General features: G+C 58.5%; 61 protein-coding genes, 1 tRNA gene and 1 pseudogene. 40 read left to right on the top strand and 23 right to left on the bottom strand.

Annotated elements, in window-relative coordinates:
* Positions 1–1,895: calcium-binding protein (locus KBY83_RS10525; RefSeq protein WP_255019502.1), on the top strand; the 1,895-nt coding region annotated here is incomplete at its 5' end.
* A gap of 317 nt (positions 1,896–2,212) precedes the next feature.
* Positions 2,213–3,166 (top strand): IS1595 family transposase, encoded by a 954-nt coding sequence (locus KBY83_RS10520; RefSeq protein WP_255019501.1) that lies wholly within the window; start codon positions 2,213–2,215, stop codon positions 3,164–3,166.
* 6 nt (positions 3,167–3,172) lie between these two features.
* Here KBY83_RS10520 and KBY83_RS10515 read toward each other — a convergent pair.
* The 7 genes and pseudogenes from KBY83_RS10515 to KBY83_RS10485 all read right to left on the bottom strand — a co-directional run.
* Positions 3,173–3,568: pseudogene (locus KBY83_RS10515) on the bottom strand (glucosidase); the annotation flags it as partial.
* A gap of 259 nt (positions 3,569–3,827) precedes the next feature.
* Positions 3,828–4,028 (bottom strand): hypothetical protein, encoded by a 201-nt coding sequence (locus KBY83_RS10510; protein WP_255019500.1) that lies wholly within the window; start codon positions 4,026–4,028, stop codon positions 3,828–3,830.
* A 250-nt stretch (positions 4,029–4,278) separates the two neighbouring features.
* Entirely contained in the window at positions 4,279–4,446 is a 168-nt protein-coding gene (locus KBY83_RS10505) for a hypothetical protein (protein WP_255019499.1), read from the bottom strand.
* Between the two features lie 12 nt (positions 4,447–4,458).
* Positions 4,459–5,070: an L-threonylcarbamoyladenylate synthase gene (locus KBY83_RS10500; RefSeq protein WP_255019498.1), complete on the bottom strand. Its 612-nt coding sequence runs from the start codon at positions 5,068–5,070 to the stop codon at positions 4,459–4,461.
* Positions 5,060–5,956, bottom strand: coding sequence for a peptide chain release factor N(5)-glutamine methyltransferase (gene prmC / locus KBY83_RS10495; RefSeq protein WP_255019497.1), 897 nt, complete (start codon positions 5,954–5,956; stop codon positions 5,060–5,062). Before prmC ends, KBY83_RS10500 begins: the two co-directional genes overlap by 11 nt.
* A gap of 9 nt (positions 5,957–5,965) precedes the next feature.
* A complete protein-coding gene (locus tag KBY83_RS10490; protein WP_255019496.1) occupies positions 5,966–7,120 on the bottom strand; it encodes a DNA-processing protein DprA in 1,155 nt (384 codons plus the stop codon).
* Between the two features lie 27 nt (positions 7,121–7,147).
* A complete protein-coding gene (locus KBY83_RS10485) occupies positions 7,148–7,591 on the bottom strand; it encodes an acyl-CoA thioesterase (protein WP_255019495.1) in 444 nt (147 codons plus the stop codon).
* Between the two features lie 113 nt (positions 7,592–7,704).
* Here KBY83_RS10485 and KBY83_RS10480 point away from each other — a divergent pair, with 113 nt between their 5' ends.
* Complete coding sequence (locus KBY83_RS10480; RefSeq protein WP_254941589.1) at positions 7,705–8,553, top strand: universal stress protein; 849 nt, start codon at positions 7,705–7,707, stop codon at positions 8,551–8,553.
* On the opposite strand, the gene psbM is transcribed toward KBY83_RS10480, so the two are convergent.
* Entirely contained in the window at positions 8,550–8,657 is a 108-nt protein-coding gene (gene psbM / locus KBY83_RS10475) for a photosystem II reaction center protein PsbM (RefSeq protein WP_015109223.1), read from the bottom strand. The two genes, KBY83_RS10480 and psbM, sit on opposite strands and share 4 nt — an antisense overlap.
* 48 nt (positions 8,658–8,705) lie before the next feature.
* On the bottom strand, positions 8,706–9,191 hold the full coding sequence (locus KBY83_RS10470; protein ID WP_106632819.1) for a 2Fe-2S iron-sulfur cluster-binding protein: 486 nt from the start codon (positions 9,189–9,191) through the stop codon (positions 8,706–8,708).
* A 114-nt stretch (positions 9,192–9,305) separates the two neighbouring features.
* Here KBY83_RS10470 and psbB point away from each other — a divergent pair, with 114 nt between their 5' ends.
* The 12 genes from psbB to KBY83_RS10410 all read left to right on the top strand — a co-directional run bounded on the left by psbB (position 9,306) and on the right by KBY83_RS10410 (position 18,431).
* A complete protein-coding gene (psbB, locus tag KBY83_RS10465; RefSeq protein ID WP_255019494.1) occupies positions 9,306–10,865 on the top strand; it encodes a photosystem II chlorophyll-binding protein CP47 in 1,560 nt (519 codons plus the stop codon).
* A gap of 24 nt (positions 10,866–10,889) precedes the next feature.
* Positions 10,890–10,985 (top strand): photosystem II reaction center protein T, encoded by a 96-nt coding sequence (locus KBY83_RS10460; RefSeq protein ID WP_010314684.1) that lies wholly within the window; start codon positions 10,890–10,892, stop codon positions 10,983–10,985.
* 124 nt (positions 10,986–11,109) lie between these two features.
* Complete coding sequence (nrdR, locus tag KBY83_RS10455; RefSeq protein ID WP_255019493.1) at positions 11,110–11,604, top strand: transcriptional regulator NrdR; 495 nt, start codon at positions 11,110–11,112, stop codon at positions 11,602–11,604.
* A 151-nt stretch (positions 11,605–11,755) separates the two neighbouring features.
* Positions 11,756–12,841 carry a 30S ribosomal protein S1 gene (locus KBY83_RS10450; protein WP_255019492.1) on the top strand — a complete coding sequence of 362 codons (1,086 nt, stop codon included), beginning with the start codon at positions 11,756–11,758 and terminating at the stop codon, positions 12,839–12,841.
* Between the two features lie 24 nt (positions 12,842–12,865).
* Positions 12,866–13,681: an HAD family hydrolase gene (locus KBY83_RS10445; RefSeq protein ID WP_255019491.1), complete on the top strand. Its 816-nt coding sequence runs from the start codon at positions 12,866–12,868 to the stop codon at positions 13,679–13,681.
* Between the two features lie 21 nt (positions 13,682–13,702).
* Positions 13,703–14,950, top strand: a complete 1,248-nt coding sequence (gene metK, locus KBY83_RS10440; RefSeq protein WP_255019490.1) for a methionine adenosyltransferase — start codon at positions 13,703–13,705, stop codon at positions 14,948–14,950.
* Positions 14,951–14,965: 15 nt separating this feature from the next.
* Positions 14,966–16,231, top strand: a complete 1,266-nt coding sequence (locus tag KBY83_RS10435) for an FGGY-family carbohydrate kinase (protein WP_255019489.1) — start codon at positions 14,966–14,968, stop codon at positions 16,229–16,231.
* A gap of 175 nt (positions 16,232–16,406) precedes the next feature.
* Positions 16,407–16,673: a DUF2470 domain-containing protein gene (locus tag KBY83_RS10430; RefSeq protein WP_255019488.1), complete on the top strand. Its 267-nt coding sequence runs from the start codon at positions 16,407–16,409 to the stop codon at positions 16,671–16,673.
* Positions 16,674–16,717: 44 nt separating this feature from the next.
* On the top strand, positions 16,718–17,404 hold the full coding sequence (locus KBY83_RS10425; protein ID WP_255019487.1) for a ComF family protein: 687 nt from the start codon (positions 16,718–16,720) through the stop codon (positions 17,402–17,404).
* Positions 17,395–17,467 (top strand) — tRNA-Phe (locus tag KBY83_RS10420). Before KBY83_RS10425 ends, KBY83_RS10420 begins: the two co-directional genes overlap by 10 nt.
* 83 nt (positions 17,468–17,550) lie before the next feature.
* Positions 17,551–17,799: a hypothetical protein gene (locus tag KBY83_RS10415; RefSeq protein WP_255019486.1), complete on the top strand. Its 249-nt coding sequence runs from the start codon at positions 17,551–17,553 to the stop codon at positions 17,797–17,799.
* 29 nt (positions 17,800–17,828) lie between these two features.
* Positions 17,829–18,431, top strand: coding sequence for a chromophore lyase CpcT/CpeT (locus KBY83_RS10410; protein WP_255019485.1), 603 nt, complete (start codon positions 17,829–17,831; stop codon positions 18,429–18,431).
* Between the two features lie 16 nt (positions 18,432–18,447).
* Here the strand turns inward: KBY83_RS10410 and KBY83_RS10405 are convergent, their stop codons facing one another.
* Positions 18,448–18,861 carry a hypothetical protein gene (locus tag KBY83_RS10405; RefSeq protein WP_254941599.1) on the bottom strand — a complete coding sequence of 138 codons (414 nt, stop codon included), beginning with the start codon at positions 18,859–18,861 and terminating at the stop codon, positions 18,448–18,450.
* A 512-nt stretch (positions 18,862–19,373) separates the two neighbouring features.
* Between KBY83_RS10405 and KBY83_RS10400 the strand changes: the two genes are divergently transcribed.
* The 10 genes from KBY83_RS10400 to KBY83_RS10355 all read left to right on the top strand — a co-directional run bounded on the left by KBY83_RS10400 (position 19,374) and on the right by KBY83_RS10355 (position 27,485).
* Positions 19,374–19,892: a phycocyanin subunit beta gene (locus KBY83_RS10400; protein ID WP_255019484.1), complete on the top strand. Its 519-nt coding sequence runs from the start codon at positions 19,374–19,376 to the stop codon at positions 19,890–19,892.
* Between the two features lie 42 nt (positions 19,893–19,934).
* Positions 19,935–20,423 carry a phycocyanin subunit alpha gene (cpcA, locus tag KBY83_RS10395; RefSeq protein ID WP_254937566.1) on the top strand — a complete coding sequence of 163 codons (489 nt, stop codon included), beginning with the start codon at positions 19,935–19,937 and terminating at the stop codon, positions 20,421–20,423.
* Positions 20,424–20,619: 196 nt separating this feature from the next.
* A complete protein-coding gene (locus KBY83_RS10390; protein ID WP_255019483.1) occupies positions 20,620–21,036 on the top strand; it encodes a hypothetical protein in 417 nt (138 codons plus the stop codon).
* On the top strand, positions 21,033–21,626 hold the full coding sequence (locus KBY83_RS10385) for a phycobilisome polypeptide (RefSeq protein ID WP_255019482.1): 594 nt from the start codon (positions 21,033–21,035) through the stop codon (positions 21,624–21,626). Before KBY83_RS10390 ends, KBY83_RS10385 begins: the two co-directional genes overlap by 4 nt.
* A gap of 100 nt (positions 21,627–21,726) precedes the next feature.
* Positions 21,727–22,458: a pentapeptide repeat-containing protein gene (locus tag KBY83_RS10380; RefSeq protein WP_255019481.1), complete on the top strand. Its 732-nt coding sequence runs from the start codon at positions 21,727–21,729 to the stop codon at positions 22,456–22,458.
* A 116-nt stretch (positions 22,459–22,574) separates the two neighbouring features.
* Positions 22,575–23,459, top strand: coding sequence for a phycobilisome linker polypeptide (locus tag KBY83_RS10375; RefSeq protein WP_255019480.1), 885 nt, complete (start codon positions 22,575–22,577; stop codon positions 23,457–23,459).
* A 133-nt stretch (positions 23,460–23,592) separates the two neighbouring features.
* Complete coding sequence (locus KBY83_RS10370; protein WP_255019479.1) at positions 23,593–25,209, top strand: phycobilisome rod-core linker polypeptide; 1,617 nt, start codon at positions 23,593–23,595, stop codon at positions 25,207–25,209.
* Between the two features lie 68 nt (positions 25,210–25,277).
* Positions 25,278–26,018: a phycobilisome rod-core linker polypeptide gene (locus KBY83_RS10365; protein ID WP_255019478.1), complete on the top strand. Its 741-nt coding sequence runs from the start codon at positions 25,278–25,280 to the stop codon at positions 26,016–26,018.
* Between the two features lie 277 nt (positions 26,019–26,295).
* Positions 26,296–26,838, top strand: a complete 543-nt coding sequence (locus KBY83_RS10360; RefSeq protein ID WP_255019477.1) for a phycobiliprotein lyase — start codon at positions 26,296–26,298, stop codon at positions 26,836–26,838.
* Between the two features lie 8 nt (positions 26,839–26,846).
* Positions 26,847–27,485 carry a chromophore lyase CpcT/CpeT gene (locus KBY83_RS10355; protein ID WP_255019476.1) on the top strand — a complete coding sequence of 213 codons (639 nt, stop codon included), beginning with the start codon at positions 26,847–26,849 and terminating at the stop codon, positions 27,483–27,485.
* Between the two features lie 294 nt (positions 27,486–27,779).
* Here KBY83_RS10355 and KBY83_RS10345 read toward each other — a convergent pair whose 3' ends face one another.
* Together KBY83_RS10345 and KBY83_RS10340 are read right to left on the bottom strand one after the other, a co-directional pair.
* Entirely contained in the window at positions 27,780–29,165 is a 1,386-nt protein-coding gene (locus KBY83_RS10345) for a HEAT repeat domain-containing protein (RefSeq protein WP_255019474.1), read from the bottom strand.
* A 393-nt stretch (positions 29,166–29,558) separates the two neighbouring features.
* Entirely contained in the window at positions 29,559–29,987 is a 429-nt protein-coding gene (locus KBY83_RS10340) for a DUF2656 family protein (protein ID WP_106632840.1), read from the bottom strand.
* Between the two features lie 72 nt (positions 29,988–30,059).
* On the opposite strand from KBY83_RS10340, the gene KBY83_RS10335 reads away from it, so the two are divergent.
* The gene (locus KBY83_RS10335; RefSeq protein ID WP_255019473.1) at positions 30,060–30,950 is read left to right on the top strand and encodes a HEAT repeat domain-containing protein; all 891 of its coding nucleotides are present in this window, start codon (positions 30,060–30,062) and stop codon (positions 30,948–30,950) included.
* A gap of 19 nt (positions 30,951–30,969) precedes the next feature.
* Here KBY83_RS10335 and KBY83_RS10330 read toward each other — a convergent pair whose 3' ends face one another.
* The 3 genes from KBY83_RS10330 to cpeB form a co-directional block, all read right to left on the bottom strand.
* A complete protein-coding gene (locus tag KBY83_RS10330) occupies positions 30,970–31,590 on the bottom strand; it encodes a HEAT repeat domain-containing protein (protein WP_255019472.1) in 621 nt (206 codons plus the stop codon).
* 93 nt (positions 31,591–31,683) lie between these two features.
* Positions 31,684–32,178 carry a class 1 C-phycoerythrin subunit alpha gene (gene cpeA / locus KBY83_RS10325; protein WP_106632843.1) on the bottom strand — a complete coding sequence of 165 codons (495 nt, stop codon included), beginning with the start codon at positions 32,176–32,178 and terminating at the stop codon, positions 31,684–31,686.
* Positions 32,179–32,239: 61 nt separating this feature from the next.
* Entirely contained in the window at positions 32,240–32,800 is a 561-nt protein-coding gene (cpeB, locus tag KBY83_RS10320; RefSeq protein ID WP_254941610.1) for a class 1 C-phycoerythrin subunit beta, read from the bottom strand.
* A gap of 371 nt (positions 32,801–33,171) precedes the next feature.
* Here cpeB and KBY83_RS10315 point away from each other — a divergent pair, with 371 nt between their 5' ends.
* Genes KBY83_RS10315 through KBY83_RS10300 form a run of 4 tightly spaced genes read left to right on the top strand, consistent with a single transcriptional unit; the run spans position 33,172 to position 35,597 of the window.
* Positions 33,172–33,426 carry a hypothetical protein gene (locus KBY83_RS10315; protein ID WP_254961265.1) on the top strand — a complete coding sequence of 85 codons (255 nt, stop codon included), beginning with the start codon at positions 33,172–33,174 and terminating at the stop codon, positions 33,424–33,426.
* Between the two features lie 31 nt (positions 33,427–33,457).
* On the top strand, positions 33,458–34,045 hold the full coding sequence (locus KBY83_RS10310) for a phycobiliprotein lyase (protein WP_254961266.1): 588 nt from the start codon (positions 33,458–33,460) through the stop codon (positions 34,043–34,045).
* A gap of 26 nt (positions 34,046–34,071) precedes the next feature.
* Positions 34,072–34,779, top strand: coding sequence for a 15,16-dihydrobiliverdin:ferredoxin oxidoreductase (locus KBY83_RS10305; protein WP_255019471.1), 708 nt, complete (start codon positions 34,072–34,074; stop codon positions 34,777–34,779).
* A complete protein-coding gene (locus tag KBY83_RS10300; RefSeq protein WP_255019470.1) occupies positions 34,776–35,597 on the top strand; it encodes a phycoerythrobilin:ferredoxin oxidoreductase in 822 nt (273 codons plus the stop codon). Before KBY83_RS10305 ends, KBY83_RS10300 begins: the two co-directional genes overlap by 4 nt.
* Here the strand turns inward: KBY83_RS10300 and hemH are convergent.
* The gene (hemH, locus tag KBY83_RS10295) at positions 35,576–36,751 is read right to left on the bottom strand and encodes a ferrochelatase (RefSeq protein ID WP_255019469.1); all 1,176 of its coding nucleotides are present in this window, start codon (positions 36,749–36,751) and stop codon (positions 35,576–35,578) included. The genes KBY83_RS10300 and hemH overlap by 22 nt on opposite strands.
* A gap of 240 nt (positions 36,752–36,991) precedes the next feature.
* Here hemH and KBY83_RS10290 point away from each other — a divergent pair, with 240 nt between their 5' ends.
* Complete coding sequence (locus KBY83_RS10290; protein ID WP_255019468.1) at positions 36,992–37,822, top strand: hypothetical protein; 831 nt, start codon at positions 36,992–36,994, stop codon at positions 37,820–37,822.
* Here KBY83_RS10290 and KBY83_RS10285 read toward each other — a convergent pair.
* Positions 37,801–38,718 (bottom strand): NAD-dependent epimerase/dehydratase family protein, encoded by a 918-nt coding sequence (locus KBY83_RS10285; protein WP_255019467.1) that lies wholly within the window; start codon positions 38,716–38,718, stop codon positions 37,801–37,803. The two genes, KBY83_RS10290 and KBY83_RS10285, sit on opposite strands and share 22 nt — an antisense overlap.
* Positions 38,719–38,850: 132 nt before the next feature.
* Here KBY83_RS10285 and KBY83_RS10280 point away from each other — a divergent pair, with 132 nt between their 5' ends.
* Positions 38,851–39,093 carry a hypothetical protein gene (locus KBY83_RS10280; RefSeq protein WP_255019466.1) on the top strand — a complete coding sequence of 81 codons (243 nt, stop codon included), beginning with the start codon at positions 38,851–38,853 and terminating at the stop codon, positions 39,091–39,093.
* A gap of 27 nt (positions 39,094–39,120) precedes the next feature.
* On the opposite strand, the gene KBY83_RS10275 is transcribed toward KBY83_RS10280, so the two are convergent.
* On the bottom strand, positions 39,121–39,834 hold the full coding sequence (locus KBY83_RS10275) for a heme oxygenase (biliverdin-producing) (RefSeq protein WP_255019465.1): 714 nt from the start codon (positions 39,832–39,834) through the stop codon (positions 39,121–39,123).
* Between the two features lie 293 nt (positions 39,835–40,127).
* On the opposite strand from KBY83_RS10275, the gene KBY83_RS10270 reads away from it, so the two are divergent.
* Genes KBY83_RS10270 through KBY83_RS10260 form a run of 3 tightly spaced genes read left to right on the top strand, consistent with a single transcriptional unit; the run spans position 40,128 to position 42,066 of the window.
* Entirely contained in the window at positions 40,128–40,955 is an 828-nt protein-coding gene (locus KBY83_RS10270) for a HEAT repeat domain-containing protein (RefSeq protein ID WP_255019464.1), read from the top strand.
* Positions 40,952–41,596 (top strand): HEAT repeat domain-containing protein, encoded by a 645-nt coding sequence (locus KBY83_RS10265; RefSeq protein WP_255019463.1) that lies wholly within the window; start codon positions 40,952–40,954, stop codon positions 41,594–41,596. Before KBY83_RS10270 ends, KBY83_RS10265 begins: the two co-directional genes overlap by 4 nt.
* Positions 41,593–42,066 (top strand): low molecular weight protein-tyrosine-phosphatase, encoded by a 474-nt coding sequence (locus KBY83_RS10260; protein WP_255019462.1) that lies wholly within the window; start codon positions 41,593–41,595, stop codon positions 42,064–42,066. The genes KBY83_RS10265 and KBY83_RS10260 overlap by 4 nt, the downstream gene beginning before the upstream one ends.
* 12 nt (positions 42,067–42,078) lie before the next feature.
* Here KBY83_RS10260 and KBY83_RS10255 read toward each other — a convergent pair whose 3' ends face one another.
* Positions 42,079–43,662 carry a bifunctional pantoate--beta-alanine ligase/(d)CMP kinase gene (locus tag KBY83_RS10255; protein ID WP_396093827.1) on the bottom strand — a complete coding sequence of 528 codons (1,584 nt, stop codon included), beginning with the start codon at positions 43,660–43,662 and terminating at the stop codon, positions 42,079–42,081.
* A 60-nt stretch (positions 43,663–43,722) separates the two neighbouring features.
* A complete protein-coding gene (locus KBY83_RS10250; RefSeq protein ID WP_255019461.1) occupies positions 43,723–44,274 on the bottom strand; it encodes a septal ring lytic transglycosylase RlpA family protein in 552 nt (183 codons plus the stop codon).
* Positions 44,275–44,664: 390 nt separating this feature from the next.
* Here KBY83_RS10250 and purM point away from each other — a divergent pair, with 390 nt between their 5' ends.
* Both purM and KBY83_RS10240 read left to right on the top strand, forming a co-directional pair.
* Positions 44,665–45,705 (top strand): phosphoribosylformylglycinamidine cyclo-ligase, encoded by a 1,041-nt coding sequence (purM, locus tag KBY83_RS10245; protein WP_255019503.1) that lies wholly within the window; start codon positions 44,665–44,667, stop codon positions 45,703–45,705.
* Positions 45,706–45,919: 214 nt separating this feature from the next.
* The gene (locus KBY83_RS10240) at positions 45,920–46,561 is read left to right on the top strand and encodes a hypothetical protein (RefSeq protein ID WP_255019460.1); all 642 of its coding nucleotides are present in this window, start codon (positions 45,920–45,922) and stop codon (positions 46,559–46,561) included.
* On the opposite strand, the gene KBY83_RS10235 is transcribed toward KBY83_RS10240, so the two are convergent.
* Positions 46,558–47,529 carry an aldo/keto reductase gene (locus KBY83_RS10235; protein WP_255019459.1) on the bottom strand — a complete coding sequence of 324 codons (972 nt, stop codon included), beginning with the start codon at positions 47,527–47,529 and terminating at the stop codon, positions 46,558–46,560. The two genes, KBY83_RS10240 and KBY83_RS10235, sit on opposite strands and share 4 nt — an antisense overlap.
* Before the next feature lie 35 nt (positions 47,530–47,564).
* Between KBY83_RS10235 and KBY83_RS10230 the strand changes: the two genes are divergently transcribed.
* The 3 genes from KBY83_RS10230 to KBY83_RS10220 all read left to right on the top strand — a co-directional run bounded on the left by KBY83_RS10230 (position 47,565) and on the right by KBY83_RS10220 (position 49,837).
* Complete coding sequence (locus KBY83_RS10230; RefSeq protein ID WP_255019458.1) at positions 47,565–47,720, top strand: hypothetical protein; 156 nt, start codon at positions 47,565–47,567, stop codon at positions 47,718–47,720.
* 8 nt (positions 47,721–47,728) lie between these two features.
* On the top strand, positions 47,729–48,232 hold the full coding sequence (locus tag KBY83_RS10225; protein WP_255019457.1) for a hypothetical protein: 504 nt from the start codon (positions 47,729–47,731) through the stop codon (positions 48,230–48,232).
* Between the two features lie 258 nt (positions 48,233–48,490).
* Positions 48,491–49,837: a hypothetical protein gene (locus tag KBY83_RS10220; protein WP_255019456.1), complete on the top strand. Its 1,347-nt coding sequence runs from the start codon at positions 48,491–48,493 to the stop codon at positions 49,835–49,837.
* 126 nt (positions 49,838–49,963) lie between these two features.
* Here the strand turns inward: KBY83_RS10220 and KBY83_RS10215 are convergent, their stop codons facing one another.
* Both KBY83_RS10215 and KBY83_RS10210 read right to left on the bottom strand, forming a co-directional pair.
* Positions 49,964–50,254: a hypothetical protein gene (locus KBY83_RS10215; protein ID WP_255019455.1), complete on the bottom strand. Its 291-nt coding sequence runs from the start codon at positions 50,252–50,254 to the stop codon at positions 49,964–49,966.
* Positions 50,251–50,442: a hypothetical protein gene (locus KBY83_RS10210; RefSeq protein ID WP_255019454.1), complete on the bottom strand. Its 192-nt coding sequence runs from the start codon at positions 50,440–50,442 to the stop codon at positions 50,251–50,253. Before KBY83_RS10210 ends, KBY83_RS10215 begins: the two co-directional genes overlap by 4 nt.
* Between the last annotated feature and the right edge of the window lie 278 nt (positions 50,443–50,720).

The following is a 50,720-nucleotide window of genomic DNA, read 5'->3' as shown; positions in this document are numbered from 1 at the left end:
TTGCTGCTGACGAGCTGACGGCACTTGATGATCTAACCACTGGCACCATCGATGCCAACGCTATTACCTCCATCACCGGCACCCTCGCTGCGGTAACGGGTGCCTATGAATCAAATCAAATATCTGGTCTGGGCGACAAAGCAGTCACCCTCACGGACACCGGATCGATTGCTGCTGACGAGCTGACGGCACTTGATGATCTAACCACTGGCACCATCGATGCCAACGCTATTACCTCCATCACCGGCACCCTCGCTGCGGTAACGGGTGCCTATGAATCAAATCAAATATCTGGCCTGGGCGACAAAGCAGTCACCCTCACGGACACCGGATCGATTGCTGCTGACGATCTAACGGCACTTGATGATCTAACCACTGGCACCATCGATGCCAACGCTATTACCTCCATCACCGGCACCGTGGCTGCGGTAACGGGTGCCTATGAATCAAATCAAATATCTGGTCTAGGCGACAAAGCAGTCACCCTCACGGACACCGGATCGATTGCTGCTGACGAGCTGACGGCACTTGATGATCTAACCACTGGCACCATCGATGCCAACGCTATTACCTCCATCACCGGCTCGGCAACCGATGTCGCTGCCGTCTATGCCGCCAAGGTCGTCTCTGGCAATGGCATCTTGGGCCTCGGGAATGAAGTCGTCATCATTATCGGTAATGACGCAGCTGCAGCTGATCTCCAAAATATCGATGCTGCCACCACTGGCACGATCGAGGCCAGATCCATTACCACCATCACCGGCACGGCAACCGATGTCGCTGCCGTCTATGCCGCCAAGGTCCTCTCTGGCAATGGCATCTTGGGCCTTGGGAATGAAGTCGTCCACATTATCGGCATGAACGCAGACGCAGCTGATCTCAAAAACATCGACGCTGCCACCACTGGCACGATCGAGGCCAGATCCATTACCACCATCACCGGCACGGCAACCGATGTCGCTGCCGTCTATGCCGCCAAGGTCGTCGCTGGCAATGGCATCTCTGGCCTCGGCAATGAAGCTGTCATCCTCAACACTGCCCACTCACTCAGCCAGCTCAAAGCGATCAATGACGCCACCACTGGCGCCATCACCCTGGACAATTATTCCGTTTCCCTCAACGGCTCCGCAGTTGATATCGCCGGTGCCCTGACCGGCATCACTGGTTACAGCGGGGCTTTGACTCTCACTGACACCGGATCGATTGCTGCTGACGACCTGACAGCACTTGATGCTCTAACAACTGGCAATGTTGACGCAAGCTCCGTTACTACAGTCACCGGCAAGCTGCTTGACGTTTCCACTGCATATAGATCCAACGGAATCGTCGGGCTCGGCAAAAATGCCGTCAGCTTGACAGATACTACACAAACTCGCTTGGGCGTTACGGCCTCAAATCAGGATATATTTAATCTGGCTTCAAATAAGCAAAAATTTGCCATCTCGTATAATGGCGATGACAATGACAACCGCTTTACGGGCTTAGCTGGTAATGACATCATCACTGGCAAAGGTGGCAGGGATACTCTAAGCGGGGGCCTTGGCATCGACGTTTTGACCGGCGATTTGGGAGCAGATACTTTCCGCTTCGATACGGCCCTTGGGAGCACTAACGTTGATAGCATTACCGATTTCAATATTGCCGAGGGGGATATATTCCAGCTGGAAAATACTGGTTCTGGTCTATTTACTGCAATCAGGGAGACAGGTGAGCTTGCGTCCAATGCGTTCGTCCTTGGTGCAGTCTTCACAAGTATTGACCAGCGTATCCGTTATGAATCAACAAAGGGTAATCTATTCTATGATCCCGATGGCATTGGTTCTGCGAAATCGGTGCTCTTTGCTAACGTTTCTCAAGGCTTGGCCATGAGTTCCAGTCAATTTCAGATCACATAAGCTAGTACCTGATTGGCCAATTGCCTGGATAAAAGAGTTTGACGCTGGCAGCAATGCAAAGAATAATCGGGCCAGGTGAATTTCAGCCCATTTATTCCGTTATCAATTTCCTTTGTTTATCTTGACCTGCCTAGGTTACTATTTTCGGCCTGTATTGACGTCGATCCCAGAAACTGACCAGACCTTATAGGAGATTCCCTGCCGGCCAGAATTGGCCTAGAGTAGCCCATGAAAGTTAAACGCCAACGTGATTACCCAGCTCACTCCGCACAGGGCGAACTGGTCGCATAGACTGGTACGCATATACCAGTTAGCCCATGTCGCGCAGTGCCGTCCAGTTTCAGAAAGGCCTCTCGCTGCCTGAGTTCCAACGGCTCTACGGCACCGAGGAGCTGTGTGAGGCTGCTCTGGAGAAGGTCTGCTGGCCCGATGGGTTCCGATGTCCGCGTTGCCAATTTCACAAGCATGGGCTGGTCTACGGCCGGCGGCTTAAGCGCTATCAGTGCCGATCCTGTGGGCATCAGGCCACGCTCACGTCCGGCACGATCATGCAGGCCACCAAGCTGCCGCTGACCACTTGGTTTCTAGCCTTTTATCTGATCGGCCAGGCCAAAACTGGGATCTCTTCACTGGAACTCAGCCGCCACCTGGGCGTCAACTACGACACGGCCTGGCTGTTGCACAACAAGATCCTACGCGCCATGACTGAGCGGGAGGAGGCCTACCTGCTGCGGGGAAAGATTCAGATGGATGATTCCTACCTCGGCGGAGAACTCCCGGGTGGGAAGCCAGGTCGGGGATCAGAGAACAAGATCCCAATCGTTGCGGCCGTCTCCTTGAACGAGGCTGGCCATCCAATTCACGCCAGGATCACAGCCGTGAGTGGCTTCTGCTCAGAGGCGATCGCTGAATGGGCCAAACGCCATCTGATGCCCGGCAGCCAGGTGCTCTCCGATGGCTTGGCCTGCTTCCGAGCCGTGACGTCAGCCAACTGCCACCACAAGTCTGTTGTCACCGGTGGCAAGCACCCCAACGACCTGCCGCAGTTCCGCTGGATCAACACGTTGCTGGGCAACCTCAAGACCAGCTTCTGCGGCACCTTTCATGCCTTCAACTTTGACAAGTACGCCCGGCGCTACTTGGGCGGCTTCTGCTTCCGCTTCAACCGGCGTTTCTCAATGGTTGCGATGACGGAACGGATCGCCAATGCAGTCTGCTGCTGCACGCCTTGCACGGAGCGCGATCTCAGGCTTGCGGAGGCTTATGGGTAATCACGTGTAGGAATGCGTTGGCGTTGAATCCAGGTAGTAATAATATTCTTTGACATCTTCGCCGTGGTTCCCTTCGCTGTTGGTGAGGCCAAAGAGGCGTTCCTTAATGATCGGGTCTTTGCCATTCCAGAGTGCTAAGGCGAAGCAAAGCAGCTGGCGGTCATCGCTGATGCCTGCCAGGCCATCCTCTCCCCACTGGTAGGCGCGGGATCTTGCCTGATCGTGACTGAAGGATTCCCAGGCATCGCCATCGGGGCTGTCGTCCTCGCGCACCGTGCCCCACTGCCTTTCGCTCAGGTAGGGACCCCACGCTCTCCACGGCTTTTGGCCCTGGTCGGCCTCCGCTAGGCGCTGGTGCTCAGGCGAGAGGGCTTCTGAGGATTGGGCCTGGGACACCACCATGGTTAACGAAGGCTTGAAATCAGTCCCTCTCACACTAAGGGGGGGCTGTTACGGCTGCTACTACTAGTGGGTGGGGGTAGGGGCGACCCCATGAGCGGCTGGATAAGTGACTACACAGATGGCAAAGGTGCGAGATCCGCGCCAGTGTCAATGCCGAGGGATTTGCCTTCTCGCTGCCAAAGCGAAGCAGGAGATAGCGTGCCAGCAATGTTTCCCAAATGCTGATAATTCTCCATTGTCAAGCAGCCGAAGAGAGATTTCAATCATAACCCTGCGGTGTTTCAACCATCCGTTGCTGACCAGAGTTCATCATCTCTGTGTAGGAAAGAGCCCTTGGCCGCTCCGGTTCAAAGGGAATAATCCTTAGGTCTTCTCTTTGAGCTCCAGGTTTCCCGGCAATGAGTTTTCTAACAGTCCAAGCCACGGCCAAGAAAGCAACCAGAGCAACAAAGACTGTCATGAGCTTCCCACATGCCTTGCCTTCCTAATTATGCAGTAGAAACAGCTGCCACCTGAAATACACAGAGCCAAGATCACCACCACCAGCGTCTGTGGATCGCCTGAGGTCACCAACAAAGTGGCTGTGCATGCGACACCCTGCGGGTGAGCAACCAAACCGGCCAGGGAAACTGGAGCAACTGGCGCCTGCCGCTATCTCAAAAGAAGTGGTAATCGACCGCCAAACCGTTACTAGTCCAAACCCAGGCGCCCTAGATGTCCCCCTGGGCTCGCCCAGCCAGAAGCCAGATACCAAGGGCAAGCAGCAACCAGGGCAAAAAGCTGAGCTCCATCAAGTCGGACAACACCTGCAGCAAGGGCGCCATAGCCCAATAAAAAACCGCTACCGAGACCGCCACCACAACAATCAGAGCTCCCATGCCTACGCGCTCCTAAATGCCTGGGGGCAGTAGAGCACCGGCCCGCAATACCCGCCAGCCGCCCTCAGCGCGCCAAGCAACAACCGTGCTGGCCTGACCTGCGGCGAGCGGCCAAGGGATCGGTGCGAGAAGCGGCACCTCGGGAAATTGCTGGGCAGCCTCCTGAGCTGTACATGCGGCCGGACAGCCTGAAATGTTGGCGCTGGTTGTAGCCAAGGGGCCACTTAGCTGCAGCAAGGCCTGGGCTTCCGCACTGGACGGCAGCCGCAGGCCCAAGCTCGACCCACCGGGATTGAGGGCCTCTGCCACCACTCCAACGGCAGGTAGCACCAAAGTGACCGCCCCTGGCCAGGCCCAAGCAGCCATCTCCAACCACTCAGAGCGCGGCGCTACGCCGAGGCAAGCAAACAGATCTTCGGAGCTGGCCGCCATCAAGATCAAAGGCTTGTCTGCCGGGCGTTGTTTCAGGCGCCAAAGCTGGTTGGCCTGGCCAGGTGAAGCCGCCAGGGCTGGCAAGGTATCTGTGGGGAACAGGGCAGCTGAACCCTGAAGGAGCAGTGCCGCCAGATCTGGCGGCTCCACGGCTGGAGATGGAACCGGCAACAATCCGGGCTTAATGGTCATGGCAATCCCTGCCCGATCCTGGCCAGCGAGCCGACGCAAAGCGCTCTACACCCTCGAGATCCCCATGGAAGCGCACCTCGGCATATCCGGCAGCACTGAGTAGGTCGATCACCGCATGGCTCTGGTCGAAGTGATGCTCCATCAGCAGCAGACCACCAGGCGCAAGGGCCTCCGCCCCACCCGCCACTATTAGGCGCAGGGCGTGAAGTCCATCGACTCCGCCATCGAGGGCTATTACCGGCTCATGCTCTCTAACCCCGGGCTCCAAACCAGCCCATACCGCAGTCGGTATGTAGGGGGGATTGCTCACCACCAGATCAAACTGTCCCCACCAGGGGCTCAACGGCTGCCACCAACTGCCCTCCAGCAATTGCACCCGATCGGCAACGCCTCCTGCCGCCAGATTGAGGGCCGCCTGACTAAGCGCCCCTGGACTGCAGTCGACGGCCCAGCCGCGACTGGAGGGCCAGGCGAGAGCCAAGGCCAGGGCCATACAGCCAGAGCCGGTGCCGAGATCGGCCCAACAGCCCGGGCCGGAAGGGGCCAGCGCCAGGGCCAACTCCACCAGTAATTCCGTTTCCTGTCTAGGGATCAGCACTCCTGGAGCGACGCTGATCTCCAGGTCACGCCAGGGGCAGCGCCCCACAAGGTATTGAAGCGGCTCGGCGGTATCGAGATGGCGTCGCCACATCGCCTCCAATTGGTTGAGCTCGCAGGCCAGTTGAACCGGCAGCTGAGCATGAAGCCGCAGCTGTTGTTGAGCCCGCCAGGGCAGGCCTCCCGCCAGATCCAGCAGCCAGTCAAAGTCTCCAGGGCTCCCGCCCAGGGCTAGTTGCTGTCGGCGCCAGGCCAACAATTGCTCCCCATCGAGCTGCCCATTCACCATGGATTCAGGCTAAGCCGGACGCCAGCAAAGCCCAGGCTCAGCCCGCACCAGCCCCTGAAGCTCCAAGGCCAGCAGACGGGAGGCAAGGGAGGCCGCAGGCTCCTCCAGCATCAGGCAGAGCTGCTCAAGCGAAGCTCCGTGCCCCAAGGCTGCTAGCAGCAAGGGATCGGCTGATCGCAGTAGCCCGTGGGAGGCCACAGGAGCAGCGGGATCTGGCGAGGCCAGGGGGCCAGGCCCTAGCTGGCGAATTAAATCTGCGGGCTCAAGCAGCACCGTGGCGTCTTGGGCGAGCAGACGATTGCTACCGGCAGCAGATGCCTTGCCCGCATCAGCCGGCACGGCCCAGACCGGCAACTCCTGCTGCATGGCGAGGGTGGCCGACTGGAGAGCCCCACTGCGCATAGGGCACTCGACCACCACCACCGCCCGAGCCAGGCCGACCTGCAGCCGGTTGCGAGCCGCAAAATGGCCTGCCTGCACCGCAGTGCCCGCCGGCAACTCGCTTACCAGCAGCCCCCCGGCACCCACCTCAGCCTGCAGCTGCTGATGGTGCCTGGGATAAACCCGCTCAAGGGGAGTGCCCAACACCCCCACAGGCCTGCCGCCCTTGGACAAGCAGCCCCGGTGTGCGGCTCCGTCGATCCCTTCTGCCAGGCCACTCACCACCGGCCAACCCGCCTGGGCAAGGGCCGCACCGATCGCCTCAGCCATGGCCAACCCATGCAGGGAGGGCCGGCGCGTGCCCACGACCGCAATGGCCTGGCGGCGCCGAAGCAGGGGCCACAACCAGCCCTTACCCCGCCAATAAAGGCGCAGAGGCGGCCGCGCCAAGGCGAGCAACTCGGGCGGAAAGGCCGGATCAGCCGGCACCAACACCCCCCTGCCGCCACGCAGCTCTTGGCAGAGCCGGGGCAAGGGATCGGGACCCCAGCGGTCGCGATAGCGCTGCAGCTGGCGGCAACCCACCGCACCAAAACCGGCAAGGGCAGCAAAGGCCTCGAGCGGAGCGCCCCAGGCTGCCGCCCAGCCACAAAAGTTGTCCCGAATGGCAACCAGCCGCTGGGCGCCAATTCCTGGACAACCCGACCACAGCAGCCACCAAAGCCGCTGCTCCTGATTCCAACCGGCGCCATCGGCGCTCCGCAGCAACCCCTGAATCGCCATAGCGCTTTCAGTACAGATGTACTGATCTTAATGCGGTCCCCGCGCCAGGGCTGCGACCGCGGCCTCCAGATCAGCGGGCAAGCGGCGCACCAGCCGGCGCTGATCCAGCCCAGGGGCGCTCTCCACCAGCACAAGCTCAACACTTGCCTTAGCCGCCAGCTTTCCGCTTGCAGCTACAAAACGGCTGCGCCAGGGCAACTTCAGACCACAGCGCGGCAGCACCTCGCTCCACAGCTGCACAACATCGCCGTGAAACAGGGGCTGCTTGTAGTCAATGGTCAAACTCACCACCGGCAGCTCCAAGCCGCGAACGGAAAGATCGCTGTAGGCGATACCAGCTGCAGCCAGGGCCTCCACCCGCGCCTCCTCAAGCCAAGCCACGTAAGCGCCGTGCCACATCACGCCGGCGTGATCCGTGTGCTGGGGCAGCACACGGCGCTCCAGCAACCAGCCTTCAGACACTCTCTTCACCACAGCCGGGCCAGCTTGGCCGGAGCGGGATGGTTGCGGTGTAGCGGGCAGATGGTTTGCACTTGCAGATCGGCCATAGGCTGACAGGCAGCCTGCTACTTCGAGTCTTCTCAGTGTTTCGCAACGTTCTAATCGCCGATTCCGGCAAAGGCCACGTGGAAGAGATGGTGCGTATGCTGCGCGACATCCCGGCGGTCCGTGCAGCCCGCATCAACCTGCTGCACGTGGTGCCTGAGCAGGCTGGTGAGAGCTTCGCGGAGCACTCCCAAAAAGCGGCGGTTATCGCCGCCGAAGCGGTGCAACGGCTCGGGCTCAACCCCAGCGAGGTGAACACGATCATTCGGCAGGGAGACACCAAGCAAACGGTGCTGAAGGTGGCCGACGAACTCAACAGCGACCTGATCGTGATGGGCTCCAGAGGCCTGGGCCGCCTCCAGTCGATCCTCAGCAACAGCGCCAGCCAATACGTATTCCAGCTCTCGACCAGGCCGATGCTGCTGGTGCGCGACGACCTTTACATCCGCCACATCAACCGGGTAATGGTGACCATCGATGGCACCGGGGTCGGTGACGATGCCCTGAAACTGGCCTGCGAGCTTGTGCGGGAGATTCCTGGCGGCAGCCTCACCGGCGTCCATGTCACCCGCCAAGACATCACCCCTTCTCGGGGCGGCAAATCCCCAGCCGATGCAGTCCTCGAAAAAGCCAGCCAGCGAGCCCGTGGCTACGGAGTGGAGCTCAAGGCAGTGCATCGCAGCGGCGATGTCGGCCGCAGCGTGTGCGCCGCCGCCGAGGATCTCAAAGCCGACCTGCTGGTGATCGCTTCCCAGGATCGGCGCCCGGTGGTTGCTCGAGGACTCGTCGACATCGACCGGCTACTGGGCAGCTCGGTGAGCGACTACATCCGCGTTCATGCCCCAGCCCCTGTGTTGCTGGTGCGGGAGCCTGAAGGGAGGAACTAGCCCCCCTGGCGGCTGTTGGTTTGAATGTAAAGAATGATCAAAAAGACCGCGGGAACCAACACGAACAAAAGGCTGGCAACAAAGCCGAGATCGTTGGTTTCCATGGCTGAAGGGGAAGTGAGGGGAGGGTATCACCGCCAAATGGGCGCTTTTCAGGAGGCTTCACCGCTCGTTGCGGTTGGGGCCTGTTCATCGCCCTGGCTCTGACCTTCACCCCCATCCTCTAAATCCTCCTCGCCTTCCTGTACCGGAGGGGCAGGCCAGGCTGTGGGGCCGCTAGGCAGGGGCTTGGCCTGGGCCTCCGCCACCAAATTTTCCTGGTCGGCCATGCCCACCTGGGGCCGAGTCAAAACCAAAACGGACTCCTGGACCATGGTTTGACAGGCAAGCCTCCAGGTTTGGGGGCGCCGGCGCAGTTTTTGGTCTTCCACGGCGGTACGGCCGCTCAGCACCTGGGCACCGGTGCCCTCCGGAATTGCCACAAAGCAGGTGATGCACTGGCCGCAGCCGCCGCAATTGCCTAGGGCACCCTTGAGGCCGTAGAGCTGAATGCCCTCCCGCAAAGCCACTTCTCGCAGGTTTTCGCCGGGATAGCACTCAATGTCGCGACCCTCGCGAACAAATCGGATCACGGGCATGAAACCTTTTTGCAGAGGTCCTCATTCTGGGCCAGGCCGTTGCGGTCCGTTACCTGGAGCGCACCGCGGCCGGAGCGCCCCTTACGATCGCCCAACCCACCCAGAACTACCCCCATGGGATTGCCCTGGTATCGGGTGCACACGGTCGTCATTAACGACCCGGGCCGATTGCTCGCAGTGCACCTCATGCACACCGCCCTGGTTGCCGGCTGGGCCGGCTCCATGGCGCTCTATGAGCTCGCAATTTTTGATCCGTCCGACGCGGTACTCAACCCGATGTGGCGCCAGGGCATGTTTGTCATGCCTTTCATGGCCCGACTCGGCGTAACCGGCAGCTGGGGCGGCTGGAGCATCACCGGCGAAACCGGCGTTGACCCTGGATTCTGGAGCTTTGAAGGTGTGGCTGCAGCCCACATCGTCTTCAGCGGCCTGCTCTTCCTAGCCGCCATCTGGCACTGGACTTATTGGGATCTAGAGATCTGGCAGGACCCACGCACCGGCGAACCTGCCCTCGATCTACCCAAAATCTTTGGCATCCACCTGCTACTTGCCGGCCTTGGTTGCTTCGGATTCGGGGCCTTTCACCTCACCGGGGTCTTCGGACCTGGCATGTGGGTCAGTGATCCATATGGAATTACGGGACACTTAGAGCCAGTCCAACCATCCTGGGGCCCAGAAGGATTTAATCCCTTCAACCCTGGCGGCATCGTGGCCCACCACATTGCTGCTGGCATCGTTGGAATCATTGCTGGCATCTTCCACATCACCACTCGCCCGCCGGAGCGCCTCTACAAGGCCTTGCGCATGGGCAACATCGAAACGGTGCTGGCCTCGGCGATCGCCGCTGTCTTCTTCGCGGCTTTCATTGTTGCCGGCACGATGTGGTATGGCGCTGCAGCAACCCCTGTAGAGCTGTTTGGCCCCACCCGTTATCAGTGGGACCAGAGCTACTTCAAGACGGAAATCAATCGTCGAGTCCAAACCGCGCTCGACAACGGAGCCACCAAGGAACAGGCCTATGCCTCGATTCCGGAGAAGCTGGCCTTCTACGACTATGTCGGCAACAGTCCTGCCAAGGGCGGCCTGTTCCGGGTTGGTCCGATGGTGAATGGCGACGGTCTCCCCACAGGCTGGATTGGCCACATTTCCTTCACTGACAAAGATGGCCGGGACCTTGAGGTGCGCCGCCTGCCCAACTTCTTCGAGAACTTCCCCGTAGTTCTCCAAGATCAAGAAGGCATCGTTCGCGCCGACATTCCCTTCCGTCGGGCTGAGGCCAAGTATTCCTTTGAGCAGACCGGTGTGACGGCTACCGTCTACGGCGGCGCCCTCAACGGCCAAGTCTTTACTGATCCTGCCGACGTGAAGCGCTTGGCTCGCAAGGCCCAGCTGGGCGAAGCCTTCGAGTTTGACCGCGAGACTTATCACTCTGACGGTGTCTTCCGCAGCTCACCCCGTGGTTGGTTCACCTTCGGACACGCCACCTTCGCCCTTCTGTTCTTCTTCGGCCACATCTGGCACGGTGCTCGCACCCTGTATCGCGATGTGTTTGCCGGTATTGATCCCGACCTGGGCGAACAAGTGGAATTCGGTCTATTCCAGAAATTGGGCGACCGCTCGACCCGTCGTCTGCCCGAGGGCTACGTGCCCCCGGCAGGCAGTCCCCTCAGCTGACCGCCAGCACCCCCGAGGACATCCATGGAAAGCTTCGCTTACATCCTGATCCTGGCCCTGGCCATCTCCACGCTCTTCTTTGCAATCGCCTTCCGCGATCCCCCCAAGATCGGCAAATAATCAGCCAGAGCCCTTTAAAGCCCCTGCTTCGGCAGGGGCTTTTTTGTTGTGCGATAGGCGAATGCAGGCCTTTCCAAATGAAAAAGTGCTGCTTACACTTGAAAGACACTCCCGGATGCCAGGGATGCAATGTCCCTCATGCCAACACACCGATAGCCGGGTGCTCGAATCTCGAGCGGCCGACAGTGGTCGCAGTGTGAGGCGGCGGCGTGAGTGTCTCAACTGCGAATTCCGCTTCACTACCTATGAACGGGTAGAGACAGTGCCGATCACTGTGGTGAAGCGCAACTCCTCGAGGGAAACCTTCAACCGCGTCAAGTTGCTGCACGGGCTGCTGCGCGCCTGCGAAAAAACAGGCCTAGAGCCGGCCCGGCTCGAAGGGGTGGTGGATGAAATCGAACTCCAGCTGCAGCAACGCAGCGGACGGGAGGTGAGCAGTGCCGAAATCGGTGAACTTGTGCTTCAGCAGCTCAGCGAAATGAGTGAGGTTGCCTATGTGCGCTTTGCCTCTGTCTATCGCCAGTTCCAGGGCGTAAGCGACTTTGTGTCCACCTTGGAAGGACTGCACACGCGCAGTGGTGGCCGCTTGCGCAAAGCCAGCTTGGCCCCGGTCAGCTGACCTGCTTCAGCTGACCGGGTTCACCTGAAGCAGGTCAAAGCAACGGAAACACGCTGCTGCCGCATTGGTACAGTGGCAAGTCGGGTTTGCTCTGCTGGCGGGCAGATCATCCGTTCCTTTCCTACTGCTTCAGGCAGACCGCCACCTATCCATGACCGTGACCCCTTCCGATACCAGCACTGAAGCGCTCAACCAAGACGCGATCAGTGCCGAGGCCGAGCTCGATTTCGCCGCCGCCATGGGCGATGACCTCGATCTAGGCATTCCGGAAGAGGTCCCCACCGCCGATGACCCCAGCAGTCGCGCTGCATCCCGCAACGACTCTGATGGCGTGGGTTTCACCCTGGATGAGTTTGCCTCGCTACTGAGCAAGTACGACTACAACTTCAAGCCGGGTGACGTTGTCAACGGCACCGTGTTTGCCCTGGAATCGAAGGGCGCCATGATCGATATCGGCGCCAAAACAGCGGCGTTTATGCCGGTGCAGGAGGTGTCGATCAACCGGGTTGAGGGCCTCAGCGACGTTCTCGTGCCAGGCGAGGTGCGCGAATTCTTCATCATGAGTGAGGAGAACGAAGACGGCCAGCTCTCGCTTTCCATACGCCGCATCGAGTATCAGCGTGCCTGGGAACGGGTGCGCCAGCTGCAGAAAGAAGACGCGACCATCTACAGCGAAGTGTTTGCAACCAACCGTGGTGGCGCCCTGGTGCGGGTAGAAGGCTTGCGCGGCTTCATTCCCGGCAGCCACATCAGCACCCGCAAGGCCAAAGAAGAGCTGGTGGCCGACTTCCTGCCCCTCAAGTTCCTTGAGGTGGACGAGGAGCGCAACCGCCTGGTGCTCAGCCATCGCCGCGCCCTGGTGGAACGCAAGATGAATCGCCTCGAAGTGGGCGAAGTGGTGCTCGGCACCGTGCGCGGCATTAAGCCCTACGGCGCCTTTATTGATATCGGTGGAGTCAGCGGCCTGCTGCACATCTCCGAAATCAGCCACGAACACATCGAGACACCGCACACGGTGCTCAATGTCAACGACCAGATGAAGGTAATGATCATCGACCTCGATGCCGAGCGGGGCCGGATCTCCCTCTCGACCAAGGCCCTCGAGCCAGAGCCCGGCGACATGCTCACCGACCCTCAGAAAGTGTTCGATAAAGCCGAGGAAATGGCCGCCCGCTACAAGCAGATGCTGCTTGAGCAGGCCGAAGACAACGAACCAATGGGCGTCACCCTCGACTGAGCCAGGCCCAACTACGAGCCCTCCATGGCTGAGCTGTTTCTGCGGGGACAACCCCTGGCCGATGCCTCGGGAACACCATTCCCAATCGAAGCGGTGTTGTTCGACAAGGACGGCACCCTTTGCATCAGCGAACCCATGCTGCACACCCTGGCCACGGCCAGGGTTTTTCATGCCTGCGAGCTGTTGGGGAAACGCCACCCGGAGCTACCCGCCAGCCGATGCGACGAGCTGGCTCAGCTACTACAGAGGGCCTACGGGCTTCGCAATAGCGCCATCCATCCGGCCGGCGCCACGGCCGTCGGCTCCCGCAGCCACAACCTGATCTCCACCGCCACAGCGTTGGCCCAGGTTGGCCTTGGCTGGCCAGAAGCCCTGGAATTAAGCGAAATCGTATTTGCGGCCACCGATGGCCTGCATGGCCAGGGGAGTGAGCACCGGCCCATCGCCACCGCCGGACTCCACGATCTGATGCAAGCACTGCAGGAAGCAGGAGTGGTGTGCGCCGTGATCAGCAACGATGACGAGGCTGGCATCGAAGCTTTTCTGGCCAGCCAAAACCTCAGGTCCAGGTTTCAAGCCCTGTGGAGTGCCGACCACAACCCGCGCAAGCCAAACCCGGCGGCGGTGCACGCCCTCTGCGCCCAACTCGAAATACAGCCCAACCGTTGCGCCCTGATCGGCGATGCCAATAGCGACCTGCGCATGGCCCAGCAGGCGGGAGTGCCCGTGGTGCTCGGCTATGGGGCGGGCTGGAGCATCGCCCCGCCGCTAGATCCGCGCTTCCCCTGCCTGCAACATTGGCGCGAACTCCAGGTAAACGCAGGCCAGCACATAAGCTGACTTCAGTTGATTCAAAGCTGCATGAGCCGCTACGTCTTCACCTCCGAGTCGGTAACCGAAGGGCATCCCGACAAGATCTGTGACCAGGTGAGCGATGCGGTGCTTGACGCCCTGCTGGCCCAGGACCCGGCTTCTCGAGTTGCCTGCGAGACCGTGGTCAACACCGGCCTTTGCCTGATCACAGGTGAAGTAACAACCACCGCCCGGGTTGACTTCAACACCCTGGTAAGGGGCGTGATCAACCAGATCGGCTATGCCGGTGCCCGCGCCGGCGGCTTCGATGCTCACAGCTGCGCCGTGCTGGTGGCCTTAGACCAGCAGTCCCCCGATATTGCCCAGGGGGTAAACGAGGCCGACGACCACGACGGCGACCCCCTTGATCTGGTGGGAGCAGGCGACCAGGGGATCATGTTTGGCTACGCCTGCAACGAGACGCCAGAGCTAATGCCTCTGCCGATCAGCCTGGCCCATCGCTTGGCGCGGCGGCTGGCCGAGGTGCGTCACAACGGCAGCCTCGGCTATTTGCTGCCCGATGGCAAAACCCAGGTGAGCGTCGTCTACGAAAACGAAGTGCCCGTGTCAATCGACACGATCTTGATCTCCACCCAGCACACAGCTGAGATCGATGGCATCTCGGATGAAAAAGCAATTCGGGAGCGCATTGCCGCCGACCTCTGGAGCCACGTGGTGGAGCCCGCCACCGCCGATCTGGCCCTCAAGCCCTCTCAGGCAGATACTCGCTTCCTGGTGAACCCCACGGGCAAATTTGTAGTGGGCGGCCCCCAGGGTGACGCCGGTCTAACGGGCCGCAAAATCATCGTCGATACCTACGGCGGCTATGCCCGCCATGGCGGTGGCGCCTTCTCGGGCAAGGACCCCACCAAGGTGGATCGCTCCGCCGCCTACGCCGCCCGCTTCGTGGCTAAAGCTCTCGTGGCTGCAGGCCTGGCCCGCAAATGCGAAGTGCAGCTCAGCTACGCCATCGGCGTAGCCAAACCAGTCAGCATCCTGGTGGAAAGCTTCGGCACGGGCGCCATCAGCAATGCCGACCTCACCACCCTGGTGCAGGACCAGTTCGACCTGCGCCCCGGGGCCATCATCGCCACCTTCGGTTTACGGGAGCTGCCCCAGCAACGCGGCGGCCGCTTCTATCAAGATGTGGCTGCTTACGGCCATTTTGGCCGCAGCGACCTGGATCTTCCCTGGGAAAACGTGGACGCCATCGCTGCCACGCTCAAGCAGGTCACTGCAGCCCAGGTCGGCGCCTGAGCTGCAGGCCGGCGGGTGAACACTGCACTTGCCCTTGGGGTGGATCTGGGCAGTAGTGGCCTGCGGATTGCCCTGATAGGGCCAGACGGCGAGCAGCTGATCGAAGAGTCCAGCCCCTATCCATCCAGCCTGGAGGAGCCTTTGGGCTGGGCGGAGGGCCTAGCAAGCCTCTGCGGGCTGCTGCCAGCAGCTACCCGCAAGCAGGTTGGGGCCCTGGCGGTGGATGGCACCTCCGGCACCCTGCTGCTGTGCCGTCCCGATGGCCAGCCTGGCCCAGGCTGCCTAAGCAAAGCCTTGCCGTATCACTTCGCTTGCCGTGAGCAGGCCCCTATTGCTGCAGCCATGGCCGGTTCAGGCCCAGCCGCCAGTGCCAACGGCAGCCTGGCCCGAGCCCTGCACCTGCTGGCTCAGGCCCAGGAAATCGGAGCGGGCGGACCCTGGCTGCTGCGTCACCAGGCCGACTGGCTAACCGGCTGGTTGCTTGGTGACTGGAGCTGGGGGGAAGAGGGCAACAACCTGCGCCTCGGCTGGGACCTACAACGGCAGGGCTGGACTGGCTCGATCGGGCGCCAGCCGTGGTCCACTGCCTTGCCGGCGATTCGCCCCAGCGGCACGGTGCTGGGGCGAATCGCTGCTACGACCGCCCAAAAGCTTGGACTGGCACCTGGCTGCCAGGTGGTAGCAGGCAGCACCGACGCCAACGCCGGGGTGCTTGCCGCCCAGCCAGGTAGGGGCGATGGCGTCACCGTGCTGGGTACCACCCTGGTGCTCAAACAGTTCAGCCCCAGGCCGATCGAAGGGCCAGGCATCAGCTGTCACCGAGTGGCAGGAAGCTGGCTCGTGGGTGGCGCCTCCAATGCCGGAGCCGGCATCCTGAGGCGCTTCTTCAGTGACGGACAGATTGAAGAATTGAGCCGCCAAATCGACCCTCGCCAGCCCACGGGTCTGCAGCTGCGGCCGCTACCAGCCCGTGGGGAACGTTTTCCCGTAGACGATCCTGTGCTCGAGCCGCTACTAGGCCCGCGCCCGATCAGCGACGTCTGCTACCTCCAGGCCCTGCTGGAGGGCCTCACAGCCCTAGAGAAACAGGGCTGGCAGCGGTTGCAAGCGGCCGGCGCCCCCGCCCTGGAGCGGGTGATCACCCTGGGGGGCGGGGCCCGCAACCCCCAATGGCGGCGGCTGCGCCAGCAGAGCCTGGGCATACCGGTGCTGAATCGACCGAGGTGCACAGCTGCCCTTGGCATGGCCAGACTGGCCGCAACAGCCCTGCAAAAACCATGAATGACCGCCTGCGCTCTGTGATCTCCATGGCGGTGTTTGTGGTGCTAGCTGGCTATGTGGGCTTTAGTGCCCTGCGTCTTAGCCTGTTGTTGTGGCAGCGCTTCGGCGCCGCCTAACTCCCTCAGCAGCTTCATCCGAGCCAGAATCACACCCATACCCACCGCCGCTCATCACCATGGCCGCCGACCCCATCACCTCCGCCGTGAGCGATCGGATTTGCCGACACATGAATGACGACCATGCCGAGGCGGTGCTGGCCTATGCCCGTCACTACGGCGGCCTAGGCGCAGCCGAAAAGGCAAGCCTGGTAGCAGTCCGAGCCGAAGCCATGGAGCTTGATGTGGATGGCGCCAAGGTCACAGTGCCCTTCGACCACTGCCTTAGTGACAGTGAAGATGCCCATCGCACCCTGGTGGCGATGTTGCGGGCCCTGCCCCGCTGATGCCGGCGGCGTGGGAACCCTGCGGGAAACCTGCAGACCCATCCATGGTCTCCTGGCCCCCTGGCCCAACTCCCCTCACGGCAGGGCTGTTAAAGCTGCTGCCCCTGGACTGGATCGCCAAACCACCAAGCCTGCACGCCGATCTGGCGGCGGAATTACCCGAGGGGGGACGCCAGGGCAGTGATCCCATCCATTGGTGGGCCGCTGGCATGTACTCGGGGCGGCTGCGCCGGCAGCTTCTTTATCTGCGCACCCATCCGAATCCAGCAATGGTGGCAGCTCTGGTACAGCAACTAGCGGCAGGACTGGGCGCCGAACCTTGGGCCAGACCACCCCTGCTGGTTGCGATCCCCAGCTGGAAGCGGCGAGCCAACCCACTGCCAAGCCTGCTGGGCAGAGCTCTTAGCTGGCAACTGGGCTGGCGCCAAGTCCCCCTCCTGCAACGCAGTCGGGCAGTGCTGGGCCAGCACCACCTAGGCCGCGAACTGCGCTGGGCCAACCAGGCGGGAGCCTTTCGCTGCTCCGCGTCTGGGCAGCAACAGCACCCCCGAGAGAAACCAGCTGTGGTGCTATTGGACGACATCCTCACGACGGGTGCTACGGCCTGCGCCGCCGCTGACAGCCTGCGCGAACAGGGCTGGCACGTGGCTGGCATGGCCTGCCTGGCCCGAACCCCGTGGCAGGGCCGTGATCTAAGATCGATTAGTCGCTTAGGCGACGGGCCGGGATAGCTCAGTTGGTAGAGCAGGCGATTGAAAATCGCCGTGTCCCCAGTTCAAATCTGGGTCCTGGCATTCTCATCCCACTACTTTCCTTCCGCGAAAAGCCTGCAGGGTTTGGGATGCCTCAACTAGAAACAGCTGAATATTGCAGCACCATGCGTGAGCATCCACTGAACTCCAACCGGATGTTCAATAACGCCGACAGCTTCGCTCAGGCTTTCGATGAAGCCTGGCAAAAGCATGAACAGCGCGATCCCCACCACGGCCTCGATCCAGCAGCCAAGGTCGATCTGATGCTCGAGGGGCTTGGCGACCATCCCTTTCTGCAAAACCAACCAGAGCTGGCTCAGCAAGTAGCCGCTTTTCGCCTCCGCCTCTTGGGGTTGGCCGGGCCCAGCCAGTAGCTTCATCCTCACAGCCGTGAACTGGCGTGATGGCGAGCTCCCTGGAGCGATTGGTGCGGATGTTGAGCGGTGGCTTCAGCAACCAGGAGCAGGCTTTTGAGAATCCGCCCCTCTACGCCCACATCCTGGTCAAATTCCGCCCCCTCCCCCAGCTGGCACCGGGCTCCCTGCTGCTGGAGCAGAGCTATGCGTTTAACCCGGCAGCTCCCTACCGAATTCGAGTATTGAGGGTGGAAGCACTGAACGGCCAGCTAACGATCGTCAACCAGGCGCTGGCAGAAGATCAACGCTTCTGGGGAGCGGTAGAGGACAGCGAACTCCGTGGCCGGATTCAAACCAGTGACCTATTGCCCCTCAATGGCTGCTCCTACGTGGTGAGCGAAGAGAGCGAAGGATTCGTGGGGGAAGTGGAGCCTGGATGTCGCTGTCTGGTGGAGCGCAAGGGAGCCACCTCCTACCTGGTGAGCCGGCTGGAGCTAAACCCAGCTGGCATGCGCACGATCGACAGGGGCCACGATCCCATCACCCACGAACATCTCTGGGGATCGCTGGCGGGTGCGTTTGAATTTGCCCGAACCGACGACTACAGCGACGAGATACCAGCCCATTGGTCTGAGCAGTGGCGCGATTGAGTGGCGCAATTGAGTCTCAGGCGCTGAGCTCATCGAGGAAGGGTTGCTCCTCTTCATCAAGGAAGGGCTCCTCGGCCAGGCTGTCATCTAGAAAGCTGTCCTGTAGAGCCTCCTGGGCATGGGCCAGCTGGGGGGCAACAACTGGACGCAGGTGACGGCCTACCCCTTGATTCTCGATACCTTTTAGCAAGCCTTCAAGACGAGCCAGTCGGTCTTCGGTGTCATCGAGTCGTAGCTCCGTCTCATCAGACAACGCGCCCTGGCTACCTGCCTGGCCCTCAAGCAGCGGTTCGAGCCTCAACTCCTGAGCGGCAAGCCGCTCCTCCAGTTCAAGCAGGCGGAAGGTGATCGCTTCAGCAACTTCCGAGAGGGTCTGCAGCTGGTCAGCCAGCCGCTGGGTGCAGTCTGCAACCTTTAGCTCAACAGCCATAACCAGTGCCGATGGAATGGGCGGATGGTATCGGCGCAGCCCGGAAGCGCCAGGGGTTGGCGCCCCAGAGCCTGCAGCGCAGCATTTGTAACGATTCCAAAAGCCTTGTGAAACAATCAAAACAGGCCATATTGAAGTGCGAAGAACAAGCGGTGCATGCCACCAATACGGAATGGCCAGGGAACGCCTCAAGAGCTCGAGTCATTGCTAGATCGCAAGTGGTGGAAGGCCAAGTTTTTTGAAAACGCCCCACCCAGCGCATTGTCGAGCTCAAAATGGGGCCCTTGCCGTGGCCCCCTGCACCGAGCAAAGCCCTCCAGGCCTTGGGGCAGTGACCGTTTGTTAAGGGAGCAGTAGGCAAGCAGACATCTTGATGAGAATGGGCGAACCAAGTTGATAACAGCCAGGTTGCTGCTCCCTGCCCACAAGGGGCACTGCGCAGCCCTGGGCCCTGACCAGCCTGGAACCCCTATCCACCCTTCCGACTATTCGTCGCGACTAGGAGCCTCCCAATGTTCGACGCCTTCACCAAGGTTGTAGCCCAGGCTGATGCCCGTGGCGAATTCATCAACGCCGGTCAAATCGACGCGCTTGCGGCGATGGTTTCCGAGAGCAACAAGCGTATGGATGCTGTGAACCGCATCACCTCCAACGCATCAAAGATCGTCACCAATGCGGCCCGCGATCTTTTTGAAGCTCAGCCGGCGCTAACGGCTCCTGGGGGGAACGCCTACACCAGCCGCCGCATGGCTGCGTGCCTACGCGATATGGACATCATCCTCCGTTACATCACATACGCCATTTTCAACGGCGATGCATCCGTGCTGGAAGACCGCTGCCTCAACGGCCTGCGGGAGACCTACCTGGCCCTCGGCGTTCCTGGCACTTCGGTTGCTGAAGGCGTTCGCAAGATGAAAGACGCCGCCATTGCAATTGCCAACGACCGCAACGGCATCACCCAGGGAGATTGCTCAGCTTTAATCAGCGAAATCGGCACCTACTTCGACCGCGCTGCAGCAGCCGTCGGCTGATCAGCTCACTAAAAAGTCAAACCAACTTATTCCCCCCTTCCAATGAAGACTCCCCTTACCGAAGCCGTCGCAGCCGCTGATTCCCAGGGACGGTTCCTCTCAAACACTGAGCTCAACTCGGCTTTTGGTCGCTTTGACCGCGCCAAAAATGCTCTCGCAGCTGCCAAGGGCCTAACAGCCAACGCAGACAACTTGGTGAACGGCGCTGCCCAGGCCGTTTACAACAAGTTCCCCTACACCACCCAGATGCAGGGCGCGAACTATGCCGCTGATGCCCGTGGCAAGGCTAAGTGCTCCCGTGACATCGGCTACTACCTCCGCATGGTCACCTACTGCCTCGTGGCTGGTGGCACCGGCCCCATGGATGAGTACCTGATTGCCGGGATTGATGAAATCAATCGGGCTTTTGAGCTCTCCCCCTCCTGGTACGTGGAAGCTCTTAACTACATCAAAGCCAACCATGGCCTTGCCGGCGAAGCAGCAACAGAAGCAAACAATTACCTCGATTACGCAATCAACGCACTTGTTTGATCTGGCCTCCCGGTAAAAAGTGATTGATAGCCTCCCTGCCCAAGGGAGGCTATTTTTATTGAACAAATAAAAGATATAAAGAGTTGCATGCAGAATGAGCAACAAGGCAATAGGCGAGTTGCATTAGGCGCGCGCGAAGATTCGAGAAAGACTAGACAGCCCGGGGAAACCGTCCTCCTGCCAAAACAAAACCATCATGCCGCACAATGAAATTTTTAGCATAAAAGACTTAATAAACCAAGCTGGAGAGGAACAGGAGATTCAGTACGGCACGAGCAAGGCACGCTTGCGCATAGACCTAAGAATTGACGACATTGGGCTTTGGAAATCCCATCACGACAAACATCCTGGCAACAAAAATCTTCTACTTGCCTGCGAAAGTAACAGCGGTGAATTATCAAACACCAATCTGACCTGGGTTGTCGGAGCAGCAATCCGTTCAGCCGTGGTTGAAGGAACGACCGGAGCAAGGAATCTACTTAAAAACCTCGGTGTGTCAGAAGAGCTAGTGGATCTGGCAGCAGAACACTGTCCAGACCTTGGCGGGACAGCAGTCTGGGCATTCCATTTGGAGCGACATGGCTGGCTAACCGCTACTCCTGTGGAATCGTGAACCTGACTAGAGAAGCTCAGCAGAAAATGGTGATCAGCCAACTTGCCAAGGCTGCAAAAGTATGCGGCATAAGCAATCGCAACAGCCTCCCCGAAGCGGCAAGGGTGTTGATAGCTAAAGCCGATACCTCCAAACGGTTCCTAAGCGCGGAAGAATTAAAAACAATATGTAACTGTTGCAAAACCTCAGAAGATGCCATTGGGCTACTGATAGCGGAATCAAACCAGGTAATCGACAAAGCAAGGCGACAATTACTAGCCCAACAACCACAGCTCACACTGGCTGGCGGAGAGCTATACCCGGAGCCAAGGGCAGAAGCCTGCTGGCGCGATTGCCAACAGTTTCTGCGGGTGATCATTTACGGGGTGGCGTGCGATTGCACAGAAATAACAGATATGGCCGGCATGAGCGCATTACGTCAGTTATACAAGGAGATGGAAGTACCTATCCCTGCGATGATGTATGTGCTAGCCCGGATGCGTACACTAACCACACAGCTCCTAGAAACTTCAAAGCATGGTCATGAGGCAACCTGCCTCAACAAGGCTTTTGACAACCTGTGCAACGCTCTGCTACCAACCGAGCCCTGATATCAGGAAGCGAAGCAAACCCAGCAAGCGATTACAGAAGCGAACACAATCACAAAACACAGATGTGTCTGATCACTTGCGAATCAAATCCTGCCCGAAAATGAATCAAAAGCATCAAGCATTTTTGTTACCTGAAGATCCAAGCCAATGGAGTGCTCCTGAAAAATGGAAACCAACTGCGGCTCAGCATCAACCCGTAGACGCGCGAGGTGCATGCTGGAACAACCGAGTCCTGGAATCACTTGATCTGCGTCAGGCAAACCTTTGTCGTATAGACATAAGAGGTGCAGATCTGACTACCTGCCTGCTAGAGGGATGCAATTTAACACTTGCCCGTTATGACAAAAATACTCGTGTACCCGCTGATTTTAATCTTGAAAAGTCGGGTGCAGTAGGGCCTGGTGCAGCTCTTAATGGGGCTTTTTTGAATGGTGCAGATCTCAGGGGTATGGACCTACAGAACACCAACTTCATGGGTGCGTACCTAAGCGGATGTGACCTAAGTGGTGCAGTATTAGACGGAGCACGTTTTGTAGGAGCAGACCTTAGGTTTGCAAAAATGCAAGGCAGTCGTTGCATAGGCGCACGCTTTACCGGTAGCCAGTTGCAACAGGCAGACTTTAGGGCCGCTAATTTAACAGAGGCAATCCTAGATGGGGCTGAAAGTATCAAGGGGGCTGACTTCAGTCAAGCTACGGGTTTAGATAAGATACAGCTAGCCAACCTCCTAACTCGCTCACACATCGAACTGGATTGCTGGAACCCACTCACTAGGCAAGCGACCCGGACGACACTGGAATCGCTGCTGGGATCCACAACAAGACCCGCATAGCGCGCTGGCACTGCCAGACAAAGCGAAGCGATTGAAACAAAAGATTGAGGTTTATAAAGCTACAGTCGAGGGCTATGGGATGCCGGGGATAATTGTAGGGTATCGCCACGAAAGTCATGCCGTTTGGTCCAGCCTCCATCCTGGGTGTGGAGAGCTTCTCCCAAGAGTGCGAGGCACCACGTGAGCTAGTTCCAGGGGACGACGACCAAGCGAAGGAGTCAGTAATCCGGGCTGTCTACAGACAGGTGCTTGGGAATGCCTACGTCATGGAGAGCGAACGACAAGTTGTTGCAGAATCGCAGTTCAAGCTAGGCGAGATCAGCGTTAGAGAACTGGTAAGACGTATCGCAAAAAGCGATCTTTATAGCACGCGCTTTTTTGACTCATGCGCGCGATACCGCTATATCGAGCTAGCTTTTCGCCACCTACTCGGACGTGCTCCAGGAGATTTTGAGGAAATGCGGGGGCATGCCGAAAGACTAGATACAAGTGGTTACGAAGCAGACATCGACAGCTTCTTGGATTCTGACGAATATCAGAACACCTTTGGTGAGTGGACAGTTCCATATCAGCGTGGGTGGAAAACAGAATCCTGTGCAACGCTTCAAGAGTTCACCTGGTCATTCCAGTTGCTACGTGGCAACAGCAGCAGCAGCCTAAAAGGCAACTTGGCTGGAATCAGGAGCCGTCTTGGCGGTGCTGCCTATCAGAACCGCCCCCTTCCTGTGGTGGCTCCCTCATCACAAGATTCCCAAGGCTGGAGCTTCCGCCCAGCTGCCAACCTGACAGATCCCGTTACCCGGATAGGTGTACTCGCAGGCGAAGCAGGCAAAGTCTATCGAGTTGAAGTAACAGCTTACAGGGCCAATAACGTGCGACCCACATCACGCTATAGGAAAGCAAACAGAGTACTCTTCGTCCCATTCAACAAGCTATCCGAGCAGTATCAACTTATTCACCGCGAGGGGGGCAAGATCGCAAGCATCACACCATTAAGCTGATCCATTGCTCAAAGCAGCCCTATTTAGCAACAGAGTTACCAAATCAGCAAAAAACAAAGGAATTAGATGTCCCAAAAACGTCTAACGACTTATCTTCCAACTAACAATGCACGTCCACTAATCCCATAGACCCATGACAGCAAATCAAAGCAATTCACTTGACTTCGGAGCCACTCAGCTGCTTGAAGCACCAGCAAGGTTTTCTCGACAAAGAACTGATACCGTAGAAACTGCCACAAGCGAAGATCAATTTCGCAACCAGCAGCTTCTAAATACGCCGTCAGCATTCACTGCAAACGACAATGCTGCTTTTCACATCGCAGTAAGAGCTGCATACCGGCAGGTATTCGGCAATGTTCAGCCGATGGAAAGCGAGCGCCTGCTGAGTGCCGAATCAAAATTACGCAATGGGGACATAAACGTACGGGAATTCGTACGAAGATTGGCCCAATCCGATTTTTATCGCTCACGCTTCTTTGATGCCGTGTCTCCGCATCGAGCAGTTGAGCTTAACTTCAAGCATTTGCTGGGCCGCCCCCCCCAGAATCAAGCAGAGGTTGCTAACCATGTGGCATTAATCGCCACAAGTGGCTTCACGGAAGAAATCAATAGCTATCTTGATTCCGATGAGTATCTAAAGTCCTTTGGCGAGGAAACAGTTCCATACCCAACAAGCTGGAACTCACCAGTAGGCCAGCCTCAAGCAGCGTTCAACAGGATCGCAGCACTTGAGCAGAATTTCGCTGGCAGCGACACAGCCGTAGGAACCAAAAGTCAACTGCTAGGCAATCTAGTTAGCGGCTACAGGCTCTCAATAAAAGTGCCTGCACAGGTTTACCGATCTGGTGCCCTAAGTCAGATGGGTAGAACAGCGGCTGGTTCGACCGGAATGTTAGTGCCTGTCAAGCGGAGCAGTGCCGATGGAGGCGACTCGACACCGATGCGTGGTGATCTATACGTTGGCTTTGGGCTTGGCCAGCGCCAGCAGGAAGTATTCGAGCGCTGCAACGGTGATTCAGCAGATCAGATTACTGCGCTGATCCGCTCGGTATACCGCCAAGTGCTGGGCAATCCCCATGTAATGGACAGCGAACGCAACTTAACAGCAGAAAGCCAGTTTGCTGAGGGAAGGCTCAGCACCCGTGAATTTATAAGAGCTATTGGACTCTCTGCAGACTATCGCCGTCGCTTCTTCGAAACAAATGCTCCCTACCGTTTTGTTGAGCTGAATTTCAAACATATTTTGGGACGTGCACCCGCATCTCAGGCCGAGATGAGTGAGCATCTACAAAGGCTAGCCATTCACGGCTATGACGCAGAAATCAACAGCTACGTTGATAGCGAAGAGTATCAGAACACCTTCGGCGAAAATACTGTTCCCTACCTGCGTGTCGCAACTGAAAATGGCCGCGAACAGGTTTCCTTTAATCGCCACATAGCACTAGTTCAAGGCTATGCGGCCAGTGACACCATTCAATGTGCCTCAAGCCTGCTGAATTCGGTAGCAACAAGATCTGCACCTACAAACTGGACAAATACAACCGTACGGATTAACAGGCTTGGTGCAGCCTCTGGATCAGCTGATCCCACATCCAAGCGGTTCCGTATTGTCGTCAATGCCCAGCCTGCAGGCGGCCGCCAACGCAACCCGAACGCCAGTTACGTAGTAAGCGGCAATGACATTACAAGCCAACTGGGATACATCCATAGACGCGGTGGTCGGATCATTTCTGTGACCGAAATCACCTAGAAAACACTAGTTCATTTATTCGGGACAACTGCTAATTTCTGAACTCCCCCCCTACCAACCTAAAAACCATGGAAATCGAAACTCTTAACCGTTCCAATTCAGGTTTACGCCAATCAGAAGCTCAAGCCCAGCTGAAAGCCGCCTACCGCCAGGTATTTGGCAATGCACACCTATTTGATGAAGAGCTCTCAGTCTCTGCAGAGAGTCTATTCATCAACGGAGACCTCACTGTGCAGGGGCTGGTCAATGCTCTAGCTCTGTCCGACAGCTATCGGCGTCTCTTTTTTGATGCAAATGGTCCCTATCGATTTGTTGAACTCAACTTCAAGCATCTCTTAGGCCGCGCCCCACGAAATCAGGCTGAACTTAGCAAGCATGTTCAGCTCCTAGCCACAGAAGGATACGAAGCAGAAATCAACAGCTATATATACGGAGCCGAGTATCTAGAGGTCTTTGGCTTTGATACAGTACCTTATGACAGGGGAGTGGCAAGCCAGAAAGGTGAATCCAACCTTACATATAATAGAACACGTGCATTGACTTCAGGCTTTGCAAGTTTTGATGGTGACGGGCAATCACAATTATTAGTCAGCCTGGCGACCAGATCAGCCCCCGGAGGCAGTCAAAAAACTCCCGGCCCAGGAGGTCGCAACAACCAGCGCTATGCTATTCGCTGGACAAGCGCTAATCCTGTTGGCCTAAATCGACGGGTAACGCAAACGACAACCGTTCCCTTCAGCTCGCTATCGTCAGCCATCCAATCAATTCATCGACGCGGAGGCCGCATCGCCTCAGTTAATGAATCCTAAGTCAAACTAAACCGGAGGCGGCTCAAAGCCTTAATATATATATTAAGGCAACACTTGCGCCGCCTCCTAAAAGCATCAACAGCAAGCACCCTGGCTGCAATCCATGAATTTAAAGGACAAAGACTATCGCAAAGCAGAGTGCACTCAGATTAATCAGAGCACTGAAGAAACGCAGCCTGCGATCAACATGATGATCGATACATGGGTACACATGGTTCAGGCAGGTCGTCTGCCAGTTGCAAGGACCACTCACAGAAACAAGGCCTGAGCAGCGTTGATGCAGCTGGAATCTTTTGTAGCTCGTAGCCTAGGCCGCTGGCGATCCATGAGAAGTGGTCATTCTCTTGCTTTTCAGCAATTTGAGGATGTTCGCAGTTCAGTATTGATTGAACCAATTGGACTCCAAGATCCGTTGGTGCTTGAGTTAATTAGAGACTGCAAGATACACGACGCCAAACCCCTTCTGCCATTCCGAATGGAATGGAATGCAGAAAGTGACTGGGAGCCAGATGGCCCCAGTGAAGTATCAGCAGGATCATGCGTACTCGTTCCAATCCCAACTGATAATCAAAAAGGAATCTTACTGCGAAGCACTGGATACGCAGAGGCCGAGCAAGCAGTATCAAACTACGCTTTTTTAGAAGATGATACTTTTATACTCACTACCCAATATGGTCAATCGATTGCAGAGGAAAGGATCTGGTTCGTATCTGAGAATGTTCGCTGCCGCTCATCAGTGCTGCGAACTTCAGCCGGCTCAGGAATACTGCAAACCTCCTTCGCATCTGAAATCAGACGGTTAGATTCCTTCAGCCAGTAGAGTTCGCCATGATAGGTATTACCCTAAAATTCGCTAAAATTCTAGCTGGACACTACAGTAATTTCTCTCAGTCACAGAGCGATCCCGTAAATTTTGCCCATATTAACATCTATTTTCGCCCTCTGCCTTGGGAAGTATTTCAGGGCCCTGGTTTTTACTCCGAGCAGAGCTATGGGCACGATCCTTGGCGACCTTATAGGCAAGGTGTACATCGACTGATTTCGACCGAGAATGTGCAGATTGTTGAGAATTTTGGATTCGACCAACCAATTCGCTTAGCTGGAGCAGGCTTCACGCCTAAACTGCTCAAGCTAATTCATATTGATCGCCTTCAACAACGCTGCGGTTGTGCGATGCATTTCCAAGAGACGACACCGGGTTGCTTCAGCGGAAAGGTAGAGCCTGGTAATAAATGCCTAGTGCCACGCGATGGGCGGCCTACCTATCTAGTGAGTGAGGTGTTGGTTGATCACGAAAACTGGATTAGTAGAGATCAGGGTTTTGATCCAGCTACCAATACCTTGCAATGGGGCTCCGAACATGGGCCACTACGTTTTGAACGCGTGGCTAGCTTTGAGAATGAAGTCACAGCTGAGTGGGCACGTCTAAGTAATCATAAGGGAGAAGAACCTGAACAAATTGGATAAAACAGAAACCATGCAAGCTGACGGACCAGCTATCCAGCAATTCCGTAGCTGGATCCGCTCGCAGCACCTAATTTGCCAAGGCCAAGACTTTATTTTTGAAACAATTGATCATAGTCAGCTTGAGCGTTTTGAAGCCTGCCTAAATATGCTTGATGGGCAAGTGCGGTCTGTAAGAGCAATTGGAAACTGGCCCATGGGGCCCCGTCGAACATTCAAGATACTGAGAGCTGAAGCAGCTGTGCCGAGGCCCAAAGGCCTGGAAATTCAACGCTACTGGGCTGAGCGTGGGTCCTTTCAGACCCGGTTTTCTGAAATAAGCATTTGACGCCTACGATCTACAAAAATATCAGGATCCTGCACGGCAAAAGCATTCTGTAATAGCTGAAATATTTCATGGTTGTTCGCAACATCAATTGAATCAAGACCAATCAATGCAGCATAACGTAGCTCCCAGCTTGGCGTGAAATCGGAGGACAAAAGCTGCCGTACACTTTTGCACCATATATCAGGGAAGTGTTTATTCAAAGCCAAGCAAGCAGCCGCTCTTGATTTGCCGAATTGTGGGCGCTTGCTGTTCATAGCTTCCAGCAGCAATGCCTCAATAACAGGAGTAGCAGCGGAAGGCCAGACATCCACACTGCCAAGAAGCTGAATGAAGAAGTAATGAGCACCATAATCATTATAAGCATCCTCCTGCCATCGCTTCCAGAAAACAGGCCAGAGCTCCTCTGCTGGCCTATGCTTCAATGTGGACAATGCTAGGTAGCAACGGCTAAAGTCAGTACCAAAGAACTCATCAAATAAAAATAATATGGTTGGTTCAGTGTCGTAGCAGTGCGCCAAGACCAAACCTTCTGGCTGATCCCACATCAGCGAATCTAAACAAGTAAGCAGGTCAATGCCTGCGTGTGATTTGTCTTGGCCCGGCCAGAGTGTCCGCAGAGCGCGCAACCTGAACACAGGGGACACGGGCGCCTTGAGGATCGAAGGTAATAGATATGTAGCCCGACAGTCAATTAAATCCTGAATTGCCGACTGCCGGTCCATTTGGTTAGGCAGGGTCAGGTGGTCTTCCAATTCTTGAAGGCGACTACTATCTCCACTGAGCTGTGCAACCCCGGCCAAAGCAGCGCCGCGAACCCCTGGATTCGCCTCATCTTGCAGCGATTGAAGTACGGGCAAGGCCGCATGCACTTCTAACCCCACAAGAGCCTGGATAAGAACCCTGCGGCTCTGGCCTGGATCATTGAGCAGCGGGAGCATTGCATGATGGAGTTCAACATCCTGGCAATTGAGCTGAAGAAGGGCCCAGGCGGCATTTTCAACGAGATAGTGATCATTGCTCCTTAGGCAACGCCCAATGCTAGGGATGGCCCGTTGAACCCCAAGCCGGCCCAAAACTTCGACCGCTTTGCGGCGCGCAAGGTTAACCGCCTGTTCGCCCGAAGAATTATCAATGAGCCGCAATAATGCCTCCTCCGTTTTATCGCCGGGGAAATTCACGAGATGGGCGGCCGCCATGTAGTAGTCGCTGGCAGAATCAAGCGAGTCAAGAGATTGTTCAAGAATCGCTAGCGCATCATGGTGGCTGAGCCCGGGATGGATATTGTCGTAACTGTTGCTGGAGCTTGCCAAAATACTGTCCTCAGAAGTCAAAGTGGACGCGGCTGTGGAGCTCAAAGCAGAGCTGCTTCCAACTCTGATAGCCGGCAGGGCAAGAGCGCTGAAAGTTTAAGAGTTATGTGTCTTGATGCAACCCAGCCAGGAAGCGTTCAATATGAACCCATCTAAATTAGAGGCACAATGGGACCCCATCAATGTGGTGCGCTTTTGCTTGTTACAAGCATCAATTCTGAAACTCCCCAGAGGGTTGCGCAGAAGCTGCGAGTTCCGCGCCATATGCTGAGCCACACTATGCAGCAACTACACCAGAACGGAATCCCGGTTACGTCGGTATGTCTGATGGAGGCGGCCAGCTCAGTTTCCGCAGTGGCGACCACAGCCTCTACGGACCCAGTCGAATCGCCCAAGCCTGGACAGCCATCACCTCGCCGCCGCCGCAAATAGCCCAGCTCAGCCTTGAAGCTCGAACACACCATCAGGAGCACGCCCCTGTTTGAGCAGATCCCAGTTGATCGACTGAAGGAAAGCGGCGGTGTTCAGAGTCTCCACCACATCGACCCCCCAGTCACTCTGCTGCAGCAACGCTCCAGAGGCGCCTTGATCGTCCTTGCGTCCACCTAAGGCCAACAGCTGGCAATCATGATCAGTAGCACCTGCAGAGCAGCGAAGCTGTCGCCAGGCCAGGAGTACGGCATTGGCCAAATCGACGGGCAGCAGGTCGGCTTCCACCTGAACCAACCAGTGAGGGTGGCTGACTGCCTGAACCCGGACATCGGTGGACAGGTGTGCAACGAGACCAGCCGCCAGTTCCGCGGAATTCAAGCCCTTCAGGTTGTCGGAAACCACCTGAAGGTTGTGGGAGAGCAAAAAGCGTGTCATGTCCTGATCTTGTTAAGCCCACCATAGGATCGCGACGGCTATCCCTGATAATTAGTTCAATAGGAGGGACCCTTGTCTGCCGAGCTGTCCGCTACCCCCGCATCTGGAATCCAGCAACTGAGCGTTGAGGAAGCCAACATTCTTGCTGCAGAGCTTCGTTCCCAACTTCGTCAGGGGTTAGTTCCTTCATCCGACACCCCAGCTATTGAGCGCATGGTGGCTGGTCTCGGCGATACCAGGGGCTTGATGCGGCTCACCTTTGCCGAAAGCCTTGGAGCAGTGGGTGCTGCAGCGGTGCCAACACTCTGCCGTGCATTGCAGTCTCACGACAACGTCACCGTTCGACGCGCTGCAGCTAAGACTCTGACCCTGATTGCAGATCCAGCTGCCTTGCCCGTTTTACTCGAAACCCTACTCTCAGATTCGGATCCCGTTGTGCAGGGATCAGCGGTCGGAGCGATGGCTGCAGTCGGCGAGCAGGCTCTCAATCCACTCCTCTCAGTGCTGGTTCATCCAAAAGCTTCGGCCATGCAACAGGGGCTGGCCAGCTGGGGGATCGCTTTTATCGGCGCCAAGGCGCCCGAAGCGCTTCGCCAAGCAGCCAGCTCGCCGGATGCCAGGATAAGAGCGGCAGCAATAGCAGCTCTCGGCGAACAGATCCAGGCTTTGGGGGATGACGAGGCGAGACAGCTGCTTCTAACCGCGCTGGATGACCTGGACTCCGAAGTGCGGGCAGAAGCTGCAACGCTGATGGGGAAGTTGCAGGAGCCAGAATGGGCCTGCCCGCGCCTGCTCCCCCTGCTCACCGATTCGGAAGAACAGGTTCGCAAAAATGCTGCTCTATCGCTGATGAAGCTAGGGGCCAGGGATGCATTGCCTGCCTTAAAAGCAAGTGTGGAACAGGAAGTACAACCTGGTGTCAGATTAGTGCTAGAGCTAGCAATCAGTCAGCTAAGCAAGTGAGGATGACAATCGTCTCGCGTCAGCCCGGCTGAGGTTGACGCGCTTGCAGTTCCCTTATTCGAGCCAAGGCTGATTCAAGGGTCTCTCGCACATAACTATCTAACTTTGGTTGGTGCTGCAGATCCTTAAGAGTCGGTTCAATTGCAGGATCATCAATCTGGGCGAGTGCATTGACAGCTGCTACCGCCTGGGCTGGATTATCACCACCCACCACTCTTAGCAACAGCGGCACCGCCTGCCCACCAACCTGCCCAAGGGCCATCACCGAAGCAACAGCCACAACCGGTGAGTCGTCGCTAAGTGCCTCCTCGAGAGCCTGCATCGCTGTCTCGGGGAAATGGATCCCAGGCTGGTTTGAAGCCACCTGGGCATAGGCCTTCACGCAGCTGGCGCGGATAGTGCTGTCCGTGCTAGCCATAAGAAGATCCGCTAAGGGCAGCAAGGCTGCCTCGCCAAAGGCGCCAATACCACGAACAGAAGCCCTGCGTAAAGCTATATCCGGTTGGGCCAACAAACCAAGCAGGCGAGGTAGAGCTTGCTGAGGCCAATCCCTGACCATAGCCATAAAAGCCTGGCTTTGAATATAAGGATTAGGGTGGGCAAGATCATCAAATAAGATATCTAATGCTTCCATTTTCATCGAGGAGAGGGGGTAGGCGACGAATCATTTTCACACAAAAAAGGAGGCCCGAAGGCCTCCCTGGTTTGTCCTCAACAATTAATCAGAAACTGATCAGGAGAGGGCGTTGATTGCGTAATCAAGGTACGACTTCAACTCATTGAGAGCCTGGGGGCTCATGTCACGAGGGGAGCAAGCCCGATCGCGGGTGAAGGTGAGCGCTTCCACGTAAGCAGCGGTAGGCAGACGCAGGGTGCGGTACACCTCACGGGCTCCGGCAATGCCCCACTCATCGAGAGGGCCGGTGCCGCCCACAACCAGGCAGTAGTTGATCAGACGCAGATAGTGAGCGATGTCGCGGTAGCACTTGTCCACCTTGACCTGGTTCTCACCAGCTTCGCCGGCTTGCTTGAGGTAGGGGTACTTGCTGAAGCAGGCGTCACCAGCCTCCTTGGTCACTTTGTCCAGACCGGCAGCCAGCTTTTCAGCAGCTTCAAGACGAGCAGTAGCTCGCTGAATGTTGCCCTGAACAGCTTCCAGGTCGTTCTGGGAGGGGAAGCGACCAGCGGCATCAGCGGCGGTCACAACAGTGGTCACAACAGACTTCATCGTGAAGATCCTCGTTTAATTGAGTAGTAGTGGTTTAAAAAAAGCAATCTCTTCGGATGAATCAGCTGAGGCCGCTGATCACACGGTCAAAGTAGGTAGCAGCTTCAGCCACTAGAGCGGAGCAGTCGCCCTGAACGGTTTCCATCTTGCGGAAACGGGTTTCCACAGGGTTGGTGCCGGTGGTGTTTGTCTCGTTGATGTGAGCTGTGGAAGAAGCCTTCATGATGGCCACGGCGCGAGCGGCAGACTGAAGGGGAACGCCCAGAGCGATGTAGGTTTCCTTGAGGCCGTTCAGGCAGCGGTCGTCCAAAACCGATGCGTCGCCTGCCAGCAGCGCGTAGCTGATGTAGCGAAGCACAATTTCGCCATCGCGCAGGCAGGCGGCCATGCGGCGGTTGGGATAGCAGTTGCCACCAGCCTGGATCAGGCCAGTGTTTTCGCAGATCATGCCGGTGACTGCATCTGAAACGATGCAGGAGGCATTGCTGGTGATGGCGTTAACAGCGTCTAGACGCTTATTTCCCTCAGCAACATAGTTACGGAGAGCAGCGAGCTCACCGCCTCCAATAGGGGCAGTCTTCGAATCTGCGCTGACGACAGCGCGTGAAAAGGCGTCGAGCATGGGAAAGGGGCCAGGGGTGCTTGTGCTTAGCCAATTGACAGCCAGTGAAGATCGTTAGATCTGTTCAGGTCTGTATGGCGTAGCTGCCTCTCGGGGAAGGCGTAAGGGGAAACTACGGTCATCTCCCGCCTCAGGCCCCCGAACTAAGCAATCATGCAAACTTTCGTCACCCATCGCGCTCGGACTTGAAAAGTGCAGCGCTGGCAAAGGGTTTTGGCAAGGGGAAGGCACGCACTCCCTCCTAATCGCGGAACAAAGCACCAGGAGATTTATCTTTTCTTCCATTTTCACCATGGATGCGACCCATTTGAAGCTGCTCTAGTGGATCGCAGCGGTCGACTCCGTATGCTGACATCCGCCTAATCCAACCCATGACCGACGGCACCACCGCTCGCGCCGACACGTCTGCAATCAACGGATCCGATCCCAGCCGGCAGGAGTTGGAGGAGTCGATTGATCAGCTAGCGGCCTACCGCGATCGACTTATCAAAGATGTGATCGGCATGGGGCAAAGACTGAAGCTCCCTCAGAAGCAAGTCGAATTCACCCTGGCTCAGCATCCCGAGCTGCAGAAGCTAGAAGCAATTCTGGCTCAGCTTGAGTCCCAGAAGTCCGAGCAGGACTAACCCCCATCCCCCTCACCCGCCCGTGGCACCCATGGACCCAGCCCGAACGATGGACCAGTTCTTGGCGGCCAGTCGAGGGGCCTGGCTGACGCGACGGGCTGTGCACCACCTCGACCACCAAGATGATGAATTCGGCGATTCCAATCTTGTTATCGAGCCCTTCTCCGCTGAGGATCCAGCCGTCGAGCAGATATGTCTAACTCTTAATATCAATCCTCTTCTAGCAGCAGGAGGGGCCCGTTTCTGGTGGGAGAGCAATCTAAAACCCCTAACCAGAACAGAAGATCAAGCGGCTGTATTAATAGATATCCCTCTAGCCGGAGATCCCTCTCAGGGTTTCCTGGTCCGTGACAAGGGCTACGTGGAGAAGCAGCCCGTCCTCAGTCAATACACCTTTTCCAGCGATGGCGTCATGACCGTTACCACGCGCTATGACAGCAATGTCGGCACGGAGCGCTGCTGGTTCGTCACGGATCAGGTGCGAATGCGGGTGAGTTCAGTGCAGTGTCTCGATGGTGTGTCGATGACCACCTACTGCACGGAGCTTCGTTGCCCCTCCGACGCAACTCTGCAGTCGCTTCGGGAAAGCGCCGATTCCATGGCCGCCGGTTTCCGTTAACCCACCCTGCTCCTGAGCGCTCCGAGATGTTTGACCCTTTTTTGCAAGAGCTCAATAGCAGGCTGGAACGGTCTGGAGCGCAGCCCATTGCCCCACCCGATGGGCTAGCTGAATGTCGCTCCCCGAAGAGGCAGAGCGTGATCCAAAGCTGGCTCTGGCAGGTGCCTGGGTTCCGGCGCTGGCGGGTGACCAGGATGGACGCGGGGGACAGCCTGCAAGTGTTGAATTCGGTGGCCTATCCCGAATACAACAACGATCAGCCCCTTATGGGAATCGATCTCCTTTGGTTCGGCACCCGCGGCAAGCTGGTCGCAGTGCTTGATTTTCAGCCACTACTGCAGGATCAAAATTATCTTGACACCTATTATCAAGGCCTAAAAGAACTTATTTCTCGCCACCCGGATCTTCACGGTGCTGAGGCCATGCGCTCATTTGATCCAAACCAATATTTTTCGCCCTGGCTGCTGTTCTGCCGTGGAGGAGCTGAGGAGGCGCAGGAATCGTTGCCCAGAGCTTTCACTGCCTTTCTCGACTGCTACTGGCAGCTCAGCGCCGAAGCCGGCAAACGCACTTCCATAGTTACAGCAGAAAAGGTGAAAACCCTGCAGGAGGCATACGATGTCTATAGCGCCGAAAGAGATCCGGCTCACGGCCTGTTTAGCAGCCACTTCGGCAAGGCTTGGTCGGATCGCTTTCTGCACGAGTTCCTTTTCCCATCTAGCCCGCAGCAATGACAGCACCGCAAAGCTGCAGCCTTGACCAGGTCCGAATCCCCGGTTGGCGTTGGCAGCCCTTTCTTGATCATGCAGTCGAAATGCTTCAGGCATTGGAGCCAGCCGCCTACCCCGTGCCGGAGCAGTTTCTGCAAAAAACCGGATCCACCGGTTCGAAGGCACAGCCGGTAGTTGTGCAAACTGCAACCTGGGCATGTCAAACCAACAAACTTCGCCAGGTGAGGGCCGCCTGCGTGGAGGCGGGGCCAGCAGCGTCCGTGCTGAACCTAGTCATCAATCCCCACTGCCGTTTTGATCTGCCTTTCTTCGGAGCAGATTTGGTCACGCTGCCCTCAGGCCATCTGCTGGCCCTTGACCTGCAGCCGGTTGACCGCAGCGATTCCCTCCATACCCAACCTGTCTGGGATCGCTTGCTTCCAATTTTTAACAGCTGGAAACCTCACTTACCTGATGGCGGACCCATTCCTGCTGAGGCGGAACCTTACTTTTCACCTGCATTTCTCTGGACCCGTCTACCTTTGGGAGCAGCCTCCGATGAGCTGATCAGCACCGTTATATTTCAAGCCTTTGCTGAGTATTTAAAGCTTTATTTACAGCTCGTGGATGAAGCGACCCCCGTGGCAGACGATCGCTCAGCGATATTGCTCAATGGCCAAAAGCGCTACACCAGCTACCGGGCAGAGAAAGATCCGGCAAGGGGGATGCTCGGGCGCTTTCACGGCACGGAATGGACCGAGACATATATCCATGAGGTGTTGTTCGATCTGGATAGACACTATCCCGATCAAAACGTAGATCAAAGCAGGCCTATGGCATGAAGAGGGCCACTTCCACTGATCAGCTCCACCAGGAAAGCGGACAATCCGAGCATAGCTAAGCGGCCATTCCACACTTCTGAGCTGTTGTTCCAGCCCCAAGCCCACTTGTCCTGGGGGTAAAGCTTCACGGTGCTGGGCAAAGCCGCCGCCTGGTCAAGATTCACTTCGGGTCCATCCAGGGCCTGCTGGACGAGTCGCGCAAGCCCCTGGATGAACGCAGGGTTGGTGTCGAGCGCCGGCACACGGCGAAAATTAGTGATGCCCGACTCGAAAGCAAGCTTGCGGTACTCGATGTCGATCTCTTCGAGGGTCTCGATGTGCTCGCTCACAAAACTGATCGGCACAACCACCAGATCCTTCACACCCTGCCGCCCTAGCTCCGCCAATGCCTCGTCGGTGTAGGGCTTGAGCCACTCCACAGGACCCACCCGGCTCTGGTAAGCGAGGGTGAAAGAGTTGCTGTGGCCCAATGTGGCCTCCAACTTCTCGATGATCAGCCGGGCGCAGGTTTCGATCTCCCCTTGGTAGGGATCGCCCGCTTCTTCCACGTAGCTCTTAGGAACACCGTGGGCGCTGAAGAACACGTGGGCGCTGTCAGGGTCCGGGCAGGCCTGGATCTCGCGGGCGATCAGCCCGGCCATGGCGTCGATATAGCCCCGGTCATCGTGGTAGCTGCGGATGCATCGAATCGGCAAAGCTGCGAAGACAGGATCAGCCTGACGAAGACGCTGAAGCTCCCTAAAGCTGGAACCGCTGGTGCTAATTGAGAAGTGAGGGTAAAGAGGCAGCACCACCACCTCCTCCACATCGTCGGCTTTGATGTCTGCCACCGCCGATTCGGTGAATGGGTGCCAGTAGCGCATCGCCACGTAGCTGGTGGCCTCGATCCCAAGCAGGCGCAGCGCACTCTGCAGCTCCCGCGCCTGCTGCTCGGTGATTCGCCGCAGTGGCGAGCCACCGCCGATAGAGCGATAAGCCTCCTGCGACTTGCTCGCCCGCAGACTGCTGATCAGCCAAGCCAGAGGTTTCTGCAGAGCCGGGTTGGGTAGCCGGATGATCTCCGGATCCGAGAACAGGTTGTAGAGAAAAGGGCCGACATCCTGGATGCGCTCCGGACCCCCGAGGTTCAGCAGGAGCACACCTACCTTGGCCATGGCTTGGCGATCATGAGGCCAAACATCACCTTAGGTCTACAACCGCTGGCAGCTGCACTCGCTCGGTTAATTAAGAAACGTTTAGGGTCAGCGCTGACAACGAAGTGGATCAAGCCACGCCCCAGCCCCAGGGATCTTTCACCAGCGGATAGTGGCCTGAGAGCCCCATAAACTTTTCGCCGCGGACCCTCTGATCACGAAACAACGATTCTGGAAAACCCGATTACCGAACTGAAGACGATGGAAGCTTCAGATAACCACGCGAAAGCCGCAGCTGATCGGCAATGGGACCTTATGCGCGCCAGCTTTGATGGCGACTGGCAGGGAACAACCACCTGGTATGGCCGCAACGGCGACGGCATGAATATGAAGCAGGGCACCGTCAGCCCGGAGGCCTCGCTTTACGCCATCCGCTTCTCGGATGCGCATACGGGTGAATGGCATGGAACCGGCCTCCGATTCGCACCGGGTGGAGAACGCCGCTTCCCCCTATGTCGGCACAATTACAACCTCAGCCACAACTGCTGGCATTTTCCGCAGACTGCAGGTCAGTCGAGCCTGCAAATGGCAGGCAGCGTCGCGCGTGCTGGGCATGAAGTGAACTTCTTCAGCGGTCGCAGTCGTTCGATGCTGGTTGCGCTTTACCAGCAACAACCGGATGGACAGATGCTGCTGGACTCAATCGCCGCCACACCCTTCCGCTGCCAACGCACCAGTCCTGATCCAGAACGCGCTCAGTTTCAATCGTTGGAGGCGGTATTCGAGACCGTCTTTGGCTGGCAAGGGGTGGAATCAGTGATCAGACCCGGATTCAGTTCAGGAATTGCAACTTCAGAACAGCAGTTGGCGCCATTCTGTAGCGAATGGTTTATCAAGAATGAAGTGAACGGGTTATTTGCAGATAATTTAATCTGCAGCCTGCCGGAGAGCTTGCCAAAGCATTCATTTGACATCCACTTCGGCTGCATACTAGATCATCAAAGCTTTGTGCATCTGACAATGGAGTTTGATGCCAATCACAATCTCTTGGCCTGGATAGAGCGCCGCTATCAGCCCACCATGCATGGATGAGAGAGGCTGAAGCCAAGCTGCTTAAGCTTCTCATTACTCACCCGCGCATTAAGGATTCGATCGCTGGTGTCTCTGGTCAACCACTTGGCCAGTGGCAGCCCAGCGCGCTCACACAACCGATCTGTGAGCTCTTGGCCGTTGTACTGGGTGTCATTGACCAGGTTGTACGTGTCATTCAGGCCTTGGTCAAAGGCGAAGTTGATACCGCGAACGATGTCGTCGCGGTGAATCCAGCACGGCACATTCAAGCCATTACGCTGCACTAATCCGCCAGCTGCACTGAGCAACATGGCCGGAATATCGCGTCCAGGCCCATATATGCCACCGAGGCGCAACACGCAGACCTTGATCGATTCGGAGCGGACGGACGCGATCATCTGCTCTGCCCTCAAAAGCACGGAATTCACTGGATGATTTGAATCAGTTGGATCGCTCTCACTTGTGAGCGCTCCCTGCCGGTTGCCATACACGCCACAGCTACTTAGGTGAACAAGCTGCAGTGGCGAGCTGACAGGCCGACGGCTAAGCGTTTCGATCAGCCGTTGCAGACCGCCAAGAAAGGTCTGCTCGTATTGGCTCAGCTCAACACTAGAACTCTTCGACGGAGCGAAGGACACCAAGATGCCGTCGAGATCTGCTGCGAAGTCCAGGCGGCTGGAGGGATCCGTCGAATCAAAAACCAGCGGATTCTCTACTAGGTCGGCCAGCTCTGCCAAGCGTTCACGCCGGGTTGTGGTGCCCCAAAGTGCATGCCCTTCCTGCTTCCAGGATTTGGCAACCGCTTCGCCCACGTAGCCACAACCCAGGATTGCGCGACGCTCGCCCGAGGGCAGGATCGGGCGCTCTTGGAGAGACAGCAACTGATAGAGGGAAGCCAGATCTGGGGCAGAAGTCATCCCGCAAAGCCCAATCATGAAGTTTTGCAACCCTAGGCCTGCCGGATGGGGGGTTGCGTTGTCACCGCTACGGATGACGCTCCCTGAGCCCTACTCGGTTCTTGTGGCAGCCTGAGCTATCGGCTTAAGCCCATGCCCGTCTATTGCGTCGAAGTGCCTGGGCTACCGCCACTTTCCGTCACTTGCGCCGGCTGCAGCGGAGATGCTTTACAACTGGCACTGCGGGAGCAGGGACTGGACAACTTCCGTGTGGAGCGGCGCAGCAAGGATGGTCGCCAGTGGTGGTTTCAGGCCAACTTCAAGCCAGGCACCATCGACCCAGCCACCCCTGGAGGTCTCACCCGGCTGGTGAGCGTTGATCTAATCGAGGACTGATGGGTCCGATCCAAGCGCCGCCAAACCTCAGGCCGCCACCACTTCCGTGCTGCCCGAACGCTGACGCCGGGTAAGGAAGCCAAACAGAACCTTGCCAATGGCGGCGATCAGATTGCCTTCCAGTTCCTGGAACATGGTCATGTTGAGGTGGAAGGCGTGGTTGGCCTCCTCCACAATGCGATCGGCCATGGCTTGGTCGATCGGCAGGCCGTCGAGGGTGGTGCGGTAGTTGGCCTTGAAGCCCTTCTCATCGGGAATAGCCGCGAATTCGTAGAAACGCAGGCCATCGTGCTCGCCCAGGCTCATCGCCTTCTGGGCGATGTTCTTGAGGATCTGGCCGCCGGAAAGATCACCTATGTAGCGGGTGTAGTGGTGACCCACCAGCAGCTCCGGGCAATCCCGCGCCACCTGATGCAGCCGCTCTACGTATTGCTGGGCTCCAGGGGTGGGTTGGACCGCATTACGCCAGTCACCACCGAAATAAAAGGCAAGATCCTGCTCGAGACTTTCGCGCCGGTTCAGCTCTGGAAAGGCCACCGGGCCCACCACCGGATGCTCCCTAAGCCGGCCAAACTCCTCCTCCATGGCCGAGTACACGAAATAAAGGTCGGCCACCAGGGTGCGGTAGCTGGCCTTATCCACCACCCCCTTGAGGAAGCAGCTCACGAAGCCGGTGTTCTCCGCCATCGTGTGGGCCTTTTTGGTGCCTTCACGCAGTTGGGAAGCGAGCGCAACAGCCATAGGTGCCGGTCTGAGGAACAGGTATGTCGGCAGCAACTTAGAGGGGACGCCCTGGATTGGTTTGCCCCTTTGCGAAGAGTTCACGACTGGAGTATTAGGCCCGCCATGCGCGTTGTCTTTGGGGCTGAGCCGATGCTTTGTAAGCCCGATTTATGCGATTCCGGTGCCTGGCTGGCTCTCACTCATTGAGAGCCAGTCCTCAGCGGACCTGCCGGAATAATGCCCAAGCTGAAATTTGGAATCAGCCCTGGGCTGGCAACATCACTAGGAGCCCGCGTCACGCGACAGCACCCATGGCCGACGCCGACGCCAGCCCCCCCCAGGCAGGCGAACCCATCAGTGAGCAGGAAGCCCTGCGCCGGCTCCGCCAGAGCGAAGACTCCTCCCAGCAGTACTACGGAGCCTGGTGGCTGGGCCGGATGCGCAGCCAGCACCCAGAGGCAGTGCCCCTATTGCAACAAGCCCTGCGCCAACGCCGGCCCAGGGATAGCGGAGCCGGCGTGGAGGAGAACGCGGTAGCCCGCAATGCCGCCCGCGCCCTCGGCAAACTGGCCCCAGCAGCGCAAGCGGCCATCCCCGACCTGCTCGACACCCTGCAGGATGCCGACGACGGACTACGGGAAGCGGCAGCCCGAGCCCTGGGCCAACTCGCAGCAAAGGCAGCCATCGAGGCTCTCTGCGAGAAGCTTGCTAGCGGCCCCGCTGTGGCCGGCGCCCAGCAGACCAACAGCCCCCGCCTGGTGGAACCCTGCGAAGCCCTCCTGGAGGCCCTGGGCGACATCGGTGTCAACGAGCCGCGGGTGCTGGCCGTGGTGAAACCCTTCCTCGCCCACGAGCGCCCCCTGATCCGCAGCGCTGCGGCGCGCACCCTGCTGCAATTGAGCGGTGAGGCGCGCTGGGGGGAACTGCTTGTGGACCTACTTGACCATCCCCAGCTGCAGGTGCGTCGTGCAGCCCTGATGGATCTAGGTGCCGCTGGCTGGCGGCCCGGATTTAAAGCCATTGCCGCCACCCTGGCCGAAAACAGTCTGAAATTGATGGCCCTGCGGGGGCTGGTGGAACAGGGCAACGGCGACCCCGGCGACGAAGCCCTGCTGGCCTGCATGGACGCCTTGCTATGAGCCAGGTTCCAGCGGTGGCAGCCCGAATTGCAGCCCTGCAACAGGCCGGCAGTGCCATGGCCCTACTGCAAGCCACCCAGGAACTGGCGAGCTGCGCCGATGCCAGCGCAGCTCCGGTGCTGGTGGAGGTGTTGGGCTTCAACAACCCCGGTGCGGCAGTAGCCGCCGTGGAAGGGCTGATCAGCCTGGGGACAGCGGCCGTGGAGGCCCTGTTGCAGCTCGACCCCGAAAACTACGGGGCCCGGGCCTGGGCAGTGCGCGCCCTCGCCGGCATCGGCGATGTGCGCGGGCTAGAGCTGCTGCTCGATGCCCTCGGCAGCGACGTAGCTGCCAGCGTGCGCCGGGCTGCCGCCAAGGGGCTCGGCCAGTTGCAGCTGACCGAGCTCCCCCCTGCCCAACAGCACGAAGTCCAGCGCCAGTGCCTAGGAGCCCTACTGGCCGCCACCAGCGATGGCGAGTGGGTGGTGCGCTATGCGGTAGCGGTGGGTCTGGAGTTGCTGGCAGCTGGCCTGCCCGCGGAGGCACCGGAGAGGCAGCTGGCCCAACAGGGCCTGCTCACACTCCAGGAAGCGACTGATGGCACTCCTCCGGTGGTGCAGAGGCGCGCCAAGTTAGCCCTTTCACGGCTGGAGCTGCAATGAAGAAACGGGTGCTGTTTGTCTGCCTGGGCAACATTTGCCGCTCCCCAGCCGCTGAAGGGGTGTTTTTGCACCTGCTGGAGCAATCTCAGTCCTGTGACCGGTTTGTGGTGGATTCGGCTGGCACCGGGGGCTGGCATGTGGGCAAGGCTGCCGATGCCCGCATGCGCGCAGCCGCCAGCCGCCGCGGCATCCAGCTACCCAGCCGGGCGCGACAGCTGGAGCTGGCCGATCTCAACCGCTTCGACCACATCCTCACAATGGACGCCAGCAACCTGCTTCAGGTGCAAGCCCTAGTCGGGGAAGCTGGCGGCAGCAGCCTCGCCCGCATCGAGCCCCTACTGCGCTACTGCAGTCGGTTTGATGTCAGCGAAGTGCCCGATCCCTATTACGGGGGAGCCGAGGGATTTGAGCACGTGCTCGACCTACTGGAAGACGCCTGCAGCGGCCTGCTGCAGGCCCTAGACGACTAAGCGACTAAAGGTCTAAACGCCGTTAGCGGCCGGCCAGGCCTCCTCCGGAACCCTCTCGCGGAACAGGTCCACGAGTGCCTGGATCACAGCCTCAATGGCCATACCGTCCGTAACCAGCTCCACCGCATCCTCTGCCTGGCACAGCGGCGCCACCTCCCGGCTGGAATCCTGGTGATCACGGGCAACTATCTGGGCCTCGAGCTCAGCCAGCGGTGGCACCGCAAAGCCCCGGCTCTCGAGGTCTTGGGCGCGACGGCGGGCCCGCTCCGCCGCAGTGGCCGTGAGAAAAACCTTGAGCTCGGCGTCGGGGAAAACGGCGGTGCCGATGTCGCGGCCCTCGGCCACCAGCCCCCCCTTAAGCCCCATGGCCTGCTGCTGGGCAGTGAGGGCCTGGCGCACACAGCCGTGGGCAGCCACCAGGGAGACCTGGGCCGTTACCTCCGGGCTGCGAATCGCCTCGGTCACGTCGAAGCCATTGATGCTCACCAGCTGCTCGCCGGCGCCGCCGGCACTGAGCTGCAGATCCAGATCCAGCAGCAGGGGTTCCACAGCCGCCGCATCGGCAGGGTTGGCTCCCTGGCGCAGCACCCACCAGGTGAGGGCCCGGTACATGGCGCCGGTGTCTAGATAAACCAGGCCCATCTGGCGCGCAAAGGCACGGGTGACGGTGCTCTTGCCCGCCCCCGCTGGTCCATCAATGGCAACGATCGGCAGACGAGACATCAGAAAACAATGGTCGATCAGGCGGCTTGAACCGCAGTGAACCGCAGTGGCGAGCAGGGCCAAGCCTTGCACTTGCTGCAATGGCTCCAGGCTATGGGGAGCCACAAGCTCCACATAATCCACCCTCAGGCCCGCCGCTTCCAGCTGCTGGGCCAGCTGGGAAGTGAGCGCTGGGGCCTGGGAAAGGCCGCCACGCACTTGGGCAGCCGCAGCCGCCAGACCAGCTGGCAGCGCCGCGGCCTGCTGGCGCTGGGAGGGGGAAAGGCGACGGTTGCGGGAACTGCAGGCGAGCCCATCGGCCTCCCGCACTGTGGGGCAGCCCTGAATGCGCAGCGGCAAGCCCAGATCCGCCACCACCCGCCTCAGGATCACCAGCTGCTGCCAATCCTTTTCGCCAAGCAGCAGGAGATCAGGGCGCACCAGGGTCAGCAGCCGAATCACCACGGTGGCCACCCCCTCAAAGTGCTGGGGCCGGTGGCGGCCACAGAGCCTCTGGCGCAAAAGCAAAGGCGGCACCACCCGGGTCAAGCCGGCCTCGCCCCGGGGGTAGATCTCCGCCACGTTTGGAGCAAACAGGGCCGTGGCACCGGCGGCGGCGGCTAGATCAATGTCGGAGCGGAGGTTCCGGGGATAGGACTCGAGATCTTCCCCAGGGCCGAACTGCAGGGGATTGACAAACACACTCAGCAACACAGATGGGGGCTGGCCTGACCCTTGCCTCAGTGCCGCTGCTCGGCGAATCAGCTGCTGATGACCCTCATGCAGCGACCCCATCGTGGGCACGAAATGCAGGGGAGCCTGCTGCTGCTGCCGCCAGGCGGCTAGGTCTTGGCATGTTTCGAGCAGGTCCAAGGAAAGAGCGGCGGCAGCCAACAAAAAACCCACCCGCCAGATTGGCGGATGGGCTGATCAAGGGAGCTGACTTGGCTCAGCTCACTGGAGCACTTCGAGACGCACTTGAGCAACGCCACTGGCTGTGAGGCCTAAGGACTGGGCAGCTCCATGGGCAATGTCAATGACGCGGTTGCCGTGGAAAGGACCCCGGTCGTTGATGCGCACCACGGCGCTGCGGCCATTCCAGAGGTTGGTCACACGCACCTTGGTGCCGAAAGGCAGGGTGCGGTGGGCCGCCGTGAGGGTGCCAGGACGAAAGACCTCACCGTTGGCAGTGCGGTTTCCAAAGAAACCGGGGCCATACCAACTGGCCTGACCCTTGGAGCTATGCACCACACGGGGCGCTGGCTTGGGGGCAGGAGCGATGGGGGTCGGAGGAGCCTGCTTGATCTGGGTGTCACTTGGTGACAGCTCCACATCGACCTCGCGGATGGCGACTGCAGGCGTGGGGCCTTGGGGCTCAGGGCTGGAAACAGCCGTCGCTACAGCATCGTTGCTGGTTGCGGCGAGGCTGGAGTCGGCGATGGCGGGAACCAAAGCACTGCCGGAGAGAAGCAGGGCGAGGGCCCCAAGGGAGAAGGTGCTGCGCATAACAAACGAAACTCGCCGCTATTGCGGCAATCACCAGCCAGAGGCAATTAGTGATTCGTCAGCGTTGGATTCGCTCTCAAACTGAATGGAGTTGAGATACGAATTCGCGTTCGGGGTTCCTATCGGGAATTGACGACAGGGCAAAGTTAACTGCTTCAGCCGGCCCTTTCGGTCAAAAACGACACCTACAAGATTGATCAGCAATTGCAATCCAAGCGGCCAGGGCAGGCGCCTACAGGGCTGAGCGGGGGTCGGCAAGGCCAGTGAGGATCAGCGACCCAAATCACAATCATCAGCGCAGCTAATCGCTTGAGGTGCCAATCGAGCAATTGGCCCCGAATTTGGGCAGGTGGCATCAGAGGATCGGAGCTGCAGATGGGTTCGCAAGGGATGGACTACCGCACAGCCGGGGTGGATGTGGTCGCAGGCAGGGAGTTTGTGGAGCGGATCCGGTCCAGTGTTGAAGCCACCCGACGCCCTGAGGTTGTGGGCGGGCTCGGAGGCTTCGGGGGTCTATGTCGACTGCCCGCCGGGCTGCGGGATCCCCTGCTGGTCTCCGGCACCGACGGGGTTGGCACCAAGCTTGAGCTGGCTCAGGCCTACGGCCGCCACCACGATGTGGGCATCGACTTGGTGGCGATGTGCGTCAACGACGTAATCACCAGCGGGGCCGAGCCGCTTTTCTTCCTTGATTACATCGCCACAGGCAAGCTCAGCCCGGAGGCCATGGCTGAGGTGGTGGAGGGCATCGCCGATGGTTGCCGCCAAAGCGGCTGCGCCCTTCTTGGCGGCGAAACAGCCGAAATGCCTGGCTTCTATGCCCCGGGCCGCTACGACCTGGCCGGTTTCTGCGTGGCCGTGGTCGAGGCGAGCGCCCTGATCGATGGACGGGCCGTTAGTCCAGGGGATCGCATCCTGGCGGTGGCCAGCAGTGGGGTCCATAGCAATGGCTTCAGCCTGGTGCGCCGCATTCTTGAGAGCCAGGCGGTCGATGAACTCACAACCCTGCCCCACAGCAACCAAAACCTGATAGACGCCCTGCTCGCCCCCACCCGTCTCTATGGAACCTTGGTTAAAGCCTTGCTTGCCAGCAAGGTGCCCATAAACGGCATGGCCCACATCACCGGCGGCGGCCTGCCTGAAAACCTGCCCCGCTGCCTGCCCACTGGGGTGCACGGCGTGATCGACCCAACCAGCTGGCAGCGTCCAGCTCTGTTCCACTGGCTGCAGCAAGCCGGCGAAGTGCCGGAGGCCGATCTCTGGAACACCTTCAATTTGGGGGTGGGCTACTGCCTAGTGGTGCCGGCAGCTGCAGCGGATCAAGCTCTCGCAATCTGCCAAGACACTGGCTACGAGGCATGGGAGCTGGGCGCGGTGGCCAATGGCAGTGCTGGAGCGCAACCGCTGGCAGGACTTCCCTTCAGCGCTTGATCAGCCCGGCTGCCAATGGCCAATTGCATCAGAGTGGGCTGCTGGCCCGGTCGGAAGACGCTCTCCTGCCTAGGGTGCTGGCCTCGAAGTTGATCAACACCTATCGCCCCGGTTCCTGAGCCGGGGCGATGTTCGAGCCATACGTAGTTGTATTAGGAGTGGCGTCATGACGCAATCAATAGGTTCACCACAGCGAATAGCGGCCCCAAGCCCCTTGGGCTCCTCCGCTGCACCTCCCCTCGGCACCGGTCAACGCATCACCCGCCGCCGCAGCTCGGCCGGCCCCGTAGCCCCAGCCCGGCCGCAACGCCCCCGAGAGCTTCAGGCAGCGCCCCAGCGGGGTGGAGTGAGGCCCACCTTCCTCACCCTGCGAGATCACGGCAAGGTCTATGTAGCCGACCTGCCCCGGCTCTCAGACGGCCAACTGGCCCACGTGACCAAAGAAGCGCGGGAGGTGCTTGAAAGCCTGGGTCGCCGGCTTGAGGAGCTTGAGGCTCAGCCTTTCCTATCCCAGGCCGAACAGGACACCAGGATCCGGGCTTCCACCAAGCGGGATGTCACGGAGCGCTTCCTGCGCTCAATCGATGACGAGCTGCAGCTACGCCACAACAACCCCGCCCTGAGGGCAGCGGCTGGTGAGTCGCTGGCTCGAGCCTTCCTGGAGCTGGCACGCCACCGGCTGCCTGGAGCCACCTTCGATTCCCTGCTGCAGGAAGCCCTGGCAGCCTGCGGTCCCGAAGCGGCCGCCGAAGCCGAAAGCCACGGCGACCACGGTCCCAGCCCTGTGGTGCCCCTGGTACGCCCCCAGGCCATGCCGGTGGTGCTCACCCTCGATCCAGCCCCCCAGGCCGGCTAGTCGCTCTGGAAGGGATTGGCAGGCATGCCTACGTCCAATCCCAGCGCCAGATCATCTAGACGGCGACGCTCCTCCTCAGACAGGTTCCAGGCCAGGGCAGCCGCGGCCTGCTCCACCTGCTCCGGCCGGCGCAGACCAGGAATCGGCAAAGCGCCGTGGGCACGACACCAGTTGAGGGCCACCGCCGCCAGGCTGGCGTCGCGACTGGCCGCGATTCGGGCCATCTCAGCCTGGAGCTCAACCAAGGCGGGAGCTAGACGGCGGAACAAAGCTCCCCTTGGCCCCCTAGGCAGAGGCCCATCCGCCATTGATCTGGCCAGCAGCCCCAGGGCCAGGGGGCTGTAGGCGATCAAACGGATACCCAGCTCACGGCAGACTTCAGCCACGCCGCCCGGCTGGACCGGATTGGGTGCCAGCAGTGATAGCTGCACTTGGAGGCTGCTGAGCGGCACTCCCCGCTCGGCCAAGCGCTGGTGCACCGCCCGCAGGCGACGCGGTCCCATATTTGAAACGCCAAGGGCCGCCACCTCCCCCTGCTGCACCAGATCAGCCAGACCCTCAAGCAGGGGGTCCTCCTGCCAGGGGGCGTAACGAGCCGTGCTCCAGTGCAACTGCACCAAATCAATTCGACCGGCCAGGCGCCGTTTCGAAGCCGCAAAAGCCCGGTCATAGCCGCGGCGCCCCAGTCGCCAGGGGAAGGGGGCGAGCTTGGTCGCCACCAGCAGCTGGTCGCGTTGTGCCGCCGGTAGGGCCGCCGCAAAGCGGCCCAAAAGGGCCTCACTGCGGCCGTTAAACCTGCCAGTGCCGTAGGAGTCCGCGGTATCAAAGGTGTGCAGGCCGCAGGCCACAGCACGCTGGAAGGTGGCTTCAAGCACCGGATCCTGGCTCGGGTCGTAGCCCCAAAGAAATTGATTTCCCCAGGCCCAAGTGCCAACGCCGATGCCGGCCTGCCCCACTGGATGCGCCATCGTGGAGTTAGGTGCCAAAGCGGATACCTCCCAAAATGCCCGATTCCCCCCCACCCGGCTGCGCCAGCTTGCCTAATAACACCAGCCAGCCGGAGCCTCCCCTCGAGCCGGTTCTTTGCCAACACTGCGGACGCACCGCCAGCAATGGCATCAGCTGCCAGGGCAGCTGCGTGGCCGACTCGGGCTACTGAGCACTCCCATGGCTCGGATGTTCAGCCTGGGCCTGATGCTGCTGGCCTGGGCCAGCGCCGCCCAAGCAGGGGGCTTCGGGCGCTGGGAGATCGGGCTAAGGGGCTGCTCGCTGAGACACGGCCAGATGGGGCAACCCCAGCTACTGCGCGAACAGAAGCAGAACTGCGTCCGGTTGCGGCTTGAACAAAACATGGAGGGGCTGCTGAGTGTGCGCCTGATCACGCCCTCTGCCAACCAACTATTCGGCAGCAGGAGCCTGGTCTTCGCCGGTGTGCTCGCCCCCGGTCAAAAGCCGATGCGCTGCGGCGCCGATGGCAAATGCAAACCGCAATGGCCTATCCGGCTGGATGTGACCACGGTGGCCACCAACGTGGAATTAGACGGATCTCCAGCGCCCACCTTGCCCCGGGCCCAGCTAGCCAAAGGGACATGCCTGCTGGAACGCCATCGCCTGAGGTGCGAGGCCAGTGATTCCAGCGGACAGAGGTGGGAAGCTCAGGCCCGCCTCTGAAATGAGACGGAGCTTCAAGCCGAAGCCATTAATAAAGGCGGCACCCAGATTCGAACTGGGCAAAATTACAATATTTTCAGTATTTAGCACCATATATGGTGTCAAATGCGCCAAGACAGCACCAAATACAGGGGCAAGATTCCAACTCACCTTCCGCTCACCTTCCACTGGGGGTAAAATCAGTGCTCTGAACGCCTCCCCAAACTGGGTCGAAAGAAGGTGAAATCAGGGTCTCCACCGCTCCCAGAGAACTGGTCGGTGCTCAGCGTTTCAGATCTGGGCATCAAGGGGTCTTACCCCAACAACCTGAAGATTCGTAAAGTCGCCCGAACGCAAAACCTCTCAGCGTCCTGGTTGCCGTCGCTGGAGGAAGACCATCGCCCTGACAAGGGGCGTGTAGGGAAGACGGGCAAGCGCGACCCCCATCGTGGGTCTATGGGCATCCCCGACCCCTATGAGGCGGCAAGGAGGGCGGTGGTCTGGGTCCAGGAACTTCAACGCTCAGCACGGGTCTTCAAGGAGCAGCAGGAAGCGGAGCACCACCACGCCCTGGAGACCTACTGGGAGCGGTGGTATGCCCGTGAGGGCAGCAAGCGCAAGACCCAGAGAAACTTCGCCCGATGGAGCAGGGACACACACCTGAAGTGGGATGGCGGGTCCTACGGGGTCAAGCACCAACCCTGGGCACAGAAGTCGGTGGAGAAAATCACCGCTGCTGACTTTGATGACTACTGGGCGGTGCTGGATGCCCGCAGAACCGCCACGAACGATATGGGCGGCACCAAGGCACGGCAGAAGACACTGATACGAGACCTGCTCAAAGAAGCACGGTCTGATTTCCCGCACCTATCAATCCCCGACTTCCCCTCCATCTCCAGGCAGGTCAAACAGGTTCAGCACCTGAAGCGATCTGACTGGGATCGACTGATGGGAAAGATCGTTGAACTCTCAGGCGGAGCAGCAAGGGCAGACCTCACACCCCAGCAATACAAGGCGCTGGAGTGGAAAGCAGCAAATCGCTTGAACCAGCGGAACTGGGTCGATCTCTACGACACTCTCAACCTGATGTGGTTCTTCTACTTACGGGCAGAAGACCTTCCACGACTCAGAGCGGAGTGGTTTCAGGATCACGGCGAAGAAATCATCTGTCTCCTGGAGCAGACCAAAGGAAACCGACCTCAACAGCGAACGACCCACTACCGACCTGATGCGATTGCGAACTGGAGGCGGATGAACCTGAGACGCCCAAAAGGTGTGCTGGTATTCCCGCACATCAAACGGTCGGAATCGGATATCTCAGGGACCCTGAAGAAGAACCTGAATGACCTTCTGCGGTATGTGATGGATCAATGCGACCCACCAATTCCGTCTCAAGGGATGACAATTACCAACATACGGCATACGGCATTTCGTCTCACTCTGGAGGAAGTCCCTGAATTGGGTCGCCCTCCTGGGATTTATGCCTTCGCCCAGAACGGGATGACTTCAGCGGAAATGCTCCAAAGAACCTACCTGCGATTCATCGAAGAAGAAGCAACCGCAAAACGGGCAAGAACGCAGATCAAACCAGGTCAATGGTCAATGGTGAAGAGAGTGGAACTCTGAGGACTTTCTCGCACCGACTTCCCCACGGATTTTTTCTCACGGGATTATTTTGAGGTCAGGAGGAATACCTTATAGATTAGGTTCCCCGATTGATTTTCAACTGCTCACTCACGAACACCAAATAAATCAGTCCGAAATAAGGGCATTGTGAATCTCCATCAGCAGGAGGCGTGGGAACTTCTGGTTGATCAAACGCCAGTTCCCATCTGGAGCGATGACCAACCAGAACGACCTTATCCCTTTGGAAAATACAAGTTTCCGTAATATCTCCTGCTGATCTTCGTCAAAGAGATTTTCAGGGTTCTCCAGGGCATAGTCGGCAATGCTGTCCTCCAGAATTGCCTGAATGGCATCCAGTGATCTCAGGTCCTCTTCCTTGTCAGATAGTGGGCGGGTGTCGTAAATGGAGAAGTTCATTTGGATTTCTCAGCATCAATGGAAGCAAAGGGCTCCTGCACCTCCAGTTCTGCCAGGATCCGCTTCTGAATGTCCAGTTCCCGCATCAGGTAGTCGTAGGTCTCAGGAAGGTAGTGATCCAAGGACACCAGTTGATCCTCCAAGAAACGGATCTTGGAAAGCGCCTGCTGCTTACTTGAGTTGCCCATATGCCGATTGAATAATTTTCTTGAGAAACTGCTCTGGTTTCAGGCGGTTTCGCTTGGCGACCTCAAGAAGCATTTCGTATTCAACGGAATCCAAGAGGATAGGTTTTGCCATAGTCATACCACTGTTTGCTTATACTTTTCATACCACCTGTAGGGTACCTCGAAATTTACGAGATTTGCCAGCTCTGATCACCATAAAAAAATGCCTTTCGGCATCGTCGCAGCAGATCATAAGTGCTCAAGCAATGCAATATTGTCGGCAAATTGATTCGTACTGG

Origin of the sequence: Cyanobium sp. WKJ7-Wakatipu (assembly GCF_024345355.1) — a bacterium.
GTDB classification, from domain to species: domain Bacteria; phylum Cyanobacteriota; class Cyanobacteriia; order PCC-6307; family Cyanobiaceae; genus Cyanobium_A; species Cyanobium_A usitatum.
The sequence above is the reverse complement of the archived record's forward strand: the minus strand, read 5'-3'. Positions and strand labels throughout refer to the sequence as shown.

Bases quoted from the DNA above. Each gene is read 5' to 3' on its own strand.
- KBY83_RS10460 (WP_010314684.1), top strand. From the start codon at position 10,890: ATGGAAAGCTTCGCTTACATCCTGATCCTGGCCCTGGCCATCTCCACG.
- KBY83_RS10275 (WP_255019465.1), bottom strand. From the start codon at position 39,834: ATGGCTGTTGCGCTCGCTTCCCAACTGCGTGAAGGCACCAAAAAGGCC.
- KBY83_RS10310 (WP_254961266.1), top strand. From the start codon at position 33,458: ATGGACCCAGCCCGAACGATGGACCAGTTCTTGGCGGCCAGTCGAGGG.
- KBY83_RS10425 (WP_255019487.1), top strand. From the start codon at position 16,718: ATGGTCTCCTGGCCCCCTGGCCCAACTCCCCTCACGGCAGGGCTGTTA.
- KBY83_RS10290 (WP_255019468.1), top strand. From the start codon at position 36,992: ATGGAAGCTTCAGATAACCACGCGAAAGCCGCAGCTGATCGGCAATGG.
- KBY83_RS10260 (WP_255019462.1), top strand. From the start codon at position 41,593: ATGAAGAAACGGGTGCTGTTTGTCTGCCTGGGCAACATTTGCCGCTCC.
- KBY83_RS10360 (WP_255019477.1), top strand. From the start codon at position 26,296: ATGCAGCTGGAATCTTTTGTAGCTCGTAGCCTAGGCCGCTGGCGATCC.
- KBY83_RS10365 (WP_255019478.1), top strand. From the start codon at position 25,278: ATGGAAATCGAAACTCTTAACCGTTCCAATTCAGGTTTACGCCAATCA.
- KBY83_RS10285 (WP_255019467.1), bottom strand. From the start codon at position 38,718: ATGACTTCTGCCCCAGATCTGGCTTCCCTCTATCAGTTGCTGTCTCTC.
- KBY83_RS10430 (WP_255019488.1), top strand. From the start codon at position 16,407: ATGGCCGCCGACCCCATCACCTCCGCCGTGAGCGATCGGATTTGCCGA.
- KBY83_RS10300 (WP_255019470.1), top strand. From the start codon at position 34,776: ATGACAGCACCGCAAAGCTGCAGCCTTGACCAGGTCCGAATCCCCGGT.
- KBY83_RS10265 (WP_255019463.1), top strand. From the start codon at position 40,952: ATGAGCCAGGTTCCAGCGGTGGCAGCCCGAATTGCAGCCCTGCAACAG.
- cpeA (WP_106632843.1), bottom strand. From the start codon at position 32,178: ATGAAGTCTGTTGTGACCACTGTTGTGACCGCCGCTGATGCCGCTGGT.
- KBY83_RS10375 (WP_255019480.1), top strand. From the start codon at position 22,575: ATGCCGTTTGGTCCAGCCTCCATCCTGGGTGTGGAGAGCTTCTCCCAA.
- nrdR (WP_255019493.1), top strand. From the start codon at position 11,110: ATGCAATGTCCCTCATGCCAACACACCGATAGCCGGGTGCTCGAATCT.
- KBY83_RS10380 (WP_255019481.1), top strand. From the start codon at position 21,727: ATGAATCAAAAGCATCAAGCATTTTTGTTACCTGAAGATCCAAGCCAA.
- KBY83_RS10450 (WP_255019492.1), top strand. From the start codon at position 11,756: ATGACCGTGACCCCTTCCGATACCAGCACTGAAGCGCTCAACCAAGAC.
- KBY83_RS10270 (WP_255019464.1), top strand. From the start codon at position 40,128: ATGGCCGACGCCGACGCCAGCCCCCCCCAGGCAGGCGAACCCATCAGT.
- KBY83_RS10210 (WP_255019454.1), bottom strand. From the start codon at position 50,442: ATGGGCAACTCAAGTAAGCAGCAGGCGCTTTCCAAGATCCGTTTCTTG.
- KBY83_RS10235 (WP_255019459.1), bottom strand. From the start codon at position 47,529: ATGGCGCATCCAGTGGGGCAGGCCGGCATCGGCGTTGGCACTTGGGCC.
- cpcA (WP_254937566.1), top strand. From the start codon at position 19,935: ATGAAGACTCCCCTTACCGAAGCCGTCGCAGCCGCTGATTCCCAGGGA.
- KBY83_RS10390 (WP_255019483.1), top strand. From the start codon at position 20,620: ATGCCGCACAATGAAATTTTTAGCATAAAAGACTTAATAAACCAAGCT.
- KBY83_RS10215 (WP_255019455.1), bottom strand. From the start codon at position 50,254: ATGAACTTCTCCATTTACGACACCCGCCCACTATCTGACAAGGAAGAG.
- KBY83_RS10225 (WP_255019457.1), top strand. From the start codon at position 47,729: ATGGCTCGGATGTTCAGCCTGGGCCTGATGCTGCTGGCCTGGGCCAGC.
- KBY83_RS10510 (WP_255019500.1), bottom strand. From the start codon at position 4,028: ATGACAGTCTTTGTTGCTCTGGTTGCTTTCTTGGCCGTGGCTTGGACT.
- KBY83_RS10400 (WP_255019484.1), top strand. From the start codon at position 19,374: ATGTTCGACGCCTTCACCAAGGTTGTAGCCCAGGCTGATGCCCGTGGC.
- psbB (WP_255019494.1), top strand. From the start codon at position 9,306: ATGGGATTGCCCTGGTATCGGGTGCACACGGTCGTCATTAACGACCCG.
- KBY83_RS10250 (WP_255019461.1), bottom strand. From the start codon at position 44,274: ATGCGCAGCACCTTCTCCCTTGGGGCCCTCGCCCTGCTTCTCTCCGGC.
- prmC (WP_255019497.1), bottom strand. From the start codon at position 5,956: ATGGTGAATGGGCAGCTCGATGGGGAGCAATTGTTGGCCTGGCGCCGA.
- KBY83_RS10330 (WP_255019472.1), bottom strand. From the start codon at position 31,590: ATGAAAATGGAAGCATTAGATATCTTATTTGATGATCTTGCCCACCCT.
- KBY83_RS10305 (WP_255019471.1), top strand. From the start codon at position 34,072: ATGTTTGACCCTTTTTTGCAAGAGCTCAATAGCAGGCTGGAACGGTCT.
- psbM (WP_015109223.1), bottom strand. From the start codon at position 8,657: ATGGAAACCAACGATCTCGGCTTTGTTGCCAGCCTTTTGTTCGTGTTG.
- metK (WP_255019490.1), top strand. From the start codon at position 13,703: ATGAGCCGCTACGTCTTCACCTCCGAGTCGGTAACCGAAGGGCATCCC.
- KBY83_RS10315 (WP_254961265.1), top strand. From the start codon at position 33,172: ATGACCGACGGCACCACCGCTCGCGCCGACACGTCTGCAATCAACGGA.
- KBY83_RS10230 (WP_255019458.1), top strand. From the start codon at position 47,565: ATGCCCGATTCCCCCCCACCCGGCTGCGCCAGCTTGCCTAATAACACC.
- purM (WP_255019503.1), top strand. From the start codon at position 44,665: ATGGACTACCGCACAGCCGGGGTGGATGTGGTCGCAGGCAGGGAGTTT.
- KBY83_RS10280 (WP_255019466.1), top strand. From the start codon at position 38,851: ATGCCCGTCTATTGCGTCGAAGTGCCTGGGCTACCGCCACTTTCCGTC.
- KBY83_RS10470 (WP_106632819.1), bottom strand. From the start codon at position 9,191: ATGCCCGTGATCCGATTTGTTCGCGAGGGTCGCGACATTGAGTGCTAT.
- KBY83_RS10355 (WP_255019476.1), top strand. From the start codon at position 26,847: ATGATAGGTATTACCCTAAAATTCGCTAAAATTCTAGCTGGACACTAC.
- KBY83_RS10405 (WP_254941599.1), bottom strand. From the start codon at position 18,861: ATGGCTGTTGAGCTAAAGGTTGCAGACTGCACCCAGCGGCTGGCTGAC.
- KBY83_RS10490 (WP_255019496.1), bottom strand. From the start codon at position 7,120: ATGGCGATTCAGGGGTTGCTGCGGAGCGCCGATGGCGCCGGTTGGAAT.
- KBY83_RS10505 (WP_255019499.1), bottom strand. From the start codon at position 4,446: ATGGGAGCTCTGATTGTTGTGGTGGCGGTCTCGGTAGCGGTTTTTTAT.
- KBY83_RS10520 (WP_255019501.1), top strand. From the start codon at position 2,213: ATGTCGCGCAGTGCCGTCCAGTTTCAGAAAGGCCTCTCGCTGCCTGAG.
- KBY83_RS10370 (WP_255019479.1), top strand. From the start codon at position 23,593: ATGACAGCAAATCAAAGCAATTCACTTGACTTCGGAGCCACTCAGCTG.
- KBY83_RS10415 (WP_255019486.1), top strand. From the start codon at position 17,551: ATGCGTGAGCATCCACTGAACTCCAACCGGATGTTCAATAACGCCGAC.
- KBY83_RS10340 (WP_106632840.1), bottom strand. From the start codon at position 29,987: ATGACACGCTTTTTGCTCTCCCACAACCTTCAGGTGGTTTCCGACAAC.
- KBY83_RS10410 (WP_255019485.1), top strand. From the start codon at position 17,829: ATGGCGAGCTCCCTGGAGCGATTGGTGCGGATGTTGAGCGGTGGCTTC.
- cpeB (WP_254941610.1), bottom strand. From the start codon at position 32,800: ATGCTCGACGCCTTTTCACGCGCTGTCGTCAGCGCAGATTCGAAGACT.
- KBY83_RS10445 (WP_255019491.1), top strand. From the start codon at position 12,866: ATGGCTGAGCTGTTTCTGCGGGGACAACCCCTGGCCGATGCCTCGGGA.
- hemH (WP_255019469.1), bottom strand. From the start codon at position 36,751: ATGGCCAAGGTAGGTGTGCTCCTGCTGAACCTCGGGGGTCCGGAGCGC.
- KBY83_RS10500 (WP_255019498.1), bottom strand. From the start codon at position 5,070: ATGACCATTAAGCCCGGATTGTTGCCGGTTCCATCTCCAGCCGTGGAG.